Source organism: Paraburkholderia ginsengiterrae, assembly GCF_001645125.1.
Classification (GTDB): Bacteria; Pseudomonadota; Gammaproteobacteria; order Burkholderiales; family Burkholderiaceae; genus Paraburkholderia; species Paraburkholderia ginsengiterrae.
The window spans coordinates 56198-113595 of the sequence record NZ_LXKA01000187.1 but is presented as its reverse complement, the minus strand read 5'-3'; the positions used below and the strand labels follow the sequence as shown (position 1 = coordinate 113595).

Genomic DNA, 57398 nt, shown 5'->3' with positions numbered 1-57398 from the left:
CACGCATGATCGTCGCGCCGTCCGAACAGGCCGCGCGGGCGCAGCGCCAGCATCCCGACCAGCAGCAAATAGGGAATCAGCGGAGCGAGTTGCGCGAGCGTCAGCGCGTCCCAAGCGGGCGGCACCGATGCCCCGGCGAGCGACAGCACGTCGCCCAGCGAGACGTCGCTCGCCACCGCCAGCGTCTGCACGCAGCCGACCAGCAGCGACGCCGCCAACGCCCCGCTCAACGAGCCCAATCCTCCAATCACCACCACCACGAACACAATCGAGCCGAGCGACTCCGCCATGGCCGGCTCGATCACGAAGAGCGGCGCGCCGATCACGCCGGCCAGCGCGGCGAGCGCCGTGCCAGCCGCGAACACGCCGGTGAACACGCGCGGCACGTTGTGGCCGAGTGCTTCAACCGCGCTTGCGTGCGTGAGCGCGGCGCGCACGATCAGCCCCGCTTTCGACACGCGCAACACCGCGTAGAGGACGGCCAGCATGGCGAGCGACACCACCATCATGAAGGCCCGGTAGCGCGCGAACGCCGCGCCGTAGAGGGTGAAGAGCGGCCCGTCGAGCACAGCCGGCACGGTCGCGGACAGCGGGCTCAAACCCCAGCCGAGCTTGACGAGTTCGGCGAGCAGATACGCCGCGCCGAAGGTCACCAGCAACTCGGCGAGATGGCCGTGCACGCGGACACGGCGCAACAGCCAACGCTCCAGCGCTGCGCCGATCAGACCGACGATCAACGGTGCGATCACCAGCGCGCTCCAGAACCCCGCGTGCGCCGCCACCGAAAACCCGACGTACGCGCCAAGCATATAGAAGCTCGCGTGCGCGAAATTCAGCACGCCGAGCATGCTGAAAATCAGCGTCAGGCCCGCCGACAGCATGAACAGCAGCAGGCCATAACTGACGCCGTTCAGCAAATTGATGACGAATGACTGCACGCGGCTATTCCACCTGGGCCGCCGGACCGGCGGCACTCAACGGTTCGAGCGCCGCACGCAATGCGGCGGGCAGGGTCACCGGACGCCGCGTGACGCGATCCACATACACATGCACGAAGTGTCCCTGGGCGGCGGCCAGATCGTCGCCTTCCTTGAAGAGCCCCACTTCGTAGCGCACGCTCGATGTGCCGAGCCGCTCCACCCGCAGCCCCGCTTCGACCCGCTCCGGGAACACCAGCGGCGCGAAGTAGTTGCAATGCGTCTCGACCACGAGACCGATCGTGGCGCCCTGCTCGAAATCGAGCACACCGGCGCGAATCAGATACTCGTTCACCACGGTGTCGAAGTAGCTGTAATAGACGACGTTGTTCACATGGCCGTAGACGTCGTTGTCCATCCAGCGCGTGGTGATCGGCAGGAAATGCGGATAGGCGGCGCGCGCGGCGAGGGCGGGTTTGTTCATCGTCGCTCCGTTCACTGCCCTGCTCATTGTCCAGGCTTCTCGACGAATTCGAACGGCAGACCGCGCCGCCGCATCCACTCGCCGAGCGCCTGACCGGTGCCCGCGCGCCACGGGCGCAGCTTGGCCGGCTCGATCAGCCGGTATTCGAGCAGCTCCGGCGAGAGCGCCACCGTGCCGTACGCCTTCACGTGATACGCGATGATCAGCTCGTTCTTGCGGATGAATTCGTACACGCCGATCAACTCGACCGTCTCCGTGTGAAGCGAGGTTTCTTCGCGCACTTCGCGGGCAATGCCCTCTTCCGGCGTCTCGCCGTTTTCGAGGAAGCCGGTGATCAGCGCGAACATGCCCTCCGGCCAGGCGGCGTTGCGCGCCAGCAGAATCTTGCCTTCGTACTCGACGATGGCCGCCACCACCGGCAGCGGATTGTTCCAGTGCACGTAGCCGCACTCGGTATCGGGACAGCTCTGGCGGACGCGGCCGCCTTCATGTTCAGCGTCGGCGCGCTCGACCAGAGGCGTGGAGCAGCGCGGACAAAATCGGTATTCACTCATGGCAAGGCGACGTCTCTTTTATCTTGTGTGTGATGGAAGGCTCAACACGAACTCACGCCGCGCAAAGTTCACGCACTTCCGCGGCGAAGCGCTCGACCGTCTCCGGCTGCGTATCCCATGCGCACATCAGCCGGCAGCCGCCCGCGCCGATGAACTCGTAGAATTTCCAGCCGCGCGCGCGCATGGCCTTGGCGGCTTGCGCGGGCAATTGCGCGAAGACCGCATTCGATTCCCGGGGGAACATGATGCTCACGCCCGGGATTTCCTGCAACCGCGTTTGCAGCAGGTCCGCCATGGCATTCGCATGACGCGCGTTGCGCAGCCACACGTCGTTGTCGAGCAGGCCTAGCCACGGCGCGGAGATGAACCGCATCTTCGAAGCCAACTGGCCGGCCTGCTTCAGGCGGTAGGCAAAATCGTCGGCGAGCGCGCGGTCGAAGAACACGACCGCTTCGCCAACCGGCAAGCCGTTCTTGGTGCCGCCGAAACACAGCACGTCGACACCCGCGCGCCACGTGATCTCCGATGGGTGCACGTCCAGCGCGGCGACGGCGTTGGCGAAACGCGCGCCGTCCATATGCACTTTCAGATGGCGCCGTTTGGCGATCGCCGCGATCGCCCGCACTTCCTCGACGCTGTAGACGGTGCCGACTTCCGTCGATTGCGTCAGCGTGACGACTTTGGGCTTGGGGTAATGGATGTCGGCGCGGCGGGTGACGACCGCTTCGATCGCATCCGGCGTGAGTTTGCCGCTGACGCCCGGCGCGGTCAGCAGCTTGGAGCCGCCTGAGAAAAACTCCGGGCCGCCGCATTCGTCGGTCTCGATGTGTGCGAGTTCATGGCAGATCACCGAGTGATACGACTGGCACAGCGACGCCAGCGCCAGTGAATTGGCGGCCGTGCCGTTGAACACAAAGAACACTTCGCAGTCGGTCTGAAACAGTTCGCGCAGACGGTCGCACACCTGGTTGGTCCAGGAATCGTCGCCGTAGGCCGGTTCGTGGCCGCTCTGGTTGGCGGCGATCAATGCCTCGAGCGCTTCGGGACAGATGCCGGCATAGTTGTCGGACGCGAAATGTTGCATGGCGGGCGGCGCGCCTCGTGACAGGCGCGCTGGGATGACGGGAAAGCGGTCATTTTAGTGCGCCATCCGGATATTTGTTTCCCGGCTCTCATGTCGCCGGATACGCCGGCGACAGCACCCGCTCAATCGCAGCCGCAATCAGGCATGCGGCCGCGCCCGCGCGGCCGGCGCGCAACCGCGGTCAGCGCGGCGGCGCCCAGCAGTAATGCGCCCGCCGCCAGCCACAACGCCGGCGAGAACGACCCCGTTTGCGCGGCGATCGGCGCAGCAACCAGCGGACCAACGATCTGACCGACGCCGTAGGCCGCCGTCGAGTACCCCATCAGTCCGGCGGCGTCGTCGCCATGCAGACGCCGTGCTTCGCGCATTGCGAACAGGGTGATCGCGGTGAACGGCAGGCCGATCAGGATGCTGCCGAGCGAGAAGCCGCCCGCCGTCGGCCAGACGATACCGAGCGCGATCCCGCAGGCCTGCAGCACATAGCAGGCGGCAAGCAGCTCGCGATTGTCCCAGTGCCCCGGCAGACGCGCCGCCAGCAACGCGCCCACGATCAGCGCCGCGCCGAACATCGGCCAGAAAAGGTCCGGCCACGACGAGCCCGGCAGCGCGTGGCGCGCGATCACCGGCAGGAAGGTCGCCGTGATGATGTAGCCGAAACCGGGAATGCCGTAGAGCACGACAAGCCAGAAGGCGTCGGCGCGGTGGGAGGCCGGCCGGGTTGCTGCCGGGCGTTGGGCAGGGGCGGAATGGGCGGCGGTGTTATTGGCTGTGTCGAATTGGCCTGCCGCACCACGTTCGCTCGCCGCGCGTTCACTGCCGGTGGATCGATCGGCGGGCGGGCGTTGGCTCGTGGGACGAACACTGGCCCGATCGACATTGACCGCGCGCGCGCCGAACGGCGCGCCAAACACTGGCCACACCACGATCGACAGCACCGCGGCAATCAGCCCGAAACCCAGCCACCCCAACGTAGCCCCGCCATATCCACCCGCCACGCTAACCAGCAAGCCGGTTCCCACAATACCGACACCGGGCCCCGTGTAAATCACCCCGCTCCAGCCGTGCGCGCCGAGTTCGGCAAGCCGCCGCAAACCCCACTGGGACGCAAACACGAAAGTCCACGCACTGATCGCGCCGGCGATGAAGCGCACCAGCGCCCACACCCAGAACTGGCTCGTGACGCCCATCGCCAGCGTCAGCAACACCGTCGTAACAAGGCCGAGGCGCACCATGCGCGCCGGACCGACCCGCAGCGCCGCGCACGTGACCGCGCCGACGAAGTACCCCGCGTAGTTGAACGACGCGAGCCAGCCGCCGTGCTGGATGTCGATTTGCGGCTGCCCGAGCGCGCCGCCGTGAAGCATGAGCGGCAGAAGCGGCGTGAAAGCAAAACGCCCGATACCGAGCGCGACCGCCAGCGTGATCATGCAGGCAAGCGCCGCGCGCCGGGCGGCGTGACGTTCGGCAAAGGCGCCGGGCGTGGTGGTGGAGGCGAGATTCGTCATGAGCGGGCGGCGGTAGATGACTGACGATGGTGGCCGGCGGGTCGCGAAAGCCGGTGACTTCAATCCATATTAGCTTGACCTTTTCATCACGAAAAATGAATAATTTAGATATCGTTAATCGCCAGGAGAGAATGATGGATCTGGCCGCCTTGACCATTTTTCGCGCCGTCGTCCGGGAAAACGGCGTCACGCGTGCGGCTGCCAAGCTCAATCGCGTGCAATCGAACGTCACCACGCGTATCAAGCAACTTGAGGAGCAACTGGGCACCGAGCTGTTTATCCGCGACGGCCGCCGTCTCGTGCTGACACCGGCCGGCGAGACACTGCTGCCCTACGCGGAGCGTTTGCTTGCCCTCGCTGACGAGGCGCGTCACGCGGTGCGCGAGGATCGGCCGAGTGGGCGCCTGCGGCTGGGCACGATGGAAAGTGTCGCGGCAACGCGTCTTCCCGGCCTGCTCGCGCACTATCACCAGCAGTGGCCGGCGGTCGCGCTGGAACTCGAAACCGGCACGACCGGCAAGCTCATCGAGCGGGTGCGCGAATTCGAAGTGGATGCCGCTCTGGTAGCGACGCCGCTGGATCCGGCAGCGTTAGGCGATTTGTTCGAGTCAGTGCCGGTGTTCAGGGAAGAACTGGTGATGCTGACGCCGCGCGGGCATCGGCCGATCCACGAAGTGAGCGATATCGCGCTCTCGACCCTGGTTGCGTTCGAGCGCGGCTGCGCGTACCGGGCTTATATCGAGAAATGGTATCTGGAGCACGGCGTGAGGCCGGCCCGGGTGCTGGAGCTCGGCTCCTATCACGCGATCGTGGCATGCGTAGCCGCTGGAGCGGGTGTGGCGGTGGCGCCGCGGTCCGTGCTTGAGTTGCAAGCCGATGCCAGCAATATCACGGTGCATGCGCTACCCGATATCGGCGTGATCGACACGCTGCTCGTCTGGCGACGCGGGCATTTTTCGTCCGCGCTCAATGCGCTGAAAGAAACGCTGCTGAAGGGAGAGGACGCGAAAAGTTCGCGCGAGGCGGCAACCCACGCGCAGACTGTTGCCTGATTTTTTCGACTGCGGGACGTGGTGAGAGACCACGCGAGGCGTGCGCCGCGAACGGCCCTTGAACGCCCCCGAAGTGAGCGCCGTGCCAACGCCTAAGAACGGCCCCTAAAGGGAGCGCCGCGCCAACGCCTAATCCAGCGTGACGGGTTCCAAACGATTCGGGCCGCGCGGCGCGCCGATACTCCCGGCGCACCGCGCGGCCCAATCAAAGCCGGATTAAACCCGACTTAAAGCTGGCCTTCGACCCAGCCCTTGACGCCGGCCAACGCCGCCGGCAGATTCGCCGGCTCGGTGCCACCCGCCTGGGCCATATCCGGCCGACCGCCGCCCTTGCCGCCAACCTGCTGCGCGACGAAGTTGACCAGCTCGCCCGCCTTGACCTTCTTGCTTGCATCGGCGGTGACACCGGCAATCAGGCTCACCTTGCCGCCTTCAACCGATGCCAGCACGATCGCCGCGCTCTTGAGCCTGTCTTTCAGCTTGTCGACCGTCTCGCGCAGCGTCTTGACGTCGGCGCCTTCAAGCGTAGCCGCCAGCACGTGCACGCCGGCGATTTCGATCGCCTGGCCAGCCAGCTCGTCGCCCTGGCTCGACGCCATCTTCGACTTGAGAGCGCTCAGTTCCTTTTCAAGCTGCTTCACCTGATCCTGAACCTGCGTGATCCGTTGCGTGAGTTCCGCCGGCTGTGCCTTCAGGACAGCCGCCGCCGCGTTGATGCGCGCGTCGAGATCCTGCACGAAGCGCACGGCGTTGTCGCCCGTAATCGCTTCCACGCGGCGGATGCCCGCCGCCACGCCGCCTTCCATCACGATCTTGAACAGACCAATGTCGCCGGTGCGATGCACGTGCGTGCCGCCGCACAGTTCACGCGAGAAGCCGAGGTCGAGCACGCGCACTTCGTCGCCATACTTTTCGCCGAACAACGCCATCGCGCCGCCCTTCACCGCTTCGTCGAACGGCATAACGCGGACGATACCCGGCGCATTCGCCAGCACTTCCGCGTTGACGATTTCCTCGACGCGGCGGATCTGCTCGTCCGTCATCGGCGCGTTGTGCGCGAAGTCGAAACGGGTCTTGTCCGCGTCGACGAGCGAGCCCTTCTGCTGCACGTGCGAGCCGAGCACTTCGCGCAGCGCCTTGTGCATCAGGTGCGTGGCCGAGTGGTTGCGTTGCGTGCGGGCGCGACGCACCGCGTCGATTTCCGCCTTCACCACGTCGCCCACCTTCAGCGTGCCCTGCTCGAGCGTGCCGTGATGACCAACCACGTCGGCCTGGACCTTCAGCGTGTCGGCCACCGCGAAGCGCACGCTCGCATTGGCCAGCACGCCCTGGTCGCCCACCTGGCCGCCCGACTCCGCGTAGAACGGCGTGTGGTCCAGCACGACGACCGCCTGCTGGCCGTGGCTCACCTGCTGCACCGAGGCGCCGTCGACATACAGCGCGATGATCTTCGCGTCGTCGAAGACGATTTCTTCGTAGCCGTGGAAAGTGGTCTTCGCGCCCGTGTATTCGAGGCCTTGCGCCATCTTGAACTTGCCCGCCGCGCGAGCCTGTTCGCGCTGACGCGCCATGGCTTCGTCGAAGGCCGGTTCGTCGACCGTCACTTCGCGCTCGCGGCACACGTCCGCGGTCAGATCCAGCGGGAAGCCGTACGTGTCGTGCAGCTTGAATGCGAGTTCGCCGTCGAGCGTCTTGCCGCCCTTCGCTTCGAGGTCGGCCAGCGCGCTCTCGAGAATCGACATGCCGTGCTCGATGGTCTCGAAGAAGCGCTCCTCTTCCTGACGCAGCACGTCGGTCACGCGCTGCTCAGCGTCCTTCAACTCCGGGTATGCATCGCCCATTTGCGCGACGAGGTCGGCCACCATGCGATGGAAGAACGAGCCCTTCTTGCCCAGCTTGTAGCCGTGACGGATGGCACGGCGCACGATCCGGCGCAGCACGTAGCCGCGGCCTTCATTGCCCGGAATCACGCCGTCGACGATCAGGAACGAGCATGCGCGGATGTGGTCGGCAATGACCTTCAGCGAGTTATTGGTCAGATCGCTCACGCCGGTTTCACGCGCGGCCGCCTTGATCAGCGCCTGGAACAGGTCGATCTCGTAGTTGCTGTGCACGTGCTGCAGCACCGCGGCGATGCGCTCCAGTCCCATGCCGGTGTCCACGCACTGCTTGGGCAGCGGCGTCATGTTGCCTTGCGCGTCGCGGCTGAATTGCATGAACACGAGATTCCAGATCTCGATGTAGCGGTCGCCGTCTTCCTCAGGCGATCCCGGCGGGCCGCCCCACACTTCCGGACCGTGGTCGTAGAAGATTTCCGAGCACGGACCGCACGGGCCAACGTCGGCCATCTGCCAGAAGTTGTCCGACGCGTAGCGCGCGCCCTTGTTGTCGCCGATGCGGATGATGCGCTCGACCGGCACGCCTACTTCTTTCGCCCAGATGTCGTGCGCTTCGTCGTCTTCGTGATAGACGGTCACCCACAGCTTGTCTTTCGGCAGCTGGTACACGCCCGTGAGCAGTTCCCACGCGTAGTGGATCGCGTCGCGCTTGAAGTAGTCGCCGAACGAGAAGTTGCCCAGCATTTCGAAGAACGTGTGGTGACGCGCGGTGTAGCCGACGTTTTCCAGATCGTTGTGCTTGCCGCCGGCGCGCACGCTGCGCTGCGCGGTCGTGGCGCGCGCATACGGACGCGATTCCGCGCCGAGGAACACATCTTTGAACTGCACCATTCCCGAATTGGTGAAGAGCAGTGTCGGGTCGTTGCCGGGCACAAGGCTCGACGAGCGAACGATCGAATGGCCCTTCGATTCGAAGAACTTGAGGAATTTCTCGCGGATTTCGGCGGCTTTCATAGCGTGCGGGGGACGGGTTTGCCAGTTCCCTGGCTGTTACCGGCGGCATCGTGGGATGCGCCAACTGTTTGTTTCTTAAACGACTGATTATACGGGATCGGCGCGTGCGCGCGGCAGCGCGCCCCGGACGTTAGCCGTTCGGCCAGGTTCAGCCAGGCTTGAGCGGCTGCCGAGAGGACTTCGAGAGGCGTGTCATTCGTCCTATGCCGTTCGGCTGACTAACCCGCCGCCCGGGAATCGCTTAAGATGGCCCACTATTCGCGGCGCCTCGCCCGCCGCCTGCCTACCCGCAACTACGTGCATGGGACCAGACTAAGCGCTAAAGCGCTAACTCTGGTCGACATAGGAGACATTGACGAATATGGGCGCTCTCAGTCATATCCGCGTGCTGGATCTCACCCGCGTGCTCGCGGGGCCCTGGTGCGCGCAAACGCTTGCCGATTTCGGCGCCGACGTGATCAAGATCGAACGGCCCGAAGTCGGCGACGACACGCGCCATTGGGGGCCGCCGTACCTGAAGACGCCGGCCGGCGAAGACACGCGGGAGGCCGCGTATTACCTCGCCGCAAACCGCAACAAACGCTCGGTGACGGTCGACATCGCCTCGCCCGAAGGCCAGCGGATCATCCGCGAACTGGCCGCGCAAAGCGACGTGGTGCTGGAGAACTACAAGGTCGGACAGTTGAAGAAGTACGGCCTCGACTACGCGTCGCTCAAGGAAGTGAAGCCCGACCTGATCTACTGCTCGGTGACCGGTTTCGGGCAAACCGGGCCGTATGCGCAGCGCGCCGGCTACGACTTCATCGTGCAAGGCATTGGCGGCTTCATGAGCATTACCGGTGAGCGTGAAGGCCAGCCGGGCGGCGGTCCGCAAAAGGCCGGCGTCGCGATTGCCGACCTCATGACCGGCATGTACTCGACCATCGCCGTGCTCACCGCGCTCACGCACCGCGACCGCACGGGCGAGGGCCAGTACATCGACATGGCGCTGCTCGACGTTCAGGTCGCGATGCTCGCCAACATGAATTCGAACTACCTGGCGAGCGGCCAGCCGCCGGTGCGCTGGGGCAATGCGCATCCGAACATCGTGCCCTACCAGACCTTCCAGACGAGCGACGGCTGGATCATCGTCGCGGTCGGCAACGACGGGCAGTTCCGCAAGTTCGTCGAAGTGGGCGGCCGTCCGGAACTGGCCGACGACGAGCGTTTCGCGACCAATCCTGCGCGCGTGCGGAACCGCGACGTGCTCGTACCCATTCTCGCGGAGATGGTCCGCCTGCAGGGCAAGCAGCAATGGATCACGGCGCTCGAAGCGGCAAGCGTGCCGTGCGGGCCGATCAACGATCTCGGCGAGGTGTTCGAGAACGAGCAGGTGGTGGCGCGCGGCATGCGGGTCGATCTGCCGCATCCGTCGGGCGGCACGGTCAAGCTGGTGCGCAACCCCATCAATATGAGCGGCACGCCGCCCGAAGCGCTGGCGCATCCGCCCACGCTCGGAGAGCACACGGAGAGCATCCTGCGTGACGTGCTTGGCTATGACGAAGCCAGGATCGCGGCGTTGCGGGCGCAATCGGTGATTTGATTTGAACGGGGCGCACCGGCCCCGGTCTCAACCCGCCTCGCCGAACGAAGCGAGCCATTCACGCCCTTCGGCCCAATCGCCGAGTCCGCTGTCCGCGTTGATATGGCCGCGCGCGCCAATGTCGATCCAGCGGCTGCCCCAGGCGCTCGCGCAGGCCTGCGAAAACGGCACGCCGCCGTAGGGGTCGTCGCTGCTCGCCACGACAATGGTGGGAAACGGCAAGCGCGTGAGCGGCACTGGCGCGAAACCGTTCGCGTCCTGTGGGAACTGGGCTCCGGCGGGGTCCGGCAGCGCGACCAGCAAAGCGCCCGCCACCTTGCCAAGCTGCGCGGCGCTCGCATAATGCGACGCCCAGAACGCAACCGTCAGACAACCGAGGCTATGCGCCGCGAACACCACTGGCGCATCGGCGGCGGCCACCGCGGCGTCGAGCGTACGGCACCAGGCGTCGCGCTCAGGGTGGTCCCAGTCTGGCATCTGCACGCGCACGAACGCCGGATCACTTGCCTCCCAGCGCGTTTGCCAATGACCGGCGCCGGAATTCAGATAGCCCGGCAGCACCAGGGTGGTCGGTTGTTTCGATCCGCTCATCGTGTTCCCCGTCGTAGATCGTCTGTCGTAGATCGTCCGTCGTAAATCGTTATTCGCAGCCTGTAGTCTTCACCCCGCTCGCCGCAGCCCGTCCCGGCGCATCACGGCGCATTACGGCATGACGCGCGCCACGCCCGCGCCGCGCGGGTCCGCTGCCGGTTCAGGTTTCGTGCCATCGATACGGATCATCTGCACGTCGCCATTGAACGACTGCGTCTCGATCGTATAACCCAAGGCTTGCAGTTGCCCGGCCAACTCACCCGTGGCCGGATGATACGGCTCGAAGTAGATCGTCTTCGGCGGCAGCAACTGGTGATGAAAGCGCATCGCGGCGAGCGCGTCGGTGGGCGCCATATTGAAGTCGTAAAGGTCCGTCATCACCTGGAAAATCGAGGTCAGAATACGCGAACCACCAGGCGTGCCGATCACCAGCGACACTTTATTGTCCTTCAGCACGATGGTCGGCGTCATCGACGAAAGCGGCCGGCGCCCCGGCGCTATCGTGTTGGGCTCGGAACTGGTCGCGCTGGCCGGTTTGGTGACGAAATCGTCCATGGCGTCGTTCAGCAGGAAGCCGGCGCCGTCCACCACCACGCCCGACCCAAAATCGCCGTTCAGCGTGTAGGTGTTCGACACCGCATTGCCCCACTTGTCGACCACGGAGAAATGCGTGGTTTGCGCCTTCTCCAGTGCCTCGTCGCCAAGGCCCGGTTTGACCGGCGACGCGCCCGGCACTTCGTCGGGTTTGACTTCGTCGGCGCGCTGCGCGAGGTAGGCGTCGTCGATCAGTTTGCCGGTCGGCATCTTGTACGCGTCAGGATCCCCCAGATACTGCTGGCGGTCGGCGAAGACGCGGTCCTCGATCTGCGCGATCAGATGAATATACGGCGCGGAATTCAGCTCGAGACCGTCGAACGCCTGCTTCAGATCGGCTTTCATCTTCAGCATCTGGATCAGGCCGACGCCGCCCGAACTCGGCGGCGGCGCGGTCACGACCCGATAACCGTTCCAGTCGGCGGCAAGCGGCTGGCGCCACACGGCCTTGTACTGAACCAGGTCCTGCTTGGTGACGAGGCCGTGCCCATACATCTGCTGGGCGATCAGGTCCGCCGTGCGGCCCTCGTAGAACTCGCGCCCGCCGTCGCTTGCAATGCGCGACAGCGTTTCGGCGAGCTCGGGCTGGCGGTAGGTCACGCCCGCTTTGAGCGTCGAGAAGTAGGCGTCGAAGTTGGTCTTGCCGGTGAAGTTCTTCGCAACCGCGTCGCGGCGCTGCTGTAGCCACGGCTCGACCTGAAAACCGTCCGTGGCATAGCGGATCGCGGGCGCGAGCACCTGCTTCCACTTCAGTTTGCCGAAACGCTGCTGGGCCTCCCACATGCCCGCGACCGTGCCCGGCACCGCCACCGCGCGATGCCCGACCGTGCTCATGCCGGGCAGCAGGTTGCTCTTGTCGTCGAGATACATGTCGCGGGTCGCCTGCTGGGGCGCGCGCTCGCGGTAGTCGAGAAAGTAGGGTTTGCCGTCCATGAATACGGTCATGAACCCGCCGCCGCCGAGGTTGCCCGCGTCCGGACAGGTCACGGCCAGCGTGAAGGCCACGGCCACGGCGGCGTCCACCGCGTTGCCGCCGGCGGCGAAAATCTGCTGGGCAGTGTCGGCGCTGTAGCGATCCGGCACGGCCACCGCCGACGCGTCCAGCACAGCCTTGGGCGGCGGCGTTTTCGCGAGAGCGGACGCGGGTGCGACGGCGCCGCCGGTGAAGGCGGCCAGCATGGCCGAGACCGTCGCGATCCGGGCCAGAGAAAGAGAGGTGAAAGGCGCGCGAGGCGCGCGTGTCGGGACAGACATCCGAGAAACTCCGGCAACTGAGGGCGCCATGGTGCATGAACCACGGGAATAATCGCACGGCGCTGGCGGGCGAACCCGCGCCGCTCGCATCCTAAGTCGGCGGCGAACGCGTCAACAAACCGTTTTACCTCCTGTTACAGCGCCTTCCGGCCCCCGAATCCGCGCCGAAACCGCTCAAACGTTGGCTGCACACCGCATTCGCCTGTCGTAAAGGGACTCGTCAGGTAGAATCAGCAGATTAGTGGGCGCATTACGCTTCCCCGACAGACTTTCTCCTTCTCGCATGAATACCGAACGCAACGACGCGCCAGCGGCATCCAATTTCATCCGCAACATCATTGACGACGACAACCGCACCGGCAAGTGGGGCCAGCGCGTCGAAACGCGCTTTCCGCCCGAGCCGAACGGCTATCTGCATATCGGTCACGCCAAGAGCATCTGCCTGAATTTCGGCGTGGCGCGCAGTTACGGCGGCGTGTGCCATCTGCGCTTCGACGACACCAATCCGGAAAAGGAAAGCGTCGAATACGTCGACTCGATCATCGACGCGGTGCGCTGGCTCGGCTTCGAATGGGAAAAAGGCGGCAAGGAAGAGCTCTATTACGCGAGCGACTACTACGACAAGCTGTACGAATTCGCCGAACTGCTGATCGAGCGCGGCAAGGCGTATGTGGACAGCCAGTCGGCCGAAGAAATGCGCGCGAACCGCGGCTCGGCAACTGAAGTCGGCACGCCCTCGCGCTTCCGCGAGCGCTCGGTGCAGGAGAACCTCGACCTGTTCCGCCGCATGAAGGCCGGCGAGTTCAAGGAAGGCGAGCACGTGCTGCGCGCGAAGATCGACATGTCGTCGCCGAACTTCAATATGCGCGACCCGGTGATCTACCGGATCCGTTTCGCGCATCACTACCGTACCGGCGACGCATGGTGCGTGTACCCGATGTACGACTACACGCATTGCATTTCGGACGCGCTGGAAAACATCACGCATTCGCTGTGCACGCTCGAATTCGAAGACCATCGTCCGCTGTACGACTGGATTCTGAACGAGCTTGCTGAAGCCGGCATCTTCACCCGTCCGCTGCCGCAACAAATCGAGTTCTCGCGCCTGAACCTGACCTATGCGATCACCAGCAAGCGCAAGCTGCTGCAACTCGTGACCGAAGGCCACGTGGACGGCTGGGACGATCCGCGCATGCCGACCATCGTCGGCGTGCGGCGCCGCGGCTTCACGCCGGAATCGATCCAGTTGTTCTGCGAGCGTATCGGCGTCACCAAGGTCGATTCGTGGATCGACATGAGCGTGTTCGAAGGCGCGCTGCGCGACGATCTGGACGAGAAAGCGCCGCGTACGGCCGCCGTGCTCGATCCAGTCAAGCTGATCATCGACAACTTCCCGGAAGACCTCTCCGAGCAGTGCAGCGCGCCGGTGCACCCGCATCATCCGGAAATGGGCGTGCGCGAGTTTCCGATTACGCGCGAGCTGTGGATCGAGCGCGACGACTACACCGACACCCCGCCGAAGGGCTACTTCCGTCTGTTCCCGGGCAACAAGGTGCGCCTGCGCTACGGCTATGTGATCGAGTGCACGGGCGCCGACAAGGACGAGAACGGCAACGTCGTCGCGGTGCATTGCAACTACTTCCCGGACAGCAAGTCGGGCACCGAAGGCGCGAACAACTACAAGGTCAAGGGCAATATTCACTGGGTCAGCGCAGCCGCCGCCTGCCCGGCCGAAGTGCGCATCTACGACCGGCTGTTCAAGGAGCCGCAACCGGACGCCGGTGGCCGTGATTTCCTCGAAGCGCTGAATCCGGATTCCAAGCGGGTCGTCAACGCCTACCTTGAACCGGGCGCACGCGACGCGTTGCCGGAACAACGCTATCAGTTCGAGCGCCATGGCTACTTCGTCGCCGACCGCGTCGATTCGAAGCCGGGTAAGCCCGTATTTAACCGGATCGTCAGCTTGCGCGACAGTTGGGGCAAGCCGGCGTAAGCTGGAGCACAGCTGCTCGTAACGCATTTGAAGTTGAATTCGGCGTGCATCTTTCGAAAAAGATGCACGCCGTTTCGTTGCATCATGTTCCATCCACGGTGACGGCGCGGCCGTTTGCGCACGCCAGTCCAGGAGGTCCAATGAAAATTGCAGCCCGCCGCGGGGCGAGTATCGGGGGCATGCACGGTACAGGCCGCGCGCGCGCCGCACGTTTTGCCCACAGCGCACGCTGCGCCTTGATGGCGCTGGTCACGTTCGGCGCGGCGTCGCTCGCCGACACCGCCTGCGCGGATGAACTCACCGGCACGCTCAAGAAAATCCACGACGACGGTGTGGTCGTGCTCGGGGTCAGGGAAGCGTCGATTCCATTCTCGTACTTCGACGGCAAGAGCACGGTCGGCTACTCGCAGACCATCGCGCTGCAGATCGTCGACGAGATCAAAAAGACGCTCGGCATGCCGCAACTGAAGGTGCGCGAAATCACCGTCACGTCGTCCAACCGCACGCCGATGCTGCTGAACAACCAGATCGATCTGGAATGCGGCTCGACCACGCACACGGTGGAACGCGAAAACGTAGCCGCGTTCTCGAACAGCTTCTTCCAGTACGCCGTGCGCATGATCGTGCGCAAGGGCAGCGGCATCACGGATTTTCAGGACCTGGCAGGCAAGCCGGTCGTGACGACCGCGGGCACGTCAGACGAGCGCCTGCTGCGCCGCCTGAACACCGACAAGCATCTGAACATGCGCATCTCCAGCGCGCGTGACCATTCGGAAGCCTTTGCCGCGCTCAAGGACGACAAGGCCGTGGCCTTCGTGATGGACGAGCCGATCGTGTACGGTTTCAAGGCGACCGATCCGCGGCCCGACGATTTCGTCGTGACCGGCACGCCGCTTGGTTATGAGGTTTATGCGTGCATGTTCCGCAAGGGCGATGAACCCTTCCGCACGCTGGTGAACGGCGTGATCGCGCGCGGCCAGACCTCGGGGGATGCGGAACGTCTGTACAAACAATGGTTCACGCAGCCCATTCCGCCGCGCGGTATCAATCTGAATTTTTCGCTCTCGGAACAGAACCGCGCACTGTTCGCGCATCCCAACGACCGCGCGCTCGACTGACGCGCCGTGCGGCTCGCGCGCGTCAGGCGCGCGCTGCCGCCCGCATGTGCGCTAGAGCGACCTGTGCAGCAGCGCAAGCGACAGGGTGGTCTGAAAGAGCCGCGCAAGACTGCGGCTCGCATACTGCTCGACTTCGTCCGGCGCGGCCCAGCGGTAGGCGTCCATTTCGGGAATCAGCGTGCCGTCGGAGCGGCGCGGAAAGAGCGACGTGCAGATGCACGCGCGCAGATCGAGTTCGTCGGCGGTAGCACGCGCGCCAAACAGATGCAGGTCCTTGTCCCGCCGGTAGACGAACAGGCCAAGATCCGTGAGGCGTTCAGGGGCGATGGCAATGCCGGTCTCCTCGACCATCTCGCGCAGCGCCGTGACGTGCGGCGCCTCGCCCTCCTCGCCGTGGCCCTTGGGAATGTCCCAGTGCGACGTTTCAGTGGCGTGAGCGAGCAGCACCCGGCCGTCCGGATCGAGCAGGACGATGCCGCACGAGACAACTCGCGCGCTCATCACCGCACCGCCTCACGCGAGCATCCCACCGTGCTTTCAAGGCGCACCGGCTGCAGGCCGATGCGCGCCGGCCTCACCACCTGCATGCTCAGTGCTTTTTCTGCAGCTGCCACGCGCCGGCGCCCTGCTTGCAGAATTGCGGGCGCAGGTTCATGGATTGCCCCTTCGCGTTCAGCACGACGCCGACGTCGCGGCAGGTGCGCTCGCCGTCTTTGGCGGTGCTGGCCACCGTAATCACCGCGTCGATTTTCACGCTATTGCCGGTGCCTTCGTTGACCCAGTTCGTGGTTTCGCCGTCCTTCTTGTCGTCCAGTGCTTTGATGACGGCCAGCTTGACCGAATCGACATCGCGCGGCTTCATGTAGGTGATCGGCGTGTCGTTCAGAAAGCCAAGGTTCGCCGCTTGCGCACCAATCGCGCCGCCAAGCAGCAGGCTGCCAACGCTCAGGTTAAGCAGGACACGGGTACGTATCGACATGAAGGGTTCTCCTCGAAAATGTTGGGGCGGCCTCGAGCGCGCTTGCGGCTGCTCGTGATCTGGACCTCAAAAGCATAGCATGTCGCCTCTGAGATCGCCGCGTGAAGCGGCCTCGCGGTGATCCACGACAAATGGGGCGGTCGGCACGGCGCCGCCCATGATTCGCTCCCAATGGCTTGCACGATCGGCAGTGGCGGCCCCACTTAATCTAGGACATATCCCGGATCATTTAGGAGACTTCCCATTTCGCCTCGTAGAACGCTTTCCTAATATTGTTCTACTGCGCCTGGCGCGCCAATCGAGCTACCCCCGCTTCACCATGAACGTCTATCTTTCCCTTGAAACCTTGGCCGTCGCCCTCGCACTGCTGTGCGTGACGCTCGCGCCGATCTCCATCCACATCGATCCCGGATTCGCGCGTCGCATCGTGCGTCTCGACGGATTGCCCCACGCGCACTGGCCCAGGCTGCTGATGCGCGCCGGCACGGCCTGCCTGCTACTGTCGTTCGCCCTGCTGCTGGTTGTCTGCTATTACATTCTCGTCAGCGCGCGCCACTGAACGCGGCGTCGACAGCGCAAGCCGCCGCAACGGCCGGCTTCGCACCCCCCTCGTCAACGCACGAGCTCTCAGTTGGCCGCTTTATAGCCATCCGTCAGCGTATTCAAAAACGCGACCACGTCCTTGATCTCGGCCTCGTCAAGTGCCGGCTTCTCGCCCGGCTTGCGGTCGAACGGCGGCTCCGTATTCAGATTGGCCCAGTAGCGCTGCGGCAAATCATCGAACTTCTGCACTTTGCCCTTCACGACCGGATAGAACTTGTCCGGGTTCGTGTCGCGTTCCGCATAAAAACGCACTACTTGATCGAGCGAATGATAGATGCCGTTGTGGAAGAAGCTCTTCTTCAACGCCACGTTGCGCAGCGTCGGCGTGCGGAAGATGCCGCAAAATTCGGCGCGCCCTTTCAGGTCGGTGCGCTCCGGCCCGCAAGCGCCGAGGTCGTAGAAATGGGGATCGCGGTTCACGGATAGCGCGCGATTGCGCGGCACACCGATCGCGATCAGGCCGAAATCGCTGAACTGCGGCGGCGCGCCGTCCATGGTGCGCTGGCTGATGTGGCAGCTTGCGCAATTGCCCTTCTTTTCGTCGTTGAACAGTTGCAGGCCGCGAAGTTCGGCTTGAGTCAGCTGCGCCTTGCCGGCCAGATAAGCGTCGTACTTGCTCGTGTACGGATAGAAGACTTCGGGCGTCTGCTCGAAGGTTTCGAGCGCTTGCAGCACAGCGCTGAAGGTGGCGTCGTCGCTCTCGAAAATGTGTTCGCCGAAGGCCGCGCGGAAAGCGCCGGCGTACGGCGCGGCCTTGACCGCGGCGGCCACTCCGGCCGGCGTGCTGCCCATTTCGAACGGCGACAGCAACGGAATGCGCGCCTGTTCGCCGCCGCGGTCGACCCGGCCATCCCAGGTGAGGCCGCCGGTCGGCCCGGCGTCCACGCTTTCGTCGCCTTCGTCGTCCGATTCGTGATAGTGCTCGGCGAACGCCGGCACCGCTTGCAGATACTTCAGCGTCGGCGCGGCGCGCATGCCGGTGCGGTGCATGTCGTTGCCGCCCAGTTGCACCGACAACGCATTGGCCGGCGAAAACCCATGCTCCGGACTGTGGCACGACGCGCAAGCCAGCTTGCCCGAACCGGACAGCGATGCGTCGAAAAACAGTTGCTTGCCGAGCGCGGTCATCTGCCGCACGGATTCGTAGACTTGCGCGCGGGACTGGCCGGCTTCATGCGCGGCCACCTGCACGGCGGACACGGCGACGGGCGCGGACGAATGCGCTGCGGCCGCGACGGCGCCCGCATCCGGCGCACCCGCATCGCACGCGGCAAGGGCCATGGCCGTAGTCGCGAGCACACAAGCCGTTGCCAGCCGCATGCGCTTCGTTGCAGTCGTGGCGCCTTGCCGCGCCGCGGCCCGAACCATTATTTTCCGAATCCCCGTCAGACCTGGCCGCATATAAACGATATGAGTTTGCTTGAGTGAAGTCCGCGAGCGTATTTCATCTGCATGTCGCTCGAATGACATAAAGCCAACGAATTATCGTAGACAAAAGCAATTCGTAATTAATTACATCTTTCTGTCAAACTCCGTTGCCAAACTTTCGCCGGCGGCCAGTCGTGTCAGGAACACACGCGGCCCGTCCCCAACGCGAGAGAGAGAAACCCAATCTAATGAACAAGAAACTGATTTTCGCGACGACTATCGCGATTGCTGCCGCGTTGAGCCTGTCCGCGTGCGGCGGCGACGAAGTCACGCAACCGAACATCACCGCGATCAAGACTGTCGTGGTGATTTACGCGGAAAACCGCAGCTTCGACAATCTGTACGGCAACTTCCCGGGCGCCAACGGTCTGCAGAACGTGACGGCGGCCAGCGCCACGCAGGTGGATCGCAACGGCACGCCGCTCGCGACGCTGCCGATGGTATGGAACGGCCTGACGCAAACCGGCGTGACGCCGGTCGTCACCCAGGCGATGACGGCCAATCTGCCGAACAGCCCGTTCGCGATTGACGATCCGAAGGGTTTCAACACGCCGATCACGGCCACCACGCGCGACCTGTATCACCGCTTTTACGAGAACCAGATGCAGATCAACGGCGGCAAGAACGACAAGTTCGCCGCGTGGGCGGATTCGGGCGGCCTCGTGATGGGCCACTACACGCTCAACGCCGACAAGCTGCCGCTGTGGAAAATCGCGCAGCAATACACCCTGGCCGACAACTTCTTCATGGGCTCGTTCGGCGGCTCGTTCCTGAACCACCAATGGCTGGTGTGCGCGTGCACGCCGACTTATCCGAACGCGGACAAGAGCCCGGCGGCGGGTTCGATCTCGGCGGTGGAAGCCGACGGCGTCACGCTGAAAGTCGCCTCCAACTCGCCGGCTTCGGCACTGAGCGGCCCGCCGAAATACGTGCTGTCGGGCAACCTCACGCCTGACTTCTACGCGATCAACACCATGCAGGCGCCGTATCAGCCGAGCGGCAACAAGGCGGCCTCCGGCGGCGATCCGCGTCTGGCCGATCCGAGCCTCGCCACCACCCTGCCGGCGCAGACGCAGACGCACATCGGCGATCTGCTGAACAACGCGAACGTGTCGTGGGCGTGGTACGGCGGCGCGTGGGGCGCGGCGGTGTCGGCGGCGCAGAACGGCACGTCGAACGTGATCTACGGCGCGAATCTGACGGCACCGAACTTCCAGCCGCATCATCAGCCGTTCAACTACTTCGCCGACCTCGCGCCGGGCACGACGAACCGCGCGCAGCATCTGCTCGACGGTGGCCTCGCCGGCTCCGAGTTCATCAAGGCGATCGACAGCGGCACGCTGCCGCAAGTGTCGTTCTACAAGCCGCAAGGCAACCTGAACGAACACGCGGGTTACACCGACGTTGCCTCGGGCGACCAGCACATCGCGGACGTGATCTCGCATCTGCAAAAGAGCCCGCAGTGGAGCAACATGCTGGTGGTCGTGACCTACGACGAAAACGGCGGCTTCTGGGATCACGTGGCGCCGCCGAAAGCGGACCGCTGGGGTCCGGGCACGCGCATTCCGGCGCTCATCATCTCGCCGTACGCAAAGCAGGGTTATGTCGATCACACGCAATACGACACCACGTCGATCCTGCGCTTCATCACGCGACGCTTCTCGCTGCCGACCCTGCCGGGTATCGCGGCGCGCGACGCAGCCCTCGTCAGCAACGGCAGCAAGCCGATGGGCGACCTGACGTCCGCGCTCAACCTCAAGCAGTAAGCGAAGGTGAGCCACCGTCAGATATCTGACGGACGATTCAGACAGTAAGCAACAGTCCGCCACGAGGCGTGGACTTTGACGGGGCAGCTTCGGCTGCCCTTTTTTATTTTTGCTGTGCGGAGTCCGACGCGTTTTCATGAGCGGCGTATGCTTCGACCGAGAACGCTATCGTCTTGCTTCGCAGGAAGCGGATCGAAACGCTCCATTCCGTGGCACAGGCTTGTTCACTTGCTCGTCCACTTGGTTGTCCCTTTAGTTGCAAACTTAGTTGCCCACTCAGTTGCCCACTTCGCCAGGAGTTCATCGACATGGCTGGAAAAAACCTCAAGGTGCCAGGCCCCGATCACCCAATCACGGTCGAACCCGCCAAGGCTCGCGTGATCATCAAGGTAGCCGGCAAGGTGATTGCCGATACGGACAAGGCACTGGTGCTGCGCGAATCGTCCTACCCCGCGGTGTATTACATTCCGCGCCACGACGTCGAGATGACGCTGCTGGAGCGCACCGATCACACGACCTACTGCCCGTACAAGGGCGATTGCGCGTACTACAGCATTCCGCTGGGAGGCGAACGGACGGTCAATGCGGTGTGGACCTACGAGTCGCCCTACGCGGCGGTGAAGGAGATTGCGCAGCATCTCGCGTTCTATCCGGACCGGGTCGACACGATCGACGTGCAGGCGGCGGCGTAGCAGCGATGATTCCCTGCCGCACGGCGAGCGCGCATGCAGGGCATGAGAAGTACGGCAGGAGGGACTCGAACCCACCACCCTCGGCTTAGAAGGCCGATGCTCTATCCAGCTGAGCTACTGCCGTAATGAGGAGAGGCGATGCAACAAAATGCATCGCCCGCAATGAGAAGCCGCTTTCGGGCTTTCGACCCTGCTCACCAGCAAGCTGCAAGGTTCACGGCATAACGAAATTCTAACTGACCGCGCCTGGTACAGGAAATCCCGGCGCATGTTGCGCGGTCTACCAAGCGCCCAACCGGCGATTGCCCCGTCACAAAACAAACGGGCCCGGCAGGTTGAGCCGGGCCCGGATTATAACCGATCACGCCCTGCCCGCCAGCACGCGGCGGGCCAGGCAAACGCCTCAGACCGGCTGCGGATGCAACATGAACCAGCCGAGGAACACGGCGCCGGCGATCACGCAATAGACGCCGAACGACGCGAGGCGCCCGCGGCCCTCGAAATAGCGCATCAGGAAACGCACGCTCAGATACGCGGCGATCGCGGTCAGCACGCCGCCCAGCAGCGCGTCCGCCAGTTGGCCGGGCGCATGAAACAGCTTCGGCAATTCGAGCACGCCGGCCGCGAAGATGATCGGCGTGCCGAGCAGGAACGAAAATTCGGCAGCCTTCTCCGTCGTGAGGCCGGCGGCATTGCCCGCGATCATCGTCAGGCCGCTGCGCGAGAAACCCGGAATCAGCGCGCCGATCTGCGCGAGACCGACGAAGAACGCCTGGCGGAAGGTCAGCTTTTCCGGCGGCTGATGCGAGCGCGAACGCTGCAGACGATCACCGAACCACAGCAGCACGCCGTTGATGATCAGCGCGATCGCGACGATCCGCAGGTCGTGGAAAATCCGTTCGAGGCGCTTTTCCAGCAGCAGTCCGACGAGGCCCGCCGGAATCGTGCCGATGATCAGTGCCCACATCATGTGCGCGTCGTCGTTGCGGCGGCCGCCGAACGACGCGAAGAAGCCGCGCACCAGCTCGCACCAGCGTTTGCGGAAGTACCACAGCAGCGCGAGCGCGGTGCCGAGATGCAGGGCGACGAGGAATGGCAGCAGTTGCGGCGCGTGTTTGTCGATATGCATGCCGAACACTGCGGGCACGAGCAATGTATGGCCGAGGCTGCTCACCGGAAACAACTCGGTGACGCCTTGCAGCACGCTCAGGAAGATCAGAAACGACAGGTTCACGCGGCGTCCTTGTAAGGAAAATGTCGGGGGACAGCGCGCCGGAATAACGCGGCCGGCACGTCAAAGGCGCACCGATTATGCCTGGCTGCAATGACAGCGCCAAGCGTTTAGGCCACTTTCGGGGATATTTTGACGCACTGCGTCACAACTCGACACCGTTGTTACGCTGCGGAAAAAGAAACGGGCGCCGCGATTGGCCGCCCTGTGATCAGAAGAGATGCGTGTTGCTTAAAACATGTGTCTTACGCTAGCCGCGAGGTGACAAACCGGCGAGGCGGTGAGGCTGGAGTTGGAGCAAGGCCGCGGATCAGCGCTCGAGTTTGTAAAAGAAGTAGGCGGTGCTTGCCGCGAACATGCCGAACAACGCCACACCCATTGCCATTGCGAGATCCATAAAGCCTCCTGAGCCGGTCTCATCCGGTCGTCGAAATGACCGGGTAGTCGAACGGATTATCAGCAAGGATGGCGGTCCCACGACACCCGCAATTTCCCCAGAAGGGTTTCCCCGTAGCGGAAAGCAGCGCAAAATCGATCTTTCGCGCAGCTTGCGAGCGGCGCAGTGCAACCCTTGCATGGCATGCTTGCGGCGTGCTCGAACCACCATCAACCTCTTTATCCATTAGCCCATCGACCATGCCCCTCTCTCCGCAACAGGACATTCTCGAGATCGCCCAGGACGGCTCCGTGCTCCGTTTCGCGCCGCAAGCCGGCGGCCGTCTGATGTCGTGGACGATCGACGGCGAAGCGGTCATCCATTGGCCGGAGCGCGCCGACTGGAGCCAACCCGCGCGGATTCGCGGCGGCAACCCGCTGCTCTTCCCGTTTCTCGGCCGGCATCGCGTCGACGGAAAGATCGGTTATTGGCGTGACGCCAAAGGCACGGTCCGCGAACTGCCGATGCACGGCTTCGCGCGCGATCTGCCGTTCGAAGCCCACGCCGACGTGCACGGCGCCGGCCTGCGCCTGATTCTGACCGACAGCAAGGCAACTCACGGCGGCTACCCGTTCGGCTTCCGCTTCGAGACCGCCTATAGCCTCGCGGACGCGAACACGCTCGACGTGACGTTCACCACCACCAACACCGGGCACGCACGCCTGCCCTACTACGCGGGCCATCACTTCTACTTCACGCTGCCGTACACGCAGCGTGGCGAGACCTCGCTCGAATTGCCGCGCACCGAACGGGTCTTCCAGCAGGAGGACGGCTCGATCAGCGCCGCCGAACCGGGCGAAGCGCGTTATACGCTCGACGAAGCGCGCATTCACGACCGCTTCCACTGTCTCGTCGGCACACCGGACCAACCGGTTCGGCTCATTGCGCCGGGTCTCGACCGGCTCATCAGCATCGACCTGCAACGGCCGGGCTCGGTGCCCTGGTATGCGGTCACGACCTGGACTGAAGCCGCGGAATCGGACTTCTACTGCGTCGAACCGTGGCTCGGCTTGCCGGACGCGATCCACAACGGCAAGGGTCTGCGCTGGCTCGAACCCGGGCAGACCGAGGTCGCCGCGCTGCGCATCAACGTGACGAAGCTCGGCTGATTCCAGCCCTTCCACGTGGTGTTGCGCGACCGGTTTTGCGCTGATACGTGCCGGGTGGCGAGCCGTTTCGCTGCCTGGTTTTCGTGTGTTGCAGCGCAAAACCGTTAGAATCGGACGCTTTGCATCCACCTGCCACGTGATCGGGATCGGCGCGCGGCAGCGCTTTGCGAGGTCCAATGCTGGAAACAACAAGAATCATGAAGCGGCTCGCCTGCGCGTCGCTGGTGGCGCTGCTCGCCGCGTGCGGGTCCGCGCCGGTGGGGCCGGGCTTTTATCGGGTCGAACGGGGCGATACGCTGTCGAAGATCGCGCGCAGCAACCGCCAGTCGGTGCAAAGCATCGTGCGCTGGAACAACCTGGCCAACCCTGACAGCATCGAGGTCGGCCAGGTGCTGCGCGTCGTGCCGCCGGCCGGCGCGGCGTCGACGAGCGGTGCTGTGCGCAGCAGCGGTGCCGGCAGCGGCAGCGCGTCAGCCACGCCGCGCACGGCGCCCGCGGACAGCGCGCCGTCCGCTGCGCAGGCGGCGTCGATCTCGCTGGTATGGCCGGCCGACGGCACTGTCATCCGGGGTTTCGACGGCGGCAATTCGAAGGGCATCGACATTTCGGCGGCGGCGGGCACCCCGGTGATCGCGGCCGCGCCCGGCACGGTGGTCTACGCGGGCAACGGCTTGCGCGGCTACGGCAATCTGCTGATTCTCAAACACAACGCCGACTATCTGACGGCCTACGCGCACAATCGCGTGCTGCTGGTCAAGGAAGGCCAAACGGTCGCACGCGGCGAGAAGATTGCCGAGATGGGCGACACCGATACCGACCGCGTGATGCTGCACTTCGAACTGCGCTATCAGGGCCGCTCAATCGACCCGTCGCGAGCACTGCCCCCTCGCTAGTAAGCTAGTAACCGAGAGCCTCGGGAACCCGGCGTGCTATAAAAGGCTCAATCAGGACACGACGCGGTTCCGCGTCGCGTCTTTTTTCGGTTATCTGTAAGGATTTTGTATGAAGAGCGCATTGGCGTCCGTCACGACGGCCGCGGCGATCGGTTTGGGCCTGCTGACGCTTGGCAGCCTCGGTGGCTGCTCCAGCACGACCACCATGACCTACCTGCCGAGCGGCGACACCGGCTTTGCGATCAACTGCAGCGGCAGCGACGCGAGTTCGAGCTGGGCCGAGTGCTACAAGCGCGCGGGTGAAGTCTGCGGCAACTACGGCTATGACGTCGTTTCGAAAGATGTCGACAACGGCGCGACCTCCGGTGGCACGGTCGGCGGGATTTTCGGCGCGAATGTGAAGAACCGTTCGATGGTGATTCGCTGCAAACAGTAACGGCGATTCGCGAGGTTATCTGCGATCACTTGTGCGTGAGTCCGCTCCAAAAAAAAGCCCGGCACGGGGCCGGGCGAACGGGGGTTCGGCGCATATCGGCAAAGGACCGGTTCACCATGCGCCAAGACGAAATCTAACAATCCCCCTTTACAAGTGCAATGGATTAATTTCCTGTGCAATGTGATACGGCGTACGGATTCCGCATTATGTGAACCAGAAAATATGCAAACAAACAGACTAATCACCCCCATTACATCGACTTGAAACGCCACTCATATTGCGTCTCGAAATCCATGTAATGCCTGCTGAACCGCGCAAATCAGGCATCTGCCTGAAACCGCCCGGAAACGCCTGAGGAAAGGGGTCTGGCCGATTTCGACTACCTCGCGCGGCCTGATTCCGGCGCTTTACGAGTTGCGTAGTTTTAGTGCGCCAACGCACGTTTTTCCACCATTAATCCATTTTGACCCGCAAACAGCAATTCACCGGATTTCATCATAGGAAGTTCGCGAATAGAGGAATTATTAAATCCCTCTAATCCACCGACAAATCGCCAGTCTGAAAATCCGCAGGCGTTATTGATTCGACAAATCGAATGGCGAACATGGGCGCTCAATCGTTCAGGCGAATCGAACGGCTAAAATCGCCCGTCTAAAATCCGCCTTCACATGACCCTCAGACCCAGTTCGGTGACGAGCACCGCCGCCTGGGCATGCGAGATCGTCGCGCCCTTGAAGAGCGCCGCGTCAACTAGGCGCACACCGCTGAGGTCGGCTTCGCGCAGGTCCGCGCCATCGAAGCGCGCCCCCTTCAGGTTCGCATCCTTCAGGCTGCCGCCTTCGAAAACCGCCTCGCGGAAATCGACTCCGGCAAGATCGGCATCGGAGAAATCCAGTTGCTGCAGCGTGACCTTGCGAAACGACAGTCCCCGCAGATGCGCGCCGATCAGCAAGGTTTCGACAAAGCTCAACCCCAGCGCCGCACACGCCTCGAAATTCGCGCCGGTGAGCTTGCAGCCGCGAAACGACGCCGAGGCAAGCTTCGCGCGCCGCCAGCTGGTGTTATTCAGATCGCTCGACTGAAACGCCGCGTCGACCAGATCGGCCGAGGCGAAATCCGCCTGACGGCCGCGGCAACGCACCCAGCGTGTATGTGAAAGCGCCGCGCCGAAAAAAGAAGTCTCGACGATCGTGCAGCGATGAAATTCGGCCCCGCGCAGATCGAGCCGCGACAGATCGGCGCCTTCGAAATCGCAGTCGGTGAAATGAAGGGGGGCCTTGCTTGCGGCCATATTCGCGGCGATGAGCTGTTCCACGTCGGCACGCGTGAGCGTGGCGTCGGACACGACCTGAGCTTGCGCGCCCGAAGCCGGCGCCGTTGAATCCAGTGACATGAAGGTTCAGAATGAATTTCGAAAGACCCATAGCCTACCGGAACGCGCGCGCCGCCGCTCCCCGGCGATGGTTTATAGTGACGGCCCCGTCCGAACCCGCTTACGATGACTTCCAACGACGCCACCCAAAGCCCGCTGTACGCCAAGCTGCTCGCCGAAACCGCGAAAATCGGCTGGACCGAACTCGAACGTTTTTTTGCCCGCGGCATGCTGCTGCGCGTGGCGCGCGATCTGGACCTGGTGAGCGTGGCCGAAGCCATCGCCAGCGACAACACCACCCAGGTCACACAATGGCTGTCCTCCGGCCTCGTGGAGCGCGTGCAGGCGGAAACCGCCGCCGATTTCGCCGCGCGTGACCCCGACCTCTGGGCCGTGGTCGTCTCGCCGTGGGTGTGCGTGCAGGAACGCCATTGAGCGACACCGGGCACGCCCCGCAGGAAATCCCCGTCGGAGACGGCGCGGGTGCGAACGCACCCGCCGTCCCCGTGCGCTGGCACCGCCGGGTGCTGGCGCTGGCTGTTCCAATCGTCCTCGCCAATCTGACACAACCGATTCTCGGCGCGGTCGACACCGCCGTCGCCGGTCATCTCGATGGAGCGTCGTACCTCGGCGGCGTGGCGCTCGGCGGCATCTTCTTCAACTTCGTGTTCTGGGGCTTCGGCTTCCTGCGCATGGGCACCACCGGCCTCGTCGCGCAATCGCATGGCGCCGGCGCGCACGCCGAACTACGCAACAACGTCGTCCGCGCGCTGCTGCTGGCCGCCGCGATTGGCGCCATGGTGCTGGCGCTGCAGGTGCCGCTGATCGACTACGCGTTGCGCGCGATCGGCGGAAGCGACGCTGTGCAACACAACGCGCGGCTCTACTGCCACGCGCGCATCTGGGCCGCCCCGCTCGCCCTTGCCAACTACGTCGTGCTCGGCTGGCTGCTCGGCACGCAGCGCGTGCGGCTCGCCCTGCTCTCGCAGGTGTTCATCAACAGCGAGAACATCGTCGCCGTGCTGCTCTACGTGTATGGATTCGGTTGGGGCGTGGCCGGCATCGGTGCGGCGACGGCCACGGCCGACGCACTCGGCTTTGTGCTCGGCGCCGCGCTCCTATGGCACGGCCGCCCTCGCGGCCTGCCTGCGCTAAACCGCGCCGCCTTGCTCGACGAGGCGTCGCTCCGGCGGATGGTGGCACTCAATCGCGACATCTTCGTGCGCACGCTGTGCCTGCTCGCGTCTTTTGGCTGGTTCGCGCATCTGGGCGCGCGGCAAGGCGACGCAACGCTCGCCGCGAATGCGCTGCTGCTCAACTTCCAGACCTTCATGGCCTACGGACTCGACGGCTTCGCGCACGCCGCCGAAGCGCTGGTCGGCGCGGCGATCGGCGCGCGCGACCGGCACGCGTTCGCGCAGGCCGTCAAGGTGACCACGTTCTGGTCCGCGCTCGGTGCGCTGGGATTCTCGCTGGTGTATTGGGGCGGGGGCGCATGGATCGTCGAGCGGCTGACCGACCAGGCCGCGGTGCGCACCACCGCCGAAATGTATCTGCCATGGGCCGCGCTTTCACCCGTGGTGTCCGTGTGGGGCTTTTTGCTCGACGGCGTGTTCATCGGCGCGACCCGCACACGCGAACTGATGAAGTCGATGATCGTGTCGTTCGCGGTTTTCGTGGCGGCGTCGTGGGCCTTACTGCCGCTTTACGGCAATCACGGCTTGTGGGCCGCGATGCTGATCTTCATGGCGTTGCGCGGCATCACCCTCGCGCGCTATGTGCCGGGCGTCGTGCGCGGCATGGCGAGCGCGGCCCCTTAGGAGTCTTTCGATTCGCCCTGTGTTGTGTGCGCACGGCACGCTCCTCGCGCATCGCCGCAACCGGTTACGGGTTGAAACAAGCGCATACATATCGCGCACGATGCTCGCCCTAGAATGGGGTCAGCCCGCGCTCTCCGCGCAAACAGTGTGCGCCGGGTCAGAAGTGTCGGCGTGCCCGCGCCGGCGCTTCGCTTCTATTGCAACTCCCCCTTTCGTTTGCCGTTCTGCCCGCGCTCAAGGCGTGGCGGGTGGCGACACCATCACGGGCGGGCGAGTATCGGTGGGTACGCCGTGATAGTCGGCGGGATCTTGCGGCGGCGGGCCACCGTGGTGGCCTGAAGAATTGTTCGCACAGCCGGCAAGGCCGGCAACCAGCAGCAGCAACGCAATCAGCGGAAAGCGGTTCATCAGGCAGTCGTCTCTCGGGGGCGGGATCAAATCGCGGCCGGCCGACGATGATCCGGCAGACGACGCGCGCCGAGAGTCTACCCGCAAAGCACACACCATGGCGCCGAAGCCGGCGGGTCGGCTCGCATGCGGCTCCAACGCGCGGCTCTACGCGGCTCTAATTTTGTCGCGCGTGATCTTGATCTACTATAAAGGCATGGCGACATGCCATAGGAGACTGCCATGGACGCTGAATCGATCGCAGGTCTTATCGGACTCGGAATAGGTTTGCTCGTGCTGCTCGCGCTGTCGATTTTCGAATCGAAAACATATAGACGCGAACACGACGGCGAAGGCATGGTGCATCACTGGCTGACTCATCAGCACATGCCGCACTGGATGCGTCGCCGGCACTGAAACGGAGAATCGGCCACTGGGTGCGTCTGCGCACGTCCGCACGTGCCGTGCACTCAGTCGGTAGATGCACTGCACATCCGATGCAGAAGGACGCGTGCGGGCCCGCGGAGCGGTGCGTTCGCGCGTCCGTCGCTGCCCGACGCAATTCGTGATTGACTCTGGCACCCAATGCCACGTAGAATCTCGGATTCGTCGGAGCGTAGCGCAGCCTGGTAGCGCATCTGATTTGGGATCAGAGGGTCGAAGGTTCGAATCCTTTCGCTCCGACCACGAAAGCAGCACGAAACCCGCGTAGCCTCCGGCTTCGCGGGTTTTTGCTTTTGGTGCCCGCGTGCTTTGGGGTCCCGCGTGTTCGGCAGATTCGCCGGACATGCCCGCGCGCTTATACGATTCACTCGCGTCATCGCCTTGTGGTCCAGGCACCCTCCGTGCGACAGTGACTGAAACCGGCACTTCATCCATACCCGATGCGCCGCAACCAGAACAACCAGAATCAAGGAGACATACATGGATCTGATTCTCTGGCGTCACGCCGAGGCCGAAGAATTCGCCGCCAGCGACCTCGCGCGAGCGCTCACCACGCGTGGCCGCAAGCAGGCGCAAAACGTCGCCAAATGGCTGCGCGCCCGCTTGCCCGATGACGCCGTGGTGCTCGCCAGCCCGGCCGTGCGCACCATCCAGACCGCGGAGACCTTGAGCGATCAGTATCGCGTGGTGCGCGAACTCGCGCCCAACGCAAGCGCAGGCGATGTGCTCAACGCCGCCGGCTGGCCCAACGGCATCGCGCAGACGGTGGTAATCGTCGGCCATCAACCCACGCTCGGCCACGTTGCCGCACGCTTGCTCGGCCACAGCGAAGCGAGTTGGCCCGTAAAAAAAGCCGCGGTGTGGTGGATCGCAAGCCGTGAGCGCGACGGCAACGGTCAGGCCGTACTGCGCGCGGCCATCACCCCCGATCTGGTTTGATCGGACACCTATAAAAAGGCGTGGCACCCAAATCCGCCAGGTACATTGCACGGCCGCTACGCTCACCCACATAGCCGGGATGACGCGCTGACAGCGATCGAGCCGGCTTCGCCCATTCCGTAAAACCTCCACAGGTCGCACAAAAACAACACCCGCGCGACACCCGCCACATTACAAGCCGTGCGCGCGCGGCTTACGGGCAGTCATCCAATCGTCATGGGTTTGCCATGCGAGCGTCACCAGGCGTTACTACATTGGCGAAAAAAGAATTTTCCCTTTTTTCGACCAGGACCCTCCATGCGAGAACTGCCGACGCCTACCCTGCCCCTCGCTTCGATCTTCGAGACGCGCCGTTTGCCGCGTGCCGAAGAGACGGTCACCGCCCAGCATCGCCTGCAGGTTTCGTGGGCACGCACCGACGAAGAACTGCGCGAGGCCCAGCGTCTGCGCTACCGCGTGTTCGCCGATGAAATGGGCGCACGCCTCACGGGCCCCGCGGGTCTTGACGTCGATTCGTTCGATTCTTACTGCGACCACCTGCTGGTGCGCGATCTCGACACGTTGAAGGTCGTCGGCACGTATCGCGCGTTGCCGCCGCATCAGGCCGCGCGTATCGGACGCCTGTATGCAGAGAGTGAATTCGATGTGTCGCGCCTGACGCACCTGCGCTCGAAGATGGTCGAAGTAGGCCGCTCGTGTGTGCATCCGGACTATCGCAGCGGCTCCGTGATCATGTCGCTGTGGGCGGGCCTTGCTGCCTACATGAAGCACAACGGCTACGAAACGATGCTCGGCTGCGCGAGCGTCGCGATGGTCGACGGCGGCCACTATGCGGCGAATCTGTATTGCTCGCTGCGCGACAACGCGCTGACGGCGCCGGAATATCGCGCGTTTCCGCACACGCCGCTGCCGGTCGATGAATTGCAGACAGGCGCCGAGGTTGCACCCCCGCCGCTCGTGAAGGGCTATCTGCGTCTGGGCGCGAAGATTTGCGGCGCACCGGCATGGGATCCCGACTTCAACACCGCGGATTTTCTGACGCTGTTCCGCCTGTCCGACATCAACGCACGCTACGCCCGTCATTTCCTCGGCGACGCGTTGCCACGCTGAGCGAACCCGCGCCACGCAACGCGGCGCGCAAGGGGTAACACCCTAAAAAAATCCCGGCAGCGCAAGCTTGCCGGGATTTTTTATGCATGCGCCGATTGCGACGTGCCCCGCTTCATTCGTCCGTGTAGACGACACGATACGGAATGCCAACCTTTTCCCACTCCGCCGCTTCCTGGATCAGGCTGTAGTCTGTAAGCGGATTGTTGGCCACCCACTGGTTCGGCAGACGCACCTCGTAGCCGCCATTGACCTGCGCGACCGCGATGCCCGGCAATCCGACATCCGCCCGCCGGCGGCACAGCAGCGCCGCGAGCCGCAGACAGAACAGCAGCGGCCATTCCACTTCGCGTGTTTGCGACAGCTTGCCCAGCTTGCCCGCGTGACCGAGGGCGAGCGCGGCGAGGCGCGCCTGATCGGTGCGCGAAAAGCCCGGCATGTCCGCGTTGCTGGCAATGTAGGCCGAGTGCTTGTGATACGCGCTGTGCGAGATCGACAAGCCGATTTCATGCAGCGACGCCGCCCAGCCGAGGAACATGCGGTTTTCCACGCGGCGCTCTTCGTCGGGCTCCTTGAACTGGTCGTAAAAGCTGACCGCGAGCTCGCCGATACGTCCGGCCTGCGAACGATCCACGCCGTAACGGCGCATGAAGCCGCCCACCGTCACCGCGCGCATGTCGGCATGCTGCGAACGGCCCAGCAGGTCGTACAACACGCCAAGGCGCAGCGCGGCGTCGGTGGTGTCTACGTAATCGACGCCGAGTTCGTCGAACACGGCGATCATGATCGACAGGCCGCCGGCCAGCACCGGAACGCGATCGGCCTTCAACGCGACGAGCTTCAGACGATTGACGTTCTCCGCCTTGATCAACGCGCGCTTGAGCCGCTCGAGCCCGCCGCGCGAAATCTCGTGCGTGATGCCCGGATCGTTGAAGCCGTTCGCCTCGACCAGTTCGGCCAGCGCACGTGCCGTGCCCGATGAGCCGATTGCCTGCTCCCAGCCGGTTTTCTTGTACTCCGCCGAAATGATCTGGATTTCGCGGCTCGCGGCGAGTTCGGCCTGGCGCATCGTGTATTCGTCGACGTTGCCCGCCGGGAAAAACGCGCGGCTGTGGCTCACGCAGCCGATGTACAGACTCTCCATCTTGATCGGCGTGTAGTGCGAACCGATGATGAATTCCGTCGAACCGCCGCCGATATCGACCACGAGGCGTTTGCCCGGGCTCGCCGGCACCGAGTGCGCCGCGCCCGCATAGATCAGACGCGCTTCTTCACGCCCGGCGATCACTTCAATCGGGAAACCCAGCGCGGCTTGCGCCTCGCCGAGAAACTCGCCGGCGTTCTTGGCGATACGCAGCGTATTGGTGGCGACCGCGCGAACGTGGTCCGGATGAAAATCGCGCAGCCGCTCGCCGAAACGCTTCAATGCGTCCCAGCCGCGCACCTGCGAAGCGCGATCGAGCATCTTGTCGCGCGACAAACCGGCGGCAAGACGCACCGGCTCGCGCAGGGCGTCGACCTGATAAATCTGGCTGCCCGCGTCGGTTTCCTCGACACGGCCCACGATAAGACGGAAGCTGTTCGAGCCGAGGTCGACGGCGGCGAGGAGTTGCGGAGTATTGACCATCGAGTAAGCGGACTCCATGCGCGCGAGCGCGGCGGCGTAGGATGCGGAGGGCACCGGGTGTTCACGTTGCGCTTTGGGCGCCTTGTGGCCAGCCGCGCTGTTCAAAGACGCCATTCTAAGCGTACCGGACCTCACGATGCCACCTCGCAGCAATGGGGGTGCCATATGGTCCCACACGACTGCGTCATCTTGACGACACGCGACGAATGCAGCGTAAAATCAAAAGATCGAGAATGTCATAACAACGTCATCATACTGTGAGAATTTCCGAGCGTCTTTCCGCCCCCCTTCCTGACATTCCTTTCTCGCTGCCGATGTCCATCCGCTACCCCTTATTGAATCGCGAGCTGGGCATTCTGGGTTTCAACGAGCGTGTGTTGGCACAAGCTGCCGACCCAGCCGTCCCTTTGCTCGAACGCCTGCGCTTCATCTGCATCACCAGTAGCAATCTCGACGAATTCTTCGAAGTCCGCATGGCCGGACTGCAGGAACAGATGCGCGACAACCCCGGCGCTTTGTCGCCGGATGGCATGTCGTTGCAGCATGTGTACGACCTCGTGGTCGAGCGCGCGCAGAAACTCGTGCATCGCCAATACACCATGCTGCACGACACGGTGTTGACCGCGCTCGAAGCAGAAGGCATCTATTTTCACGGCACCGAAGCGTGGAACGAAGCGCAGACCGAATGGGCGCGCAATTATTTCTTCGACGAACTGCTGCCGGTGCTCACGCCAATCGGTCTCGATCCTGCGCATCCATTTCCGCGCGTGCTCAACAAGAGCTTGAACTTCGTCGTCGAACTCGAGGGCAAAGACGCATTCGGCCGTCAGGCGATGATGGGCATCGTGCAAGCGCCGCGCGCGCTGCCGCGGCTCGTGCGCATGCCGCAGGAACTGTCGGGCTATCCGCATGGTTTCGTGCTGCTGAGCTCGCTGTTGCAGCGCTTTGTCGGCGAACTGTTTCCGAACCTGGTGGTGCGCAGCTGCAATCAGTTTCGCATCACGCGCAATAGCGAACTGTTCGTCGACGAAGACGAAATCACCAACCTGCGCGTCGCGTTGCAGGGCGAGTTGCCGGCGCGCCATCTGGGCAATGCCGTGCGGCTCGAAGTGTCGGCGGAAACGCCCGCGCATGTGGTGCGGCGCCTGCTCGACGAAAGCGGTCTCTCCGATAAGGACTGCTACTACGCCGACGGCCCGGTCAATCTGGTGCGGCTGATGCAGCTGCCGGAGATGGTGGACCGGCCCGATCTGAAGTTCGTGCCGCACATTCCCTCAATTCCGCAGCAGATCAACAACAGCGCCAATATGTTCGACGTGATCGATCAGGGCGACGTGCTGCTGCATCACCCGTACGAGAGCTTCCAGCCGGTGCTGGAACTGCTGCTGCAGGCCGCCAAGGATCCGAACGTGGTGGCGATCAAGCAGACCATCTATCGCACGGGCACCGACTCGCCGCTGATGGACGCGCTGATGCAAGCCGCGCGCAACGGCAAGGAAGTGACGGTCGTGGTCGAACTGCTTGCGCGCTTCGACGAAGAAACCAACATCAACTGGGCCTCGCAACTCGAAGCGGTCGGCGCGCACGTCGTGTACGGCGTGGTGGGCCACAAGTGCCACGCGAAGATGATGCTGATCGTGCGGCGCGTATCGGTGGGCGGCAAGACCACGCTCAAGCGCTACGTGCATCTGGGCACCGGCAACTATCATCCGCGCACCGCACGCCTCTACACCGACTTCGGTCTGATGACCGCCGATCAGAAAATCTGCGAAGACGTGCACCACGTGTTCCAGCAACTGACCGGCATTGGCGGCGAGCTGAAGCTGCATGAACTGTGGCAATCCCCGTTCACGCTGCATCCGAAACTGATCGAGGCGATTCGCGCCGAAGCCGATCATGCCCGCGCCGGCAAGAAGGCGCGCATCGTGGCGAAGATGAACGCACTGCTCGAACCCACCGTGATTGCCGAGCTTTACGAAGCATCGCAGGCAGGCGTGAAGATCGATCTGATCGTGCGTGGCGTCTGCTCGTTGCAGCCGGGCGTGGAAGGCCTATCGGAGAACATCACGGTGCGCTCGATTGTCGGGCGCTTCCTTGAGCACCATCGCATCTACTATTTCTACGACGACGGCAAGGAGCAGGTCTACCTGTCGAGCGCGGACTGGATGGACCGCAATCTCTTCCGGCGCGTGGAAGTGGCGTTCCCCGTCAACAATCGCCGCCTGAAACGGCGCGTGATCGCCGAGGGCCTGTCGGCGTTTCTCGGCGACAATCAATCCGCGTGGCTGATGCAAAGCGACGGCCATTATCGCCGCCGTCGGCCGGGCAAGTCCTCGCGCAACGCGCAAATGAGTCTGCTGGGGAAATTCTGTCCGTAAGCGCGGGTTGCGCTCGCCGCGGCGAGCCGGCAGCACGCATAAAAAACCCGCCTTGTTCAGGCGGGTTTTTCTTTGGCCGAAACCGTCGTCAGCCTGAATCGGATCAAGCCGGCGCCGGTTGCCGGCGTGCCGTGCGATACACCGGGAAGCGCACGGTAAAGGTGCTGCCGCGGCCCTCTTCGCTCTTCACGTCGAGCTGCGCGTCGTGACGTTGCAGCACGTGTTTGACGATCGCGAGGCCGAGGCCGGTACCGCCGGTGTCGCGCGAGCGGCTGCGATCGACGCGATAGAAGCGCTCCGTCAGGCGTGGAATATCCGCAGCCGGAATACCCAGACCGCTGTCTATCACCGAAAACAGCGCCTGGCCGCCTTGCGCGTGCCAGATCACCTTGATCGTGCCGCCGTCCGGCGTGTAGCGGATCGCGTTCGTCACGAGATTGCCGAGCGCGCTCAAAATCTCGGTTTCGACTCCGGTGACCGTGAGCCCTTCGTCAGCGTCGAATACGATCTTGTGATGGTCGCTCGACAGGTTTTCCGCGTCGTCGCGCAAGTGCCGCAACACGGCGCGCATATCGATCATCTGATCGCTCGGCGGCTTGTTGTCACCTTCGAGCTTCGCCAGCACCAGCAGGTCGCTCACGATATGGCGCATGCGCGACGCCTGCTGCTCCATCAGTTCCAGATAGCGCGCGCACTCTGCTTCGCTTAGCGGCAACTCGCGCATCGTCTCCAGAAAACCGGAGAGCACGGTGAGCGGCGTCTTCAGTTCATGCGAAACGTTGGCGACGAAATCGCGCCGCATCGCGTCGGTCCGCTCGAGCTCGGTAATGTCTTGCGACAACACCAGCTTGCGATTCTCGCCGTACGGAAACACCTGCACGGACAGCACATTCTGGCGCTTGTCGCCCATGCCGCGCATGATCAGCATTTCTTCGTAGCGAGCCGAATTCAGATACCGGACGAAATCGGGCTGACGCACCAGATGCGTAATGTGCTGGCGCAAATCGCGTTTCGCATCGAGGCCGAAGTGGAGTTCGGAGATCGCGTTGCACCACTCGATCTGGTCATGATCGTCGAGCATGGCCACACCGTTCGGCGAGGCCTGGATGGCCTGGATAAAACGCGAATGCTGCTGCTCCACCTGGCGCACCTGCGCATGCCAGCGCTTCGCGAGCTTGTGCAGACGGTAGTAGATTTCGCCCCAGATGCCAGGCGCACTCGGTACTTCGCCGTAGACCGGCGCGTCGAGCAGACGCCACAGGCGCTGTTTGTGAAAGGTGCTGAAGAGGCTCTGCGCGAGCAGCATGACAATCGCGAGAACGAGTCCTGCCTTGACGTTCACGAGCGCGCCGACCACCGCGCACAGAACAGCCAGCAGCACGACCGACACGATGGAGCGCGCCCAGATGATGTTCATGGTCTAGCGATCGAAGAGAAAACCGTATGCGCCGGGATGCGAATCGCGGCGGCTATTGGCAACAACCAATGCGAAGATACGTTGTACGGCACGGGAGGCCCGCAGGCCACCGCATGCGTCAGGCGCTCTTCGCGAGCCGGTAGCCGCTGCCGCGAACCGTCTCAATCATAGCATCGCACCCTGCCGGCTTGAGCGCCGCGCGCAGACGCTTGATGTGCACATCCACGGTGCGCTCTTCGACGAACACGTGATCGCCCCACACCTGGTCGAGCAACTGCGTGCGGCTGTGCACGCGCTCCGGGTGCGTCATGAAGAAATGCAGCAGACGGAATTCCGTCGGGCCGAGATCGAGCTTGATCTCGCTGCCTTCGGCATGCGCGGCCACGCGGTGCGTCGCCGGATCGAGCTTGAGGCCGTTGATCGCGACCACGTCCTCGGTCAGCTGCGGCGCGCGGCGGCGCAACACCGCCTTGATGCGCGCCATCAATTCCTTCGGCGAGAACGGTTTGGTGACGTAGTCGTCCGCTCCGATTTCGAGGCCGAGCACCTTGTCCTGCTCATCGCCACGCGCGGTCAGCATGATGATCGGAATATGCTTCGTGCGCTCGTTATTGCGCAGGTCGCGCGCGAACGCAATGCCCGATTTGCCCGGCAACATCCAGTCGAGCAGCACGAGGTCGGGCAATACGTCGCTGATCAGGTTCTGCGCCTGTTCCGCGTTGTACGCACGAATCGGGCAGTGTCCGGCGTGTTGAAGATTGACCGAAATCAGTTCGGAAATGGCGGGCTCATCTTCAATGACGAGAATGCTGCTGGGCATCGGCACCTCTGATCCTTATATCTGGCTTAACTGAGTGCTTCGCGCTCGAGCGCGTCGCGCGACTTGTGCCGCACGTCGGTGCCCTTCACGATGTAGATGATGAATTCAGCGATGTTCTTCGCGTGGTCGCCGATCCGTTCGATCGCCTTGGCGATAAACAGGAAGTCGAGGCCCACGGAAATCGAACGCGGATCTTCAGTCATGTAAGACACCAGCTTGCGCACGAAAGCGCGGAATTCCTCGTCGATCGCCTTGTCGTCGCGCACGATCTGCGCGGCGGCAACCGTATCGAGACGCGCGAACGCGTCCAGCGCGAGGCGCAGAATCGACACCGCCATTTCGCCGGACAACTTGATCTCGGCGATATTAATGGTGCGCGACGCGCCGTCTTCCATCAGACGCTTGGTGCGCTTGGCGATTTTTTCGGCTTCGTCGCCGGCGCGCTCGAGGTTCGTGATGGTTTTCGAAATCGCGATCAGCAGGCGCAAGTCACGCGCGGCCGGCTGACGGCGCGCGATGATGTTGCTGCACTCTTCGTCGATTTCCACTTCCATCGAGTTCAGGCGGTCTTCAGCGGCGATCACCTGTTCGGCGATGTCGAGATCGAATTCGTTGAGCGCCTGCATGGCCTTGACGATCTGCGATTCGACCAGGCCACCCATTTCGAGCACCTTGGAGGAAACCAGATTCAGGTCGGCGTCGAACTGGCTGGACAGGTGTTTGTCGGACATGTCGTGCTCCTTGTTTGGCTCGGCCATTTAGCCGAAGCGGCCAGTAATGTAGTCCTCGGTTTCCTTGCGGACCGGCTTGATGAAGATCTTTTCGGTATCACCAAACTCGATCAATTCACCGAGATACATATAGGCAGTGTAGTCCGAACAGCGGGCCGCCTGTTGCATGTTGTGCGTAACGATCACCACCGTGTAATCGCTCTTCAGTTCGGCGATCAGCTCTTCGATACGGCCCGTCGAAATCGGGTCCAGTGCCGAACACGGCTCGTCGAGCAACAGCACTTCCGGGCGAATCGCGATGCCGCGCGCGATGCACAGACGCTGCTGCTGGCCGCCCGACAAACCGTAGCCGCTCTGGCCGAGCTTGTCCTTCACTTCGTTCCACAGCGCGGCCTTGGTCAGCGCCCATTCCACGCGGTCGTCCATTTCAGAGCGCGGCAGCGTTTCGAACATCTTCACGCCGAACGCGATGTTGTCGTAGATCGACATCGGGAACGGCGTCGGCTTCTGGAACACCATGCCGATCCGCGCGCGCAGCAGCGAGATATCGCGCTTGGAGGTCAGGAGGTTCTCGCCGTCCATCAGGATCTCGCCTTCGGCGCGTTGCTCCGGATAGAGCGCGTACATCTTGTTGAGCGTGCGCAGCAACGTCGACTTGCCCCAACCCGACGGGCCGATGAACGCGGTCACCTTGCCTTCGGGAATCTGCAGGTTGATGTTCTTCAGCGCGTGATACTTGCCGTAGAAGAAGTTCAGATCGTTAATTTCGATCTTCGGGCGCGACGGCGCCTGCGATTGGCCGCTCTGAGCGGGATCGGAACCGGCGGGCGCCGTCGGGCGTGCGACCTGATTGATTTGCGTTTCTGCCATATTCATCGGATTACACTCCGCCCTTACTTGTTCGAAAAGATCGTGCGCGCGAGGATGTTCAGTCCGAGCACCGCGAGCGTGATCAGGAAGACGCCGGCCCACGCAAGCGATTGCCACTGCGCGAACGGACTCATCGCAAACTTGTAGATCGTGACCGGCAGGTTCGCGACCGGCTGGCTCATATTGACCGAGAAGAACTGGTTCGACAGCGCCGTGAAGAGCAGCGGCGCGGTTTCGCCGGCGATCCGCGCGACGCCGAGCAGCACGCCCGTGACGATACCCGCGATCGACGCCTTCAGCGTGATCGACAGCACCATCTTCCACTTCGGCGTGCCGAGTGCGAAGGCCGCTTCACGCAGTGCGTTCGGCACCAGCTTCAGCATGTTTTCCGTGGTGCGGATCACGATCGGAATCTGCAGCAAGGCAAGCGAGAACACGCCGGCCCAGCCGCTGAAGTGCCCCATCTTCGCCACCACGAGCGCGTAGACGAACAGACCGACCACGATCGACGGCGCCGACAACAGGATGTCGTTGATAAAGCGCGTGAGGCTGGCAAGCCAGCGCTTCTGACCGTATTCGGCGAGATACACGCCCGCCAGAATGCCGATCGGCGTGCCGACGAACGTTGCGAGCACAACCAGCATGAGGCTGCCGACGATCGCATTGGCGAGACCGCCGCCGTCGGTGTTCGGCGGCGGCGTCGACTGCGTGAACAGTTCGACCGACAGGCCACCGATGCCGAGGTGCAAGGTCGTGTACAGAATCCAGACCAGCCATACCAGGCCGAACGCCATCGCGCCGAGCGACATGGTCAACGCGATTGCGTTCGTCACGCGGCGGCGGCCCTGCAGGCGCACGCGCATTTCTTCGAGTGCGGCGGGATCGTTCGAACCCGGCATGTTCAAAGTGGGCTGGCTCATTTCGCGCCCTCCCCTTTTTCGAGGCGAAGCAGCATGATCTTCGAGATCGCCAGGACGATGAAAGTAATCACGAACAGAATCAGGCCCAGTTCCATCAGCGCCGACGTATGCAGGCCTGGATCCGCTTCCGCGAATTCGTTGGCGAGCGCCGACGTAATGCTGTTGCCCGGCGAAAACAGCGAGACGTTATCGAGCAGATTGGTGTTGCCGATCACGAACGTGACGGCCATCGTCTCGCCGAGCGCGCGGCCGAGACCCAGCATGACGCCGCCGATCACGCCGCTCTTGGTGAAGGGCAGCACGATCTTCCACATCACTTCCCACGTCGTGCAGCCGATGCCGTACGCCGATTCTTTCAGCAGCACAGGCGTGACTTCGAACACGTCGCGCATCACCGAAGCGATGTACGGAATGATCATGATCGCGAGAATCACACCCGCGCACAGAATGCCGATGCCGATCGGCGCGCCCCGGAACAGCGCTCCGACGAACGGAATGCCGCCCAGCACGGCGCCGAGCGGCTTTTCGAACCATTGCGCGAAGATCGGCGCGAACACGAGCAGGCCCCACATGCCATACACGATCGACGGAATCGCCGCGAGCAGTTCGATCGCGATGCCGAGCGGCCGGCGCAGCCATGCGGGCGAGAGTTCAGTCAGGAATAGCGCGATGCCGAAGCTCACAGGCACCGCGATGATGAGTGCAATGATCGAGGTGGCGATCGTGCCGTAGATCGGCACCAGCGCGCCGAATTGCTTGCTGGGTGGATCCCAGTCCGAGGTCCACAGGAAGCTGAGACCGAACTGCTTGATCGACGGCATGGACGCGACGATCAGCGAAACGATGATGCCGCCGAGGAGCAACAGGGTGATGATCGCGGAAAGGCGCGCGAGACCGCCGAAGATCACGTCGCCGGCGCGGCTTGGCGCCTTCTGCTGCGACTCGCTGCCGGGTGGGGTCGACCTGCTGGCGCCGGACGCTAATTGGATATCGGACATGAGAGCCTGATGGACCTGTTTCCAGTTGCCGTATGACACGTGTCGTGCGGCCGGTAATGCCCGGGATGCCGGGGGGTGTGCCTGGTATTGCCTGGTAAAGCCATTGGCCGTCCTCACCCGAGGACGGCCAATGTGTTACGTACCGCGGTTGCTAAAGGCCTGGCTTACTCGGCGACTGCCTTGCCCGAAGCGTCCTTCACCTTCGACTTCCACTGCGAGCGGATTTCAGCCGTCACCGAATCCGGCAGCGAGATGTAGTCCAGATCGTTTGCAGCCTGGGTGCCGTTCTTGAACGCCCAGTCGAAGAACTTCAGCGTTTCCGTGCCTTGCGCCGGCTTTTCCTGCGCCGTGTGCAGCAGCACGAAGGTTGCGCCGACGACCGGCCATGCGTCCTTGCCCGGCTCGTTCGTCAGGATCTGGTAGAACGACTTCGACCAGTCCGCGCCCGCTGCCGCTGCCTTGAACGTTTCCGTCTTCGGCTCGACCACAGCGCCCGTCGAGTTCTTCATGCCGACGTAAATCATGTGGTTCTGCTTCGCGTAGGCCCATTCCACATAGCCGATTGCGCCCGGCAGGCGTTGCACGAAAGCAGCGACGCCGTCGTTGCCCTTGCCGCCCGTACCCGTCGGCCAGTTGACCGTTGCGCCTTCACCGACCTTCGCCTTCCAGTCTGCGTTGACCTTCGACAGGTAGTTCGTCCAGATGAAGCTGGTGCCCGAACCGTCAGCGCGGCGAACCACGGCAACGTCGGTGTCCGGCAGCTTGACCTTCGGGTTCAGTGCAGCGATCGCCGGATCGTTCCACTTCTTGATCTTGCCCAGGTAGATGTCGCCGAGCACTTCACCCGACAGCACCAGGTCGCCTGCCTTCACGCCCGGCACGTTTACCACCGGCACCACGCCGCCGACCACTGTCGGGAACTGGAACAGACCTGCCTTCGCGAGTTCGTCGTCCTTCAGCGGAGCGTCCGAGCCTGCGAAATCGACCGTCTTCGCTTCAATCTGCTTGATACCGCCCGACGAACCGATGCCTTGGTAGTTGACCTTGCCGCCGCCCGTCTTCTGGTAGGCATCTGCCCACTTCGTATAGATCGGTGCTGCAAAGGTGCTGCCCGCGCCGGTGATGTCTGCGGCTTGCGCTGCGATTGCGAAAAGCGCGCCAGCGACGCCAGCGAACACGGTTTGCATCAATTTCATGAGACCTCCAAGGTGTGAGCGGTGTGAGCGGATAACACGAACACCGCGAAGCTTAGGGTCTCTTTGTGACAGTACCGTGACTAACCGTGAAACGCATGTGACAAGATGATTACAGGGTGAAAGGCGTTCCGTCAGGGAAAACACCGGTTTGGCGATGCTCCTGGCATCGCTCTAAAGATTAGGCGAAAAAGGTGGGGCGCGAACGTTTGCGTGCGCGCGGAGAGACGCGGAGGAACCAGAGGTCTGCCGGGGGCGAAGCTGGGGCTGCGGAGGGAGTTGGAGTTCGCGGAGGTGGTGGGAACGGGTCCGGCTAGCGGGCTGGCTGAAGTGCCGGTGGGTGCCGCGGATTGACCGGAGGCGGGCCGCGATATCGCAATCGTCCCGCCCCGGTGTCACGGCGTGGTTAGTCCGCCGTAGCCTGTTTCACCGCCCCGGCGATCGACTCCGCATGGAGAATGGCGTCGTTGACATGCTCCGCCTCCACCATCACGCGCAAAACCGGCTCGGTGCCGGACGCGCGGATCAGCACGCGGCCGCGGCCGTTCAGCGCATCTTCGGCCTTGGCGATGGCGCGGCGGATCAGGTCGCTGCCCTTCCAGTCCGCACCAGGATTCATGCGCACGTTGATCAGCTTCTGCGGAAACAGCGTTACGCCGTCGAGCAGCTCGGCGAGCGTCTTCTCGCTGCGCTTCATGGCCGCCAGCACCAGCAGCGCGGAGACGATGCCGTCGCCGGTCGAATGGCGGTCAAGGGAGAGAATATGGCCTGAACCTTCTGCCCCAAGCTGCCAGCCGTGTTCGCGCAACTGCTCGAGCACGTAGCGATCGCCGACCGCCGCGCGCACGAACTTCACGCCGGCGCCCTGCAGCGCCACTTCCACGGCCATATTCGTCATCAGGGTGCCGACCGCCCCTTCCACCTTGCCGTCGGTCGCGATGCGGTCCTTGACCAGCACGTACAGCAACTCGTCGCCGTTATACAGGCGGCCGGCCGCATCGACGACCTGCAGACGGTCGGCGTCGCCGTCGAGCGCGATGCCGAGATCCGCGTGGTTCGCACGCACCGCGCGCACCAGCGCATCCGGCGCGGTCGCGCCGACGCCGTCGTTGATGTTGAAGCCGTTCGGCGCGACGCCGATGGGGATCACGTCCGCACCGAGTTCGTGGAATACGTGCGGCGCGACGTCATACGCAGCGCCGTGCGCACAATCGACGACCAGTTTCAGGCCGCGCAGGTCGAACGCCGCCGGAAAAGTGCTCTTGCAGAACTCGATGTAGCGGCCGGCCGCGTCGTCGAGACGCCGTGCCTTGCCGAGTTGTTCGGACGCCGCGCAGGCGAGCGGCTGTTCGAGTTGTTCTTCGATCTGCGATTCCACGTCGTCCGGCAGTTTGTTACCGTCGGCGGAGAAGAACTTGATGCCGTTGTCGTAGTAAGGGTTGTGCGATGCACTGATCACCACGCCGGCGGCGAGCCGCAACGCGCGTGTCAGATAGGCAATGCCGGGGGTCGGCATCGGGCCGGCCAGCATCACGTCGACACCCGCTGCCGAGAAGCCCGATTCGAGCGCGGCTTCCAGCATGTAGCCCGACACCCGCGTGTCTTTACCAATCAGCACCGTGGGCCGGGCGCCTGTCTTAGCCCAGCGGTTCCCGCCTGCGAGCACCTTGCCGGCCGCGTAGCCGAGCCGCAGCACGAATTCCGGCGTGATGGGTCCTTCGCCGACTTTGCCCCGAATACCGTCCGTTCCAAAATAACGACGTGCCATGTTTTATGTTCCTCCTTGGCCGGCAGACTCATGCGCGCGCGCGACCGGGATTTCCCGCTTCGCGCATGGCTGCCCATACTTTCAATGCATCTACTGTTTGCGCGACATCATGTACGCGCAGGATTGCGGCGCCCCGTTCGGCGGCGCACACCGCCGCGGCGATGCTGCCCGCGACGCGCTCCGGCGCCGGGCGGCCGATCACCGCGCCAATCATCGACTTGCGCGACATGCCGGCAAGAATCGGATACGGCGGATCGGCTTGCGGCGCGGTGTCGGGCAGATGCGCGAGCAGCGCGTAATTATGCTCGACCACCGCCTTGCCGAAGCCGAATCCCGGATCCACGCTAATACGGGCACGTGCGACGCCGGCCTGCTTCAGCGCGGCGACCCGCTCTTCGAGAAAACCGCGCACGGCGCTCACCACATCGTCATAGTCAGGCTCGCCGGCCTGCATGGTCTGCGGCTCGCCAAGCATATGCATGACACAGAGGCCGCAATCGCTTTCGCGCACTGCTTCGATAGCACCGGGCATCCGGAAGCCCCAAATGTCGTTGATCAGATCAGCGCCCGCGGCCAATGCATGACGCATCACTTCCGGTTTATAGGTATCGACCGAGAGCGGCACATTCGCGCCCCGCAATTGCTCGACGAGCGGGATTACCCGCTCCAGCTCTTCGTCAAGCGGCACCGGCGGCGCACCGGGCCGCGTCGACTCACCACCAATGTCGATGATGTCCGCGCCGTCGAGCAGCATACGCTCTGCCTGGCGCAAAGCATCGCCGCGCAACGCATATTGGCCGCCGTCGGAAAAAGAGTCGGGTGTAACGTTCAGGATGCCCATGACCAGCGGGCGTTCAAAGGTCAGTTTGAATCGGCCGCATTGCAGCGGCGCCGGGATGGGGGACGAAGGTAATTCGGCTTTCAACACGTAGCGGCGCTTCACGTAAAACGGATAAATGCAAAACGGGCCGGTGTGAAACACACCGGCCCGCACTTTCTACCAATCGCCTATCAGGCCGGCGCGGTCGCGCTGCCCGGCTTGACCTCGGTACCCGGGCTGCCACCCGACGAAGCGTCGCTTGCCGACGGCGGCGAGCTCTTCGGCGAACGCGGCGGACGGCCTGCCATGATGTCGTTGATCTGATCGGCGTCGATCGTTTCCCACTCCATCAGCGCGGCGGTCATGGCTTCGACCTTGTCGCGGTTTTCGTCCAGCAGACGCTTCGCGAGCGTGTACTGCTCGTCCAGCACGCGGCGAATTTCCGCGTCGACCTTCTGCTGCGTCGCTTCCGAAATGGTGCGCGTGAAGCCGCGGCCAAACGGTGTGGCATCGTTCTCGTCGTCGACGTAGACCATCGGTCCCAGTGCGTCCGTCATGCCGAAACGGGCCACCATGGCGCGAGCGGTTTGCGTCGCCTTGTTGAAGTCGTCCGATGCGCCGGTGCTGATCAGGTTCAGAAACAACTCTTCCGCCACACGGCCGCCGAACAGGATTGCGAGACGGTCCAGCAGATAGTCTTTCGAATACGTTTCGTTGTCATGCTCCGGCAACTGCCACGTCACGCCCAACGCACGGCCACGCGGAATGATCGTGACCTTGTGCACCGGATCGGCCTTCGGCAACAGCTTGGCGATCACCGCATGGCCGGACTCGTGGTACGCCGTGGCACGCTTCGATTCCTCGCGGATCACGGCCGACTTGCGCTCCGGACCCATGAAAATCTTGTCCTTCGCGTCTTCGAAGTCCGTCATTTCGACAATGCGCTTGCCGCGGCGAGCCGCGAACAGTGCCGCCTCGTTCACGAGGTTCGCCAGATCGGCGCCCGAGAAACCCGGCGTGCCACGCGCGATCACTGCCGCGTCGACGTCGTTGGAAATCGGCACCTTGCGCAGGTGAACCTTCATGATGTGTTCGCGGCCGCGGATGTCCGGCAGACCGACATACACCTGGCGGTCGAAACGGCCCGGGCGCAGCAGCGCCTTGTCCAGCACGTCCGAACGGTTCGTTGCGGCGATCACGATGACGCCCGAGTTCGCCTCGAAGCCATCCATCTCGACCAGCATCTGGTTCAGCGTCTGTTCGCGTTCGTCGTTACCGCCGCCCATGCCCGCGCCACGATGACGGCCGACCGCGTCGATTTCGTCGATGAACACGATGCACGGTGCGTGCTTCTTGGCCTGCTCGAACATGTCGCGCACACGCGCCGCGCCGACACCGACGAACATTTCAACGAAGTCCGAACCCGAAATGCTGAAGAACGGCACTTTCGCTTCGCCGGCGATGGCGCGCGCAAGCAGCGTCTTACCGGTTCCCGGCGGGGCGACCAGCAGCACGCCGCGCGGAATGCGGCCACCCAGCTTCTGGAATTTCTGCGGATCGCGCAGGAAGTCGACCAGCTCGGAGACCTCCTCCTTCGCTTCGTCGCAACCGGCGACGTCGGTGAAATTGATTGCGTTGTTATTTTCGTCGATCAGACGTGCACGGGATTTACCGAACGAGAACGCACCACCTTTCCCGCCCCCCTGCATCTGTCGCATCATGTAGAACCAGAAACCGATGATCAGGATCGTCGGCCCGAGGTAGTACAGCGCGGACACCAGCGCGTTGGGTTCGTCATCAGCCTTGCCGCTCACCTGAACGCCATACTTCATCAGATCGCCGACCATCCAGATGTCGCCCGGCGACACGATCTGGTACTTCTGGCCGTCTGCTGGAGTGACCGTGAGGTTCCGCCCCTGGACAATGACGTTCTTGACTTTGCCGTTCTTCGCGTCGTCCATGAACTGCGAATAGGAAACGCCTTCCTGGACACGGGGCTTGTCGAACTGCTTGAACACCGTAAACAGCACCAGTGCGATAACCAGCCACACTGCTGCTTTCGAAAACATATTGTTGTTCAAAGCACCACTCCTTCACTTAGACGGGCGCCTACATTTGCCTTGCGGCACCACGAAAGCATTCTAATCCAGTCCGCAGACCCCTGCCATAAGGTTTCACTACCACAGAAATAGCGTGGCGGGTCATCGCAACGCCAGATTCCAAGGCCATGACCACATTACGGCAGATGCGGAACCGTTCTGCAGCGGCCCTATGCAGGCCGCTTGAGATGCTTACCCAAAATAAACGTTTCTGACGATTTGTCCCGCGACGCTTTCGGCTTGCGGGCCGCCACCACCTTAAATTGACGCTTGAACTTTTCAACAATCTGACTATACCCGCTGCCGTGAAAGCATTTGACTAAAAGGGCGCCATCCGGCTTCAAGTGATTTTGCGAGAATTCCAGCGCAAGATCGCACAAATGCTCGATGCGCGCGGCATCCGCCAATGCCACTCCCGACAGGTTGGGCGCCATATCGGAAATTACAAGGTCAACCTGGCGTTCTCCGACCAATTCTTCTAACTGGACCAACACCGAGTCTTCGCGGAAATCGCCCTGGATGAAGTGGACGTCCGCGACTGGCTCCATGGGCAGGATGTCCAACGCGATGATCGTGCCGTCGATCCCGCCCTCGCGCTCGGCATCGCGCTTCGCGCCCTTGGCGAGCTTGTTGCGGGCGTACTGGCTCCAGCTGCCCGGCGTCGAGCCGAGGTCGACAATGACCTGCCCCGGGCGGATCAGCTTGTCCTGCTCGTCGATTTCCTTGAGCTTGTAGGCGGCACGGGCGCGATAGCCCTCCCGCTGCGCCATTTTGACGTACGGGTCGTTGATGTGGTCATGCAACCACGCCGTGTTGAACTTGTTTTTTGCCATTAAACGTTGAACTCTTGCTGCGTGATGTCACGCTTTAGCGGATAATACGCGGTTAATTCGCGCGGCCACCGCCAAAACTGACGGTTATCCGCGATTCTGTAGTTCTGACGCGCCGCCCTGCCGAATCGACCCAATCAAGCCAATCACAAGGCTGGATCGGGAACGCAGGCGCCGCCATTTTAGTCGAGTCTCCCACTTTCCATGCCCGCCCTCAAAGTCTCTTCCGACCAACGCGCCGAGTTGCGCTCCCAGGCACATGCGCTCAAACCGGTCGTGCTCGTCGGCGCCGAAGGTTTGACCGACGCCGTGCTCGCCGAGATCAAGGTCCACCTCGCGGCGCACCAGCTCATCAAGATCCGCGTGTTCGGCGACGAGCGCGAAGAGCGCATCGCGATCTACGAACAGATCTGCGACCAGCTGAACGCCGCGCCGATCCAGCATATCGGCAAGCTGCTGGTGATCTGGAAGCCGGAAACCGAGCAACCCGCGGTGAAGGCCAAACGTGGCGCGCTGCCGAGCGCCCGCGAAGCTGCTGTCGAAGCCAAACCGGGTAGCAAAGGCCGCGCGCCGCGCGTCGTGACCGTCGTGAAGCCCAGCGAAATCCCCATGCGCAAGCCGAAGGCAAAAGCGGTGGTGGTGCGCGGCAATGAGCGCGTAACGCAAGGCGGTAACATCAAGCGCGCCAAGAAGCGCCAAACCAGCGCGAAGCGCGCGCATCAGTCGAAATAAGCGAATGATGAGAGGTGCGGGCAGCTCCCGCGCCTTGACGTGCGCAGACGGGTGAGGGTTTGAAACGCGATGCCCGGCTAACGCTCAAGCAAACCTGCGGGACCGGTAGCATCGAGTTACCGCACCGAATCGCCGCGGCACAGGAGCGAACTCCGGCGAGCCGCAACCCTATCAGCCGGTAACGTTCTCCGCCGCACTGCGCGCGCCCTGCTCCGCCCCGACCACACCTGTGCCCACCGGCAGCTTCCACACCAGCGCCACACCCAGCAGGCTTTCGACCAGATAGAACAGGCTCGACACGCCGTGCAGAATGCCGAAGCGGGTGGCGTATGCCGAATGCCCGACATCGCTGCCCGCTTCGAGCGCTGCAATGCGCATAGCGTTCATGAACGGCTGCAACGCGAAGTAACCCACCAGCACGCATACCAGCATGCCGGCGATTAGCCAGCGCAAACGGCGATAGGCATGGCCGCCGCGCCGAACCAGCACATTGGCCAGACCGAGCAGCAAAATGCCGCACACCGCGCCCAGCACACCTTCAATGCGAAACAGTTGCGCCGCCACGGCGCCCGCCGATACCCGGTCGAGCGACGTGAACAGCACCGGCGCGGCGGCATAGCCGATAGTCAGCAGGCTACCAACCCACACCACCGTCAACAGGCGAAAAAGTCGATGCGGCATCAGGGACACCGGAGCCGCCTTTAAACGTAGCTAACCGCAATGACTTCGTACTCGCGCACGCCGCCCGGCGCTTGCACCGCCGCCACGTCGCCTTCCGACTTGCCGATCAGGGCGCGCGCGATCGGCGAGCTGATCGAAATCAGGCCATGGTCGATGTCCGCTTCGTCGTCGCCGACGATTTGATATTTGACCGGCGCACCCGATGCCAGGTCTTCCAGTTCCACCGTTGCACCAAATACCACGCGGCCGTCCGCGTCCACTTTGGATGGGTCGATCACTTGCGCGCCGGCCAGCTTCGATTCGATTTCGGCGATGCGGCCTTCAATAAAGCCCTGCTTTTCTTTCGCCGCGTCGTATTCCGCGTTTTCCGACAGATCGCCCTGGGCACGCGCTTCCGAGATCGAGTTGATCACGGCGGGACGCTCAACCGATTTCAGTCGCTGCAATTCATCGCGCAACATGTCTGCGCCGCGCTTAGTCAATGGAATAGTGCTCATAAACAACTCTAGAAAAATGCCGGGCCGCCCCAAATGTTCTCGCCCCCTCGGGGGGCCTGGCGCGAAGCGACAGGTTTGGGGGCGCTCAGAGGCAAAAAACGGCCATAAAAAAAATCACCGCGGTTAAGTGCATTCCGCAGAAGCCGGCGCCTCGGGCAAAACCCGGGCACAGCACTTGCGGAACGCCGCTTAACCGCGGCACTTAGATCTTGGACAGGTAGTCGAAGCCTTAGTTTAGGCGAGCGTGGAGTCCTTGTAAATCATAGACTTCCAGGTTCTTCAAATAGCGCAAGCCCTCCACCGCGGCCCGCGCGCCGGACATGGTCGTGTAGTACGTGACCTTGTTCGCCTGCGCGCTCATGCGGATCGAACGCGAGTCGGCGATCGCCGCGCGCGTTTCGTCGACGGTGGTAAAGACCAGCGCGATTTCACCGTTCTTGATCATGTCGACGATGTGCGGGCGGCCGTCCTTCACCTTGTTGACGACCTTGACCGGCACGCCGGCCGCTTCGATCGCGGCAGCCGTGCCCTTGGTCGCCACGAGCGGGTAGCCGAGTTCGTGCAGCATGCGCGCGACTTCGACCGCCTTCGGCTTGTCCGCGTCCATCACGGTCAACAGCACCGTGCCCGACTCCGGCAGGCGCGAGCCCGCCGCGAGTTGCGACTTGAAGAGCGCCTCGCCGAAGGTCTGGCCCACGCCCATCACTTCGCCGGTCGAGCGCATTTCCGGTCCAAGCACCGGATCGACTGCCGGGAACTTGACGAATGGGAACACCGCTTCCTTCACGCTGAAGTACGGCGGCTCGACTTCCTTCGTCACGCCTTGCTGCGCGAGCTTCTGGCCGACCATGGCACGCGCCGCGATCTTCGCGAGCGGCAGGCTGGTTGCCTTCGACACGTACGGCACCGTACGCGAGGCGCGCGGGTTCACTTCGAGCACGTAGATGATGTCTTCTTTCGAGCCATCGGCTTGCGGCACCTGCTGGATCGCGAACTGCACGTTCATCAGGCCAACCACGTTCAGCGCCTTTGCCATGGCGCCGGTCTGGCGCTTCAGCTCAGCAACCGTTTCCTTCGACAGCGAGTACGGCGGCAACGAGCAAGCCGAGTCGCCCGAGTGCACGCCCGCCTGTTCGATGTGCTCCATCACGCCGCCGATGAACACGGCCTCGCCGTCCGAGATGCAATCCACGTCGCATTCGATCGCGTCGTTCAGGAAGCGGTCGAGCAGCACCGGCGAATCGTTCGACACCTTCACGGCCTCGCGCATATAGCGCTCGAGGTCGCGCGGCTCGTGGACGATTTCCATGGCGCGGCCGCCCAGCACGTACGACGGACGCACTACCAGCGGGTAGCCGATTTCGTCGGCGAGCTTGAGTGCTTCGTCTTCCGCACGCGCGGTGCGGTTCGGCGGCTGACGCAGGCCGAGGTCCTGCAGCAGCTTCTGGAAACGCTCGCGGTCTTCCGCGGCGTCGATCATGTCCGGCGATGTGCCGATGATCGGCACGCCGTTCGCTTCGAGATCGAGCGCGAGCTTCAGCGGCGTCTGGCCGCCGTATTGCACGATCACGCCGACCGGCTTTTCCTTGTCGACGATTTCGAGCACGTCTTCGAGCGTCAGCGATTCGAAGTACAGACGATCGGACGTGTCGTAGTCGGTCGAAACGGTTTCAGGGTTGCAGTTGACCATGATCGTTTCGTAACCGTCTTCGCGCATGGCGAGCGCAGCGTGTACGCAGCAGTAATCGAACTCGATGCCCTGGCCGATCCGGTTCGGGCCACCGCCCAGCACCATGATTTTCTTGTTGTTGGTCGGATTCGCTTCGCACTCTTCCTCGTACGTGGAATACATGTACGCGGTTTTCGTGGCGAATTCGGCCGCGCAGGTATCGACGCGCTTGTACACCGGACGCACGTTCAACTCGATGCGGCGCGCGCGCACTTCCGCCGGCTTCGCGCCGAGCAGCTTAGCCAGACGGCGGTCCGAGAAGCCGCTTTGCTTCAGATACTTCAGCTCTTCCTTCGAGAGGCTCGCGAGCGTGCGGCCCGTGAGTGCCTTTTCCTTCAGGATGATCTGCTCGATCTGCGCGAGGAACCACGGGTCGATCGAGGTCTCTTCGAAAATCTCTTCGGCGCTCATGCCGATACGGAACGCGTCGCCCACGTACCAGATCCGATCCGGACCGGCTTCACCAATCTCGCGGATGATCTCGTCGCGGTTGTTGGTCTTTTCATCCAGACCGTCGACACCGACTTCCAGACCGCGCAGCGCTTTCTGGAACGACTCCTGGAAGGTGCGGCCAATCGCCATCACTTCGCCGACCGACTTCATCTGCGTGGTGAGGCGCGCATCGGCTTCACGGAATTTTTCGAAGGCGAAACGCGGAATCTTGGTGACAACGTAGTCGATCGTCGGTTCGAACGACGCCGGCGTCTGGCCGCCGGTGATTTCGTTCTTCAGTTCGTCGAGCGTATAGCCGACCGCGAGTTTGGCCGCGACCTTGGCGATCGGGAAACCCGTTGCCTTCGACGCCAATGCCGACGAGCGCGACACCCGCGGATTCATTTCAATCACGATCATCCGGCCGTCTTTCGGATTGATCGAGAACTGGACGTTCGAGCCGCCCGTGTCGACGCCGATCTCGCGCAGCACCGCGAGCGAAGCGTTACGCAGGACCTGGTATTCCTTGTCCGTGAGCGTTTGCGCAGGCGCGACGGTGATCGAGTCGCCGGTGTGGATGCCCATCGGGTCCAGGTTTTCGATCGAGCAGACGATGATGCAGTTGTCCTTCTTGTCGCGGACCACTTCCATCTCGTACTCTTTCCAGCCGAGCAGCGACTCTTCAATCAGCAGTTCGCGCGTGGGCGACAGATCGAGGCCACGCTTGCAGATCTCTTCGAACTCATCGCGGTTATACGCGATACCGCCGCCCGAACCGCCCAGCGTGAACGACGGACGGATCACGACCGGATAGCCGCCGCTGCCGGTTTGCGCAGCGATGTCCGCTTGCACGGCCAGCGCTTCTTCCATGGAATGCGCGGTGCCCGACTTGGCCGAACCGAGACCGATCTTGGTCATCGCGTCCTTGAACTTCTGGCGGTCTTCCGCCTTGTCGATCGCTTCCGGCGACGCGCCGATCAGCTCGACCTTGTACTTCTCCAGCACGCCGTGCGCGTGCAGATCGAGCGCGCAGTTCAGCGCGGTCTGGCCGCCCATGGTCGGCAAGATCGCGTCCGGGCGCTCCTTCGCGATGATGCGCTCGACCACTTCCCACGTGATCGGCTCGATGTAGGTCACGTCGGCCGTGTTCGGGTCGGTCATGATCGTCGCCGGATTGCTGTTGACGAGAATGACCTTGTAGCCTTCCTCACGCAGCGCCTTGCAAGCCTGCGCGCCCGAGTAATCGAACTCGCACGCCTGGCCGATGATGATCGGACCCGCGCCGATAATGAGGATGCTCTTGATGTCTGTCCGCTTGGGCATAACGCTCTCGCTAATGTATTCCTAAATTCTTTCCGTCGGCGCGCGCCGGTGTTGCGTTGCGCGCGCTTTGCTGTGCGCTGCTTTGCGCTGTTTTCTTGCGGCTCGCGTTGCGTGTGCCTCATGCACCTGGCGCGCGTTGTGCGCGCAGCGGGCTTGTTCCGGCAAGCCCGCCGCCGAGCCGCTTCAGCTTAAGCCGCTGCGGTCTTGCCACCCTTCCTGGCGTCCATCAACCCGGTAAAGCGGTCGAACAGATAGGCGATGTCGTGCGGGCCCGGCGACGCTTCCGGGTGGCCCTGGAAGCAGAACGCCGGCTTGTCGGTCAGCGCGAAGCCCTGCAGCGTGCCGTCGAACAACGAGACGTGCGTGGCGCGGGCGTTGGCGGGCAGCGTGTCGGCATCGACCGCGAAACCGTGATTCTGCGACGTGATCACCACGCGGCCGTCGTCCAGATCTTTCACCGGATGGTTCGCGCCGTGGTGGCCCGTCTTCATCTTCATGGTCTTCGCGCCAACGGCGAGCCCCATGATCTGGTGACCGAGGCAGATGCCGAACGTCGGGATGCCGCGATCGATCAGTTCTTTCGTGGCGCGAATCGCGTAATCGCAGGGTTCCGGATCGCCCGGGCCGTTCGACAGGAAAACGCCGTCCGGATTCAGGGCCAGCGCATCCGCCGCAGTAGCTTGCGCCGGCAGCACGGTGACGTGGCAGCCGCGCTCGGCCAGCATGCGCAGGATGTTGTACTTGACGCCGTAGTCGAACGCGACGACGCGGTACTTCGGCGCATTCTGCGTGCCGTAGCCGCTGCCCAGACGCCATTCGGTCTGGGTCCACTCGTAGGTTTCCTTCGTCGACACGACCTTCGCGAGGTCCATGCCCGCAAGGCCCGGGAACGAGCGTGCGAGTTCAATGGCGCGGGCTTCGTCGTCCGAACCGGCCAGGATCGCGCCGTTCTGCGCGCCCTTGTCGCGCAAAACGCGGGTCAGCTTGCGGGTGTCGAGGCCGGCGATGGCGACCACGCCTTCGTCCTGCAGGTATTGCGAGAGCGTGCGCTCCATGCGGAAATTCGACGCGAGAACCGGCAGATCGCGAATGATCAGGCCGGCGGCATGGACTTTCGTAGCTTCGACGTCTTCGGCATTCACGCCGACGTTACCGATGTGCGGATACGTGAGGGTCACGATCTGGCGCGCGTAGCTCGGGTCAGTCAGGATTTCCTGATAGCCGGTGATAGCGGTGTTGAACACGACTTCGCCGATGGTATGCCCGGGGGCGCCGATCGAGTAACCACGAAAGACCGTGCCGTCGGCGAGCGCGAGCAGAGCGGGAGAAAATGACGGCAACACGGGAGACTCCTTGGGGGAACACCCTGTTGCCGACCTGCCTATCCGACTACGAGCCGCAGCGAAGCGCATCGTGGGAGGCGCGCGCAGACTCGCTCGCGAACTGCCTTTGACGTTGCAAGGTGCGCGATGGGTCCATTGTGTGGACGGATCGGCTGGGTGCGGGGCCCTTCTTGCTACGCCCGTGGCGCGCGGCGGATGAACGGTATGGGAGAGGTAGGCGCTAGGGTGCGGGTTGATAAGCTCAAACCTTGGAATTATAGCCCGAAAGTGCCCTTCCCTCCAAATCCGAGATAGCGAGCGGGCATTGGGAAACGCGTCCTGAAACCCCTCAAAGCCTTGCCGTGCCTGGCTTGCAAGCTTCCGGACAAGATTTCCGCAGGTCAGAATCGGGATTGCGCCGGCACAATGAAAAACGCCGTCACCCCAAGGTGACGGCGTTAGAGAAACACGGTGCGTGATCGGAGCGCAATTCATGCGCTGCCCCCGCAACGCATGTGGTCACTACCGTGGGAGCCGCTATTGGTCTACTTACCCTTCTTCGCGTTGGCCGCGGTCTTCGGGCGGCTCGCTGCCGCAGCCTTCGACGACTTGCCGGACGTGGAAGCCGACACCTTGGCCACCTTGCCCTTGCTGGCGCTGGATGCCGTCGGCTTGCTGACTTTACCCGCCGGGTCGGACACCTTCACCACGGCGGAGCGTCCACGCCCCTTTTTCTTATCGTAGCGCGAATCGCTCTGCGTGTCTGCGACGCGGGTGCCGATCTTCTCGACACCGCCGCCTTGCACGTCGGTCGCGATGCGCTCGGGACCCGGTTCGTTCGGCATGGCTTTGCCGACCGGCACGTGCAGCACGACAACCTGACCACGCGAGACGCTGTCGCGATGCGTATGATTCCACGCCTTCAGCTGGCCGACGGAGACGCCGTAACGCACGGCGATGGCCGCCATGGACTGATTGCGGCGCACGCGGATCAGCATCTTGCGCGTGTCGGGAACGTCCGGCTCCATGGCCAGCACGGCGCTTTCGGCGACGTCGGCGCTGATGTCTTCGTCGTCGTCAGACGCGCGCGGCACCACGATCGTGGAGCCGGGTTTCAGGCGCATGCCGACCGGGATCTTGTTCACTTCCATCAGCGTGTCGGCGTCAACCCCGATCTTTTGCGCGATCGCCGCCGGCGTCGCGCGCTGGTCGACCGTATAGGTGGTCCACGACGACAGCGAACCGGAATACGATTTCAGATTACGCTCGAATGCACTGGCGTTGTCGAACGGCAGAAGGATCTGCGGCTGCGTGGTGCCGAGAATCACCGGTTTCCTGAACGACGGGTTCAGCGAGCGGAATTCATCCGCGGACAGATTCGCCAACTTGGCGGCCATATCCACGTCGATGTCGTGCGAGGTGGTCACCGTCACGAAATACGGGTGATTCGGAATGGACGGCAGCGTCAGCCCGTACATTTGCGGGTTCATCACGATATTCTTCACCGCCTGCAGCTTCGGCACGTAGTTGCGCGTCTCGTTCGGCATGCGCAGGCTGAGGTAGTCGGTCGGCAGACCCGCCGCCTCGTTGCGCGCGATCGCGCGCTGCACGTTGCCCTCGCCCCAGTTGTACGCCGCCAGCGCCAGTTGCCAGTCGCCGAACATGTCATGCAGGCGCGACAGATAGTCGAGCGCGGCGCTGGTCGAAGCCAGCACGTCGCGGCGCTCGTCCTGCCACATGTTCTGCTTGAGGTTGTAGGTACGGCCCGTGCCCGGCATGAACTGCCACATGCCGGCCGCCTTCGCCACCGACAAAGCCTGCGGGCTGTACGCCGACTCGATGAACGGCAGCAACGCGAGCTCGGTAGGCATATGGCGCGCCTCGAGTTCCTCGACGATGTGGTACAGGTACTTCTGCGAGCGCTCGGTCATGCGCTGCACGTAATCAGGACGCTGTGCGTACCAGTTGACCTGCATGTCGACGAGGTCGGTTTGCAGGTCCGGCATCTGGAATCCACGGCGAATACGGCCCCACAGATCGGCGTCGGCGCTCGTCAGTTGCGTGACGGAACCCTGGTCGACGTTGATCGTTTCTTTGGCGGTGGCTGTCTTGCGAAGTGCGTCGGCTACGGCCTGCTGGCTGGCGGGGTTTGTTGCGGTGGTTGGGCTATTCGTTGCCGGTCCCTGACTCGCGCAGGCGGCGAGCGTCAGGACCAACAACGCACTAAAGATAAATCGCATGAACGTCTCGGCTTCCACAAGGGCTGGAATTTGCAGCCGATAGTACGAAACAGCAAGGTTTACGTCAATCGGAATATTACGAAAAAATCAAGTAAATCTTAGGCTTGGCGAATTTTTCCGATTCATCGCGTGAGGAATACCCTGAGCGGAATCGGGTCAACGGAAGCGGTTTTTCCATTCCCGCATCAATGTAAAGGCGGTCAAACGATCGGACACCTTTTCGTGCAACTGGTCCTGCAAGCTCGCCTGAACCGCCGGCTCGCCGGCGCGCAAAAAGGGATTCACGGCGCGCTCGTGGGCGACGGTGGTCGGCAGCGTCGGCACGCCGCGCGCGCGCAGGTCACTGGCCCTGTCGCGCCAGGCTTGCAGTTCGGCGTTGCCCGGCTCGCAGGCGAGCGCGAAACGGATATTCGACAGCGTGTACTCGTGCGCGCAGTGGACCTCGGTTGCACCGGGCAGCGCGGCGAGCGAATCCAGCGACGCGAGCATCTGCCTCGGCGTGCCTTCGAACAGCCGGCCGCACCCGCAGGCGAACAGCGTGTCGCCGCAAAACACGTGCGGCACGCCGCGCGGGTCGGCCGCCTGAAAATAGGCGATGTGGCCGCTCGTGTGCCCGGGCACTTCGAGCACGCTGAATTCGAGCGCGGGCACCGCAATCGACACATGATCGCCATTTTTCAGGCGGTGCGTGAGGCGCTCGATCGCTTCACCGGCGGGGCCGTAGACGGGCACGGCCTGGCCATTCAGCA

51 protein-coding genes and 2 tRNA genes (3 of these 53 only partly in view) are annotated in these 57398 nt (G+C 63.3%); 18 read left to right on the top strand and 35 right to left on the bottom strand.

What is annotated here, in order from left to right:
- Nucleotides 1-7 carry the 5' portion of a branched-chain amino acid ABC transporter permease gene (locus A6V37_RS14820; RefSeq protein WP_064286095.1) on the bottom strand. 1277 nt of this gene lie to the left of the window's left edge, so 7 of the gene's 1284 nt are visible here — the first part of the coding sequence; the start codon lies at nt 5-7; its stop codon lies off the left edge, out of view.
- Nucleotides 1-938: the 5' portion of a branched-chain amino acid ABC transporter permease gene (locus A6V37_RS14815; RefSeq protein ID WP_064268340.1), read on the bottom strand. 1 nt of this gene lie to the left of the window's left edge; only the first 938 of its 939 coding nucleotides appear in the window; it begins with the start codon at nt 936-938; only part of the stop codon is in view: it crosses the left edge, with 2 bases visible at nt 1-2. The genes A6V37_RS14820 and A6V37_RS14815 overlap by 8 nt, the downstream gene beginning before the upstream one ends.
- 4 nt (nt 939-942) lie before the next feature.
- Nucleotides 943-1401 (bottom strand): acyl-CoA thioesterase, encoded by a 459-nt coding sequence (locus A6V37_RS14810; RefSeq protein ID WP_064286094.1) that lies wholly within the window; start codon nt 1399-1401, stop codon nt 943-945.
- A 23-nt stretch (nt 1402-1424) separates the two neighbouring features.
- On the bottom strand, nt 1425-1955 hold the full coding sequence (locus tag A6V37_RS14805; protein WP_064268344.1) for an NUDIX domain-containing protein: 531 nt from the start codon (nt 1953-1955) through the stop codon (nt 1425-1427).
- 52 nt (nt 1956-2007) lie between these two features.
- Nucleotides 2008-3039 carry a threonine aldolase family protein gene (locus A6V37_RS14800; RefSeq protein WP_064286093.1) on the bottom strand — a complete coding sequence of 344 codons (1032 nt, stop codon included), beginning with the start codon at nt 3037-3039 and terminating at the stop codon, nt 2008-2010.
- A 122-nt stretch (nt 3040-3161) separates the two neighbouring features.
- Nucleotides 3162-4544: a YbfB/YjiJ family MFS transporter gene (locus tag A6V37_RS14795; RefSeq protein WP_064286092.1), complete on the bottom strand. Its 1383-nt coding sequence runs from the start codon at nt 4542-4544 to the stop codon at nt 3162-3164.
- A gap of 134 nt (nt 4545-4678) precedes the next feature.
- Here A6V37_RS14795 and A6V37_RS14790 point away from each other — a divergent pair, with 134 nt between their 5' ends.
- Entirely contained in the window at nt 4679-5596 is a 918-nt protein-coding gene (locus tag A6V37_RS14790) for a LysR family transcriptional regulator (RefSeq protein WP_064268350.1), read from the top strand.
- 227 nt (nt 5597-5823) lie between these two features.
- On the opposite strand, the gene alaS is transcribed toward A6V37_RS14790, so the two are convergent.
- Entirely contained in the window at nt 5824-8448 is a 2625-nt protein-coding gene (alaS, locus tag A6V37_RS14785; RefSeq protein ID WP_064286091.1) for an alanine--tRNA ligase, read from the bottom strand.
- Nucleotides 8449-8809: 361 nt separating this feature from the next.
- Between alaS and A6V37_RS14780 the strand changes: the two genes are divergently transcribed.
- Complete coding sequence (locus A6V37_RS14780) at nt 8810-10030, top strand: CaiB/BaiF CoA transferase family protein (RefSeq protein WP_064268353.1); 1221 nt, start codon at nt 8810-8812, stop codon at nt 10028-10030.
- Between the two features lie 27 nt (nt 10031-10057).
- On the opposite strand, the gene A6V37_RS14775 is transcribed toward A6V37_RS14780, so the two are convergent.
- Nucleotides 10058-10621, bottom strand: a complete 564-nt coding sequence (locus tag A6V37_RS14775; protein ID WP_064268355.1) for an RBBP9/YdeN family alpha/beta hydrolase — start codon at nt 10619-10621, stop codon at nt 10058-10060.
- A gap of 111 nt (nt 10622-10732) precedes the next feature.
- Entirely contained in the window at nt 10733-12469 is a 1737-nt protein-coding gene (gene ggt / locus A6V37_RS14770) for a gamma-glutamyltransferase (RefSeq protein WP_064286090.1), read from the bottom strand.
- A gap of 283 nt (nt 12470-12752) precedes the next feature.
- Here ggt and A6V37_RS14765 point away from each other — a divergent pair, with 283 nt between their 5' ends.
- Nucleotides 12753-14462: a glutamine--tRNA ligase/YqeY domain fusion protein gene (locus A6V37_RS14765; protein ID WP_064268358.1), complete on the top strand. Its 1710-nt coding sequence runs from the start codon at nt 12753-12755 to the stop codon at nt 14460-14462.
- Between the two features lie 140 nt (nt 14463-14602).
- Nucleotides 14603-15580 (top strand): transporter substrate-binding domain-containing protein, encoded by a 978-nt coding sequence (locus A6V37_RS14760; protein ID WP_075643489.1) that lies wholly within the window; start codon nt 14603-14605, stop codon nt 15578-15580.
- Between the two features lie 51 nt (nt 15581-15631).
- On the opposite strand, the gene A6V37_RS14755 is transcribed toward A6V37_RS14760, so the two are convergent.
- Together A6V37_RS14755 and A6V37_RS14750 are read right to left on the bottom strand one after the other, a co-directional pair.
- Nucleotides 15632-16081 (bottom strand): NUDIX hydrolase, encoded by a 450-nt coding sequence (locus A6V37_RS14755; RefSeq protein WP_064268360.1) that lies wholly within the window; start codon nt 16079-16081, stop codon nt 15632-15634.
- 88 nt (nt 16082-16169) lie between these two features.
- Complete coding sequence (locus A6V37_RS14750) at nt 16170-16559, bottom strand: RT0821/Lpp0805 family surface protein (protein ID WP_064268361.1); 390 nt, start codon at nt 16557-16559, stop codon at nt 16170-16172.
- A 157-nt stretch (nt 16560-16716) separates the two neighbouring features.
- Between A6V37_RS14750 and A6V37_RS42335 the strand changes: the two genes are divergently transcribed.
- Nucleotides 16717-17118 carry a hypothetical protein gene (locus tag A6V37_RS42335; protein ID WP_242665817.1) on the top strand — a complete coding sequence of 134 codons (402 nt, stop codon included), beginning with the start codon at nt 16717-16719 and terminating at the stop codon, nt 17116-17118.
- Nucleotides 17119-17186: 68 nt separating this feature from the next.
- Here the strand turns inward: A6V37_RS42335 and A6V37_RS14740 are convergent, their stop codons facing one another.
- Entirely contained in the window at nt 17187-18530 is a 1344-nt protein-coding gene (locus A6V37_RS14740) for a cytochrome-c peroxidase (protein ID WP_082902737.1), read from the bottom strand.
- A gap of 248 nt (nt 18531-18778) precedes the next feature.
- Between A6V37_RS14740 and A6V37_RS14735 the strand changes: the two genes are divergently transcribed.
- The gene (locus A6V37_RS14735; RefSeq protein ID WP_064268364.1) at nt 18779-20356 is read left to right on the top strand and encodes an acid phosphatase; all 1578 of its coding nucleotides are present in this window, start codon (nt 18779-18781) and stop codon (nt 20354-20356) included.
- Nucleotides 20357-20664: 308 nt separating this feature from the next.
- Nucleotides 20665-21048: a DUF427 domain-containing protein gene (locus A6V37_RS14730; RefSeq protein WP_064268366.1), complete on the top strand. Its 384-nt coding sequence runs from the start codon at nt 20665-20667 to the stop codon at nt 21046-21048.
- A gap of 50 nt (nt 21049-21098) precedes the next feature.
- On the opposite strand, the gene A6V37_RS14725 is transcribed toward A6V37_RS14730, so the two are convergent.
- The 3 genes from A6V37_RS14725 to A6V37_RS40710 form a co-directional block, all read right to left on the bottom strand.
- Nucleotides 21099-21172 (bottom strand) — tRNA-Arg (locus A6V37_RS14725).
- A 279-nt stretch (nt 21173-21451) separates the two neighbouring features.
- Complete coding sequence (locus A6V37_RS14720) at nt 21452-22282, bottom strand: undecaprenyl-diphosphate phosphatase (protein WP_064268368.1); 831 nt, start codon at nt 22280-22282, stop codon at nt 21452-21454.
- 413 nt (nt 22283-22695) lie between these two features.
- Nucleotides 22696-22917 (bottom strand): hypothetical protein, encoded by a 222-nt coding sequence (locus A6V37_RS40710; protein WP_157447875.1) that lies wholly within the window; start codon nt 22915-22917, stop codon nt 22696-22698.
- Between A6V37_RS40710 and A6V37_RS14715 the strand changes: the two genes are divergently transcribed.
- The 3 genes from A6V37_RS14715 (at nt 22916) to A6V37_RS14705 (ending at nt 25153) form a co-directional block, all read left to right on the top strand.
- Nucleotides 22916-23824, top strand: coding sequence for an aldose epimerase family protein (locus tag A6V37_RS14715; RefSeq protein WP_064268370.1), 909 nt, complete (start codon nt 22916-22918; stop codon nt 23822-23824). The genes A6V37_RS40710 and A6V37_RS14715 overlap by 2 nt on opposite strands.
- Nucleotides 23825-24000: 176 nt before the next feature.
- The gene (locus A6V37_RS14710; protein WP_064268372.1) at nt 24001-24717 is read left to right on the top strand and encodes a peptidoglycan DD-metalloendopeptidase family protein; all 717 of its coding nucleotides are present in this window, start codon (nt 24001-24003) and stop codon (nt 24715-24717) included.
- 109 nt (nt 24718-24826) lie between these two features.
- Nucleotides 24827-25153 carry a hypothetical protein gene (locus A6V37_RS14705; RefSeq protein ID WP_064268373.1) on the top strand — a complete coding sequence of 109 codons (327 nt, stop codon included), beginning with the start codon at nt 24827-24829 and terminating at the stop codon, nt 25151-25153.
- A 664-nt stretch (nt 25154-25817) separates the two neighbouring features.
- Here the strand turns inward: A6V37_RS14705 and A6V37_RS14700 are convergent.
- Nucleotides 25818-26546, bottom strand: coding sequence for a pentapeptide repeat-containing protein (locus A6V37_RS14700; protein WP_064268375.1), 729 nt, complete (start codon nt 26544-26546; stop codon nt 25818-25820).
- Between the two features lie 105 nt (nt 26547-26651).
- Here A6V37_RS14700 and A6V37_RS14695 point away from each other — a divergent pair, with 105 nt between their 5' ends.
- On the top strand, nt 26652-26960 hold the full coding sequence (locus A6V37_RS14695) for a DUF2288 domain-containing protein (RefSeq protein ID WP_064268377.1): 309 nt from the start codon (nt 26652-26654) through the stop codon (nt 26958-26960).
- A complete protein-coding gene (locus tag A6V37_RS14690) occupies nt 26957-28345 on the top strand; it encodes an MATE family efflux transporter (protein WP_425262279.1) in 1389 nt (462 codons plus the stop codon). The genes A6V37_RS14695 and A6V37_RS14690 overlap by 4 nt, the downstream gene beginning before the upstream one ends.
- A gap of 234 nt (nt 28346-28579) precedes the next feature.
- Here the strand turns inward: A6V37_RS14690 and A6V37_RS41365 are convergent, their stop codons facing one another.
- A complete protein-coding gene (locus tag A6V37_RS41365; protein ID WP_165614447.1) occupies nt 28580-28753 on the bottom strand; it encodes a hypothetical protein in 174 nt (57 codons plus the stop codon).
- Between the two features lie 222 nt (nt 28754-28975).
- On the opposite strand from A6V37_RS41365, the gene A6V37_RS41360 reads away from it, so the two are divergent.
- From A6V37_RS41360 to A6V37_RS14675, 4 genes are all read left to right on the top strand, one after another.
- Nucleotides 28976-29149, top strand: a complete 174-nt coding sequence (locus A6V37_RS41360) for a hypothetical protein (protein ID WP_165614448.1) — start codon at nt 28976-28978, stop codon at nt 29147-29149.
- A 193-nt stretch (nt 29150-29342) separates the two neighbouring features.
- Nucleotides 29343-29419, top strand: a tRNA-Pro gene (locus A6V37_RS14685).
- A 237-nt stretch (nt 29420-29656) separates the two neighbouring features.
- The gene (sixA, locus tag A6V37_RS14680) at nt 29657-30115 is read left to right on the top strand and encodes a phosphohistidine phosphatase SixA (protein ID WP_064268379.1); all 459 of its coding nucleotides are present in this window, start codon (nt 29657-29659) and stop codon (nt 30113-30115) included.
- Between the two features lie 297 nt (nt 30116-30412).
- Nucleotides 30413-31225, top strand: a complete 813-nt coding sequence (locus A6V37_RS14675; protein WP_064268381.1) for a GNAT family N-acetyltransferase — start codon at nt 30413-30415, stop codon at nt 31223-31225.
- Nucleotides 31226-31337: 112 nt separating this feature from the next.
- Here A6V37_RS14675 and ppx read toward each other — a convergent pair whose 3' ends face one another.
- Nucleotides 31338-32963, bottom strand: coding sequence for an exopolyphosphatase (gene ppx, locus A6V37_RS14670; RefSeq protein WP_064286089.1), 1626 nt, complete (start codon nt 32961-32963; stop codon nt 31338-31340).
- A 200-nt stretch (nt 32964-33163) separates the two neighbouring features.
- Between ppx and ppk1 the strand changes: the two genes are divergently transcribed.
- Nucleotides 33164-35227 (top strand): polyphosphate kinase 1, encoded by a 2064-nt coding sequence (gene ppk1, locus A6V37_RS14665; RefSeq protein ID WP_064268386.1) that lies wholly within the window; start codon nt 33164-33166, stop codon nt 35225-35227.
- Nucleotides 35228-35330: 103 nt separating this feature from the next.
- Here the strand turns inward: ppk1 and phoR are convergent, their stop codons facing one another.
- From phoR to A6V37_RS14610, 11 genes are all read right to left on the bottom strand, one after another.
- Entirely contained in the window at nt 35331-36644 is a 1314-nt protein-coding gene (gene phoR / locus A6V37_RS14660; RefSeq protein WP_064268387.1) for a phosphate regulon sensor histidine kinase PhoR, read from the bottom strand.
- A 118-nt stretch (nt 36645-36762) separates the two neighbouring features.
- Nucleotides 36763-37464 (bottom strand): phosphate regulon transcriptional regulator PhoB, encoded by a 702-nt coding sequence (phoB, locus tag A6V37_RS14655; protein ID WP_006051991.1) that lies wholly within the window; start codon nt 37462-37464, stop codon nt 36763-36765.
- Between the two features lie 26 nt (nt 37465-37490).
- The gene (gene phoU, locus A6V37_RS14650; RefSeq protein ID WP_064286102.1) at nt 37491-38195 is read right to left on the bottom strand and encodes a phosphate signaling complex protein PhoU; all 705 of its coding nucleotides are present in this window, start codon (nt 38193-38195) and stop codon (nt 37491-37493) included.
- Nucleotides 38196-38222: 27 nt separating this feature from the next.
- Nucleotides 38223-39071: a phosphate ABC transporter ATP-binding protein PstB gene (gene pstB / locus A6V37_RS14645; RefSeq protein WP_064286088.1), complete on the bottom strand. Its 849-nt coding sequence runs from the start codon at nt 39069-39071 to the stop codon at nt 38223-38225.
- A 17-nt stretch (nt 39072-39088) separates the two neighbouring features.
- The gene (pstA, locus tag A6V37_RS14640) at nt 39089-39985 is read right to left on the bottom strand and encodes a phosphate ABC transporter permease PstA (protein WP_064286087.1); all 897 of its coding nucleotides are present in this window, start codon (nt 39983-39985) and stop codon (nt 39089-39091) included.
- Nucleotides 39982-40983 (bottom strand): phosphate ABC transporter permease PstC, encoded by a 1002-nt coding sequence (gene pstC / locus A6V37_RS14635; RefSeq protein WP_064268393.1) that lies wholly within the window; start codon nt 40981-40983, stop codon nt 39982-39984. Before pstC ends, pstA begins: the two co-directional genes overlap by 4 nt.
- A gap of 164 nt (nt 40984-41147) precedes the next feature.
- On the bottom strand, nt 41148-42179 hold the full coding sequence (gene pstS, locus A6V37_RS14630) for a phosphate ABC transporter substrate-binding protein PstS (RefSeq protein WP_064286086.1): 1032 nt from the start codon (nt 42177-42179) through the stop codon (nt 41148-41150).
- Between the two features lie 403 nt (nt 42180-42582).
- A complete protein-coding gene (gene glmM / locus A6V37_RS14625; protein WP_064268396.1) occupies nt 42583-43944 on the bottom strand; it encodes a phosphoglucosamine mutase in 1362 nt (453 codons plus the stop codon).
- 28 nt (nt 43945-43972) lie between these two features.
- Nucleotides 43973-44785 carry a dihydropteroate synthase gene (folP, locus tag A6V37_RS14620; RefSeq protein ID WP_242665822.1) on the bottom strand — a complete coding sequence of 271 codons (813 nt, stop codon included), beginning with the start codon at nt 44783-44785 and terminating at the stop codon, nt 43973-43975.
- A gap of 170 nt (nt 44786-44955) precedes the next feature.
- A complete protein-coding gene (ftsH, locus tag A6V37_RS14615; RefSeq protein ID WP_064286085.1) occupies nt 44956-46845 on the bottom strand; it encodes an ATP-dependent zinc metalloprotease FtsH in 1890 nt (629 codons plus the stop codon).
- Nucleotides 46846-47033: 188 nt separating this feature from the next.
- Nucleotides 47034-47696 carry an RlmE family RNA methyltransferase gene (locus A6V37_RS14610; RefSeq protein ID WP_064268400.1) on the bottom strand — a complete coding sequence of 221 codons (663 nt, stop codon included), beginning with the start codon at nt 47694-47696 and terminating at the stop codon, nt 47034-47036.
- A 201-nt stretch (nt 47697-47897) separates the two neighbouring features.
- Between A6V37_RS14610 and A6V37_RS14605 the strand changes: the two genes are divergently transcribed.
- Nucleotides 47898-48425 carry a YhbY family RNA-binding protein gene (locus A6V37_RS14605; RefSeq protein WP_064268402.1) on the top strand — a complete coding sequence of 176 codons (528 nt, stop codon included), beginning with the start codon at nt 47898-47900 and terminating at the stop codon, nt 48423-48425.
- 171 nt (nt 48426-48596) lie between these two features.
- Here A6V37_RS14605 and A6V37_RS14600 read toward each other — a convergent pair whose 3' ends face one another.
- From A6V37_RS14600 to gloB, 6 genes are all read right to left on the bottom strand, one after another.
- Nucleotides 48597-49106, bottom strand: coding sequence for a DUF4149 domain-containing protein (locus A6V37_RS14600; RefSeq protein WP_064268404.1), 510 nt, complete (start codon nt 49104-49106; stop codon nt 48597-48599).
- A gap of 20 nt (nt 49107-49126) precedes the next feature.
- Nucleotides 49127-49603: a transcription elongation factor GreA gene (greA, locus tag A6V37_RS14595; RefSeq protein WP_064268406.1), complete on the bottom strand. Its 477-nt coding sequence runs from the start codon at nt 49601-49603 to the stop codon at nt 49127-49129.
- Between the two features lie 229 nt (nt 49604-49832).
- Nucleotides 49833-53087, bottom strand: a complete 3255-nt coding sequence (gene carB / locus A6V37_RS14590) for a carbamoyl-phosphate synthase large subunit (protein ID WP_064268408.1) — start codon at nt 53085-53087, stop codon at nt 49833-49835.
- Between the two features lie 188 nt (nt 53088-53275).
- Nucleotides 53276-54430, bottom strand: a complete 1155-nt coding sequence (carA, locus tag A6V37_RS14585; protein WP_064286084.1) for a glutamine-hydrolyzing carbamoyl-phosphate synthase small subunit — start codon at nt 54428-54430, stop codon at nt 53276-53278.
- A 524-nt stretch (nt 54431-54954) separates the two neighbouring features.
- Nucleotides 54955-56649, bottom strand: a complete 1695-nt coding sequence (locus tag A6V37_RS14580) for a transglycosylase SLT domain-containing protein (RefSeq protein ID WP_064268412.1) — start codon at nt 56647-56649, stop codon at nt 54955-54957.
- Nucleotides 56650-56805: 156 nt separating this feature from the next.
- On the bottom strand, nt 56806-57398 hold the 3' portion of the coding sequence (gene gloB / locus A6V37_RS14575) for a hydroxyacylglutathione hydrolase (protein ID WP_064268413.1). 199 nt of this gene lie beyond the right edge of the window; only the last 593 of its 792 coding nucleotides appear in the window; the start codon falls outside the window, past its right edge — the gene reads right to left on this strand; it ends in the stop codon at nt 56806-56808.

Bases quoted from the DNA above. Each gene is read 5' to 3' on its own strand.
- A6V37_RS41365 (WP_165614447.1), bottom strand. From the start codon at position 28,753: ATGAACCGCTTTCCGCTGATTGCGTTGCTGCTGCTGGTTGCCGGCCTT.
- A6V37_RS14600 (WP_064268404.1), bottom strand. From the start codon at position 49,106: ATGCCGCATCGACTTTTTCGCCTGTTGACGGTGGTGTGGGTTGGTAGC.
- ppk1 (WP_064268386.1), top strand. From the start codon at position 33,164: ATGTCCATCCGCTACCCCTTATTGAATCGCGAGCTGGGCATTCTGGGT.
- pstS (WP_064286086.1), bottom strand. From the start codon at position 42,179: ATGAAATTGATGCAAACCGTGTTCGCTGGCGTCGCTGGCGCGCTTTTC.
- A6V37_RS14710 (WP_064268372.1), top strand. From the start codon at position 24,001: ATGCTGGAAACAACAAGAATCATGAAGCGGCTCGCCTGCGCGTCGCTG.
- sixA (WP_064268379.1), top strand. From the start codon at position 29,657: ATGGATCTGATTCTCTGGCGTCACGCCGAGGCCGAAGAATTCGCCGCC.
- A6V37_RS42335 (WP_242665817.1), top strand. From the start codon at position 16,717: ATGATTCGCTCCCAATGGCTTGCACGATCGGCAGTGGCGGCCCCACTT.
- A6V37_RS14715 (WP_064268370.1), top strand. From the start codon at position 22,916: ATGCCCCTCTCTCCGCAACAGGACATTCTCGAGATCGCCCAGGACGGC.
- A6V37_RS14790 (WP_064268350.1), top strand. From the start codon at position 4,679: ATGGATCTGGCCGCCTTGACCATTTTTCGCGCCGTCGTCCGGGAAAAC.
- A6V37_RS40710 (WP_157447875.1), bottom strand. From the start codon at position 22,917: ATGGTCGATGGGCTAATGGATAAAGAGGTTGATGGTGGTTCGAGCACG.
- A6V37_RS41360 (WP_165614448.1), top strand. From the start codon at position 28,976: ATGGACGCTGAATCGATCGCAGGTCTTATCGGACTCGGAATAGGTTTG.
- A6V37_RS14810 (WP_064286094.1), bottom strand. From the start codon at position 1,401: ATGAACAAACCCGCCCTCGCCGCGCGCGCCGCCTATCCGCATTTCCTG.
- A6V37_RS14580 (WP_064268412.1), bottom strand. From the start codon at position 56,649: ATGCGATTTATCTTTAGTGCGTTGTTGGTCCTGACGCTCGCCGCCTGC.
- pstA (WP_064286087.1), bottom strand. From the start codon at position 39,985: ATGAGCCAGCCCACTTTGAACATGCCGGGTTCGAACGATCCCGCCGCA.
- phoU (WP_064286102.1), bottom strand. From the start codon at position 38,195: ATGTCCGACAAACACCTGTCCAGCCAGTTCGACGCCGACCTGAATCTG.
- A6V37_RS14775 (WP_064268355.1), bottom strand. From the start codon at position 10,621: ATGAGCGGATCGAAACAACCGACCACCCTGGTGCTGCCGGGCTATCTG.
- A6V37_RS14675 (WP_064268381.1), top strand. From the start codon at position 30,413: ATGCGAGAACTGCCGACGCCTACCCTGCCCCTCGCTTCGATCTTCGAG.
- A6V37_RS14765 (WP_064268358.1), top strand. From the start codon at position 12,753: ATGAATACCGAACGCAACGACGCGCCAGCGGCATCCAATTTCATCCGC.
- A6V37_RS14755 (WP_064268360.1), bottom strand. From the start codon at position 16,081: ATGAGCGCGCGAGTTGTCTCGTGCGGCATCGTCCTGCTCGATCCGGAC.
- A6V37_RS14795 (WP_064286092.1), bottom strand. From the start codon at position 4,544: ATGACGAATCTCGCCTCCACCACCACGCCCGGCGCCTTTGCCGAACGT.
- greA (WP_064268406.1), bottom strand. From the start codon at position 49,603: ATGAGCACTATTCCATTGACTAAGCGCGGCGCAGACATGTTGCGCGAT.
- A6V37_RS14705 (WP_064268373.1), top strand. From the start codon at position 24,827: ATGAAGAGCGCATTGGCGTCCGTCACGACGGCCGCGGCGATCGGTTTG.
- pstB (WP_064286088.1), bottom strand. From the start codon at position 39,071: ATGAATATGGCAGAAACGCAAATCAATCAGGTCGCACGCCCGACGGCG.
- alaS (WP_064286091.1), bottom strand. From the start codon at position 8,448: ATGAAAGCCGCCGAAATCCGCGAGAAATTCCTCAAGTTCTTCGAATCG.
- glmM (WP_064268396.1), bottom strand. From the start codon at position 43,944: ATGGCACGTCGTTATTTTGGAACGGACGGTATTCGGGGCAAAGTCGGC.
- A6V37_RS14610 (WP_064268400.1), bottom strand. From the start codon at position 47,696: ATGGCAAAAAACAAGTTCAACACGGCGTGGTTGCATGACCACATCAAC.
- phoB (WP_006051991.1), bottom strand. From the start codon at position 37,464: ATGCCCAGCAGCATTCTCGTCATTGAAGATGAGCCCGCCATTTCCGAA.
- A6V37_RS14740 (WP_082902737.1), bottom strand. From the start codon at position 18,530: ATGGTTCGGGCCGCGGCGCGGCAAGGCGCCACGACTGCAACGAAGCGC.
- A6V37_RS14695 (WP_064268377.1), top strand. From the start codon at position 26,652: ATGACTTCCAACGACGCCACCCAAAGCCCGCTGTACGCCAAGCTGCTC.
- folP (WP_242665822.1), bottom strand. From the start codon at position 44,785: ATGGGCATCCTGAACGTTACACCCGACTCTTTTTCCGACGGCGGCCAA.
- ggt (WP_064286090.1), bottom strand. From the start codon at position 12,469: ATGTCTGTCCCGACACGCGCGCCTCGCGCGCCTTTCACCTCTCTTTCT.
- A6V37_RS14750 (WP_064268361.1), bottom strand. From the start codon at position 16,559: ATGTCGATACGTACCCGTGTCCTGCTTAACCTGAGCGTTGGCAGCCTG.
- A6V37_RS14805 (WP_064268344.1), bottom strand. From the start codon at position 1,955: ATGAGTGAATACCGATTTTGTCCGCGCTGCTCCACGCCTCTGGTCGAG.
- A6V37_RS14605 (WP_064268402.1), top strand. From the start codon at position 47,898: ATGCCCGCCCTCAAAGTCTCTTCCGACCAACGCGCCGAGTTGCGCTCC.
- pstC (WP_064268393.1), bottom strand. From the start codon at position 40,983: ATGTCCGATATCCAATTAGCGTCCGGCGCCAGCAGGTCGACCCCACCC.
- carB (WP_064268408.1), bottom strand. From the start codon at position 53,087: ATGCCCAAGCGGACAGACATCAAGAGCATCCTCATTATCGGCGCGGGT.
- A6V37_RS14730 (WP_064268366.1), top strand. From the start codon at position 20,665: ATGGCTGGAAAAAACCTCAAGGTGCCAGGCCCCGATCACCCAATCACG.
- A6V37_RS14780 (WP_064268353.1), top strand. From the start codon at position 8,810: ATGGGCGCTCTCAGTCATATCCGCGTGCTGGATCTCACCCGCGTGCTC.
- A6V37_RS14700 (WP_064268375.1), bottom strand. From the start codon at position 26,546: ATGTCACTGGATTCAACGGCGCCGGCTTCGGGCGCGCAAGCTCAGGTC.
- ppx (WP_064286089.1), bottom strand. From the start codon at position 32,963: ATGGCGTCTTTGAACAGCGCGGCTGGCCACAAGGCGCCCAAAGCGCAA.
- A6V37_RS14760 (WP_075643489.1), top strand. From the start codon at position 14,603: ATGAAAATTGCAGCCCGCCGCGGGGCGAGTATCGGGGGCATGCACGGT.
- A6V37_RS14735 (WP_064268364.1), top strand. From the start codon at position 18,779: ATGAACAAGAAACTGATTTTCGCGACGACTATCGCGATTGCTGCCGCG.
- phoR (WP_064268387.1), bottom strand. From the start codon at position 36,644: ATGAACATCATCTGGGCGCGCTCCATCGTGTCGGTCGTGCTGCTGGCT.
- A6V37_RS14800 (WP_064286093.1), bottom strand. From the start codon at position 3,039: ATGCAACATTTCGCGTCCGACAACTATGCCGGCATCTGTCCCGAAGCG.